Origin of the sequence: Nonomuraea sp. MG754425, from assembly GCF_021699195.1 — a bacterium.
In the GTDB taxonomy this organism is placed as follows: domain Bacteria; phylum Actinomycetota; class Actinomycetes; order Streptosporangiales; family Streptosporangiaceae; genus Nonomuraea.
On the sequence record NZ_SSXE01000047.1, the window covers coordinates 1 to 51777 of the forward strand.

The following is a 51777-nucleotide window of genomic DNA, read 5'->3' on the forward strand; positions in this document are numbered from 1 at the left end:
CCGACCAACTGCACCTGTTCGCCCCCACCCCGTCCGGCGGCCTCGGCCACTGGTTCGAGGAGGCCGACGGCACCGTCAAGCGCGGCACCTGGGGCACGGCCGTCGCCGGTGAGACGGTCTCGTACCTGGCCGGCGTCCAGCAGCACGTCCTGGCGCGCGGCGCGGACGGGAGCCTGGCGCACCGCTTCTGGGACGCCGGCCGCGGCGGGCTGATCCAGGAGACCTGGCTCCCCGCCGGCACCGTGGCCGGCGCGCCCGCCGCCATCACCACGCCCGGCCAGCAGCACGCCTTCGTCCGCACGCCGGACGGCCGGCTGCTGCACACCTGGTGGGACGCCGGCACGAGTGCCCAACGGCAGCAGACCTGGGCGGCGGCGGGCACCCTGGCCGGTGATCCGGTCGCGGTCGTCTTCGGCGACCAGCAGCACGTCTGGGCCGCCGGAACCGACGGCGCGCTGCACCACTGGTGGTGGACCAAGGGGCCCGGCGTCCGGCACGAGAGCTGGGCGGGCAGCGCGCAGGGCACCCCGACGGCGCTCGTGCACCGCGGCCGGCTCCACGTGTTCGCGGCCGACGCGCCGCGCCGGCTGTCGCACTGGTGGTGGGACTCCGGCACCCAGGTCGTCGAACGCGAGTCCTGGGCCACGCCGGTGCCGCTGGCCGGACGTCCCTCCTCGTTCGCGTACGGCTCTCAGCAGCACGTCTTCGCCCGCACGTCCGACAACACCCTGGCGCACTGGTGGTCGGATCCCGCCTACGCCGAGCCCCGTTACGCTGTGTGGCCGGGGCCGCTGCACTCCGACCCGGTGACGGTCGTGGCCCGCGAAGGGCAGCACGTCTTCGGGGCGGCGGCTCCCGGCGGGCCGGTCACCCACTGGTGGTGGGACCGCGCCGGTGGCGTCCAGCAGGAGGACTGGGGCGGTCAGCTCGGCGGGTGACCCGGTTCGCCGTGCAGAACCGCAGGTGAGGGAGGAGGGCGATCAGTCCGGGAATGCCGTATTTACCGCGGCTCGGTGCCGTGTCATCATGCGCTCACCGTCTGTCGATGGGAGCGCAGCGTGATCCGCGACCTACTGACCGTTCTACGGTGTGCCCGGCTGGCGATCGCCCTCCCCGTCGCGCTCAAGGACGCCGTCGCCTGCGCCCCCGACGCCGTACGCGCCTTCGGACGGGCGGTGGAGCCGATCGTCCGCGAGGTGTTCCCCGAGCCGGAGCGCGCGGCGATGATCGCCTCCCTGCGTGGCACCGCGCTGAGCTTCAACGTCGGCATCCACGCCTACGCCAGGATGGCGGGCCGGACCTGTGACGGCGAGCTGGTCATGCTCGCCGGCTCGGTCGCCCGGCTCTACGACGACATGATCGACAACGGCGCCGACCAGGCGATCGACGCGTGGGCGGCGTCCCTGTTCAGGGCCGGCGGGCAGGCCGCGTCGCCCGACCGGCACCGCCGCCTGCTGGCCGCACTCTACGCGGAGATCCGCCGCCGCGCCCCCGGCGCGCTCTGGCACACCGCGCTGCTCGAACTGCACGACTACCAGGTGCTCTCCCGCAAGCAGCGCGATCCGGCCACGGCGGCGGCCCAGCTCGGCAAGATCACCGCGGGCAAGGGCGGCCTGGCCTGCCTCGTGCTGTTCGGCCTGGTGCATCCGGACATGAGCGTGCCGCAGCGCGACGTGGTGATGGAGGCGGGCGAGGCCCTGCAACTCCTGGACGACTACCTCGACCAGGACGCCGACCTGAGCGACGGCATCGCCACCCCGCTCAACCGGGGCGAGGTGAGCCTGGCCGAGGTGGGCGCCCGGCTGCTGGCGCTGCGGCCCCGGCTGGCAGCCTGCTACGGACGTGCCGCCGCCCGCCCGTTCACCGCGACGCTCTTCCTCGTCCTGGCGGCCGACGTGCTCAAACGCCACCGGCGCGGACGCGCGAGGCGAACCGGGCGCTCCCCGCTGGGGCTGCTGCTCGCCGGCGGCAACCACGCCATCCCCCCGAAGAGGGCCTCCTAGATGCGCAGGCTGAAGACGGTCTTCCTCGTCATCCTCCCCCTGGCGTTCGTCCTCCTGGCGGTCGTGCGGCTGGCGGTGGGCGGCTGGTCCGACGTGGAGGCGGTCATCGCCGCGGCGGCCCTCGTCGTGGCCTACGTCGGCACCCTGCGCGGCGAACGCCCCCAGGACGAGGGCTCCGACCTGGCCGACAGGCTGGCCGACCAGGTCACGCAGGCGGCCCGGCGGGAAGCGGGCAACCGGGACGTCCCGGACCGGGGCGGGATCCCGATCCGCTGCGAGTCCGGCGGCGCCCTTCCCGCGACGGTCGAGGAACTGGCCGACCACCTGCTCACCATGAAGGGGCCCGTCGTGGTGATCGGGGAGCGGGGCTCGGGCAAGACCACGCTCGGGCTGCTCCTCCCGCTGGCGATGCCGTCGGCGCGGCACCGGCCGATCCCGGTCACGCTGCCGCTGTCGTCGTGGGAGCCGCGGCTGGGCCTGCGCGAGTGGGTGGCGCTGCGGCTGGCCGCCGAGTACCCGTTCCTGCGGGCCGCCCCCCGCGCGCTGGAGCGGCTGATCGGCGGCGGCGGCCTGCTGGCCGTGTTCGACGGCCTGGACGAGGTGCCGCCCGCCCGCCGCGCCGAGGTGGTCCGGACCATCGACGAGAGCTGGCCCCGCTCGTACGTGCTGACCAGCCGCGTCGAGGCGTTCACCGGCCCCGTCGCCCGCCGGCTCGCCGGGACGCCCGTGGTGCGGCTGCTCCCGGTGCGGGCCGCGGACGTCGCCGGATACCTGGAGTCACGCTGGGGCGACGTGCCCGAGACCGCCACGCTGGTCGCGCGGCTGCGCGCGGAGCCGGGCGGACGGCTGGCCGAAGCCCTCGACAGCCCGCTGATGATCTTCCTGGCGGCGCGCATCTGCGAGAGCGGCCACGCCCCGCGCATCGACGGCACCGCCGCGCGGATCAGGCAGGGCCTGGTCGCCGGGTTCGTACCGGCCGTCTACCGCCCGGAGCCCGAGGCCGACCAGCCGTGGAGCCCCGACGAGGCGGCCCGCTACCTCCGCTTCCTGGCCGATTTCCTGCACCGCAGGGGGACTCACGACCTGGCCTGGTGGGAACTGCACCAGGCGCTGCCCCGCGCGGTGGTCCCCGCCCTGCAGGCCGTGCTCGGGACGGCCGTGCTCGGACCGCTCTGCGCCGCCGTGTCCGCGCTGTTCGGGCTGGGAGCGGCCGGCTGGTGGTTCGGCCTGGCGATCGGGCTTGCCAGCGGGCTCGCGGTGGCGCTGGCCAGGCAGCACCACCCGCGCGAGGCCCGTCCGAAGCTGCGCAAGACGCTGACCCGGCGCTACCTGCTGCGCCGCCTCGGCCAGGGCCTGGTGTGCGTGGTGCCCGGCATGGTGATCGTCCTGGTGCTGTACGACGGGGTGAGCTACGCGCTCACCGACGGCGCGGTGCTGCTGCTCGGCTTCCTGGCCGTCTCCCTCGCCCTGGCCCCCGCCAACGCCGACAAGGCGGGCGCGCCCGACGGCTTCCTGCGCAACGACCGGGCGGCCGTGCTGCTGGCCTTCGCCGCGGGCGGCCTGGTCGGGCTCGCCGTGGGCGCCTACCTCGGCTGGTGGATGCAGAGCGGGCTGCGGGTCAGGGACCACGTGTGGCTGCTCACCCTCGGCCGCTGGCAGCAGACGCTCGCCGGCGCCACCACCGGCGCGGTGCTCGGCGCGGTGGGATTCGGCGTGACGATGATGGCGCCGAGCGCGTGGGGGCGCTTCGCCGACGCCCGGCTGTGGTTCGCGGCCCGGCGGGTGCTGCCGCTGCGGCTGATGACCTTCCTGCGGGACGCCTACGAGCGCGGAGTGCTCCGCCGTACCGGGCCCTACTACCAGTTCAGGCACGAACTGCTGCAGGACCAGGCCGTAGCCGGGCCGCCACCGCCGGAGTCAGCACCACCGGCCCCGCCAGCGACCAGAGCGTGACCCGGCCGCTCGCCCCGATGACGTAGCTCGCCTCGGGGAAACGCACCCGGCCGCTGTCCGGGGCGAAGCGCGCGTACCGGATCTCCAGTTCGGCGCGCCTGCGGCGGACCCGCTCGACCGCGACGCGCCCGCCCGCCGCGGGACGGTAACCGAACTCCACCACCACCTCCTCGCCGGGCGCCGCCCGCGCCAGCGACTCCACGTCGCCCGGCCTGGTCAGGTCGCAGACCCGGCCGCCGACCGTACAGCGCAGGACGTCGAAGCCGTGCCCACGCAGCACCCGCGTCTGCGCGGCCAGCCAGACCGGCTCGAACCGGCGCTGGGCACGCGCCAGCAGCCGCGACATCACGACCCGGGCCAGCACGTACGCCGCGGTCAGCCAGGTGGCGGCGGAGAACAGCGGATGCGGCGCGAAGGTCGCCGCCAGCGCGAGCGCGGCGGTGAGCACCGCCCAGCCGAACGTCGCCGCGGGGGCGCGTTCCGGCGACGGCCCGGCCAGCACCCGGCGCGCCAGCACCGGCAACCCGGGCAGCGGCACGAGCGGAACCGGCAGGTCGGGGCGGGAGTGTTCGGGCCCGTAGGTGACCGGCATCTTGCCAGTATCACCTGAGACACCGCCCGGCGTTACTGCCCACCCGGTCCACCTCACCCTGCCGCCCTCGCCACGACGGGGCCCGCCGAGAGGGCGGCCAAGGTGATCGGCAGGCCCTGGGTATGGCGGCGCCGGATGAGCCGGCTGTCGCCGGTCTCAGGGCTGTCAGGCGGGTTCGAGACGATCGGCGAGGCGGCGGAGGATGATCGCGAACCGGCCACGGAGACGCGGAAGAACACGCCGGCGCGGGCGCGACGGGATCATGTGGAGGTGTGCGGCCTCGGCTCGCCGCTCGGCCAAGTCCGCGCGGACGAGCTCTTCATACAGGTGATGCACGGAAGGCTGCTCAGGGTTCTTCGGGAAAGGCGTGGTAGAAGATGAAGATCGGGCGGGTATCCGGCGGAGGCTCGCTCGACTCGACGCGTGCCTGGGTCAGTTCGCGCCACGGCTTCAACACGGCATTGAGCTGGTCGGCGAGCTGCGCCAGCTCGTCCTTGGTGAGCCGCAGGTGGCGGCTGCTTCCGAAGGACGCGTGGCGCCAGTCCTCGGGAAGCGTCAAATGAGTGCGTTCGAAATCGCGTAACCGCTCGAACTGGTCGATCACCCACTGTGAAGTCCACGCCTGTAGCGCGGCTCTGGCCTCCGGGGCTTCGAAGTCCCGCACCAAGGCCCACCCGCTCAGAGCCGCCCGCACCCAGCGTTCCCGGCTGTCCCGGGCGAGCTCCGGCACGTCCTCGATCAAGCCGTGTTTCTGCATTTGCCGCAGGTGATAGCTCACCTGGCCGGGGTCGGCGTCCATCCGCCTGGCGAGCTCGCTCACCGTGACCGGGCCGATCCGGAACAGCAGGCTGAAAAGCTTCATCCGGAACCGGCTGGTCATGACCTTGAGCACGTCCACGTTCTCGATCTGACGCATGGCTACGACGGTAAGACCAGCAGGTGAAGATGCTCAAGACGTCTACTGGATCTTGAAACTGCGTGCCGGTGGCGTGGCGGCGCTTTGCCGGTCCCGCCGTTCAAGGGGTCAACCTAGGCGTCTGCGGAGCCTTGAGGGAGTCGGGACGTCAGCCCGCGCTGCGCCAGTAGGCGAGTTGCGCGCTCGTGCTTTTGACCACCTGGGGAACGGACTCAGGCTGTGGCCAGATCTGCAGCAGATAGCGATCTTCCGCTTCCGACTCCTCGTCCATGTCCACGGCGTGATAGCGCAACCGATACCACCCTGGCCCCGAGGGCAGCTCGGGTATTTCGTGAACGCCTCCGCCTCCCCACTCGCACAGCGAGAGCCGTCCGGCCTCTGACTGAAGGCTGATCTCCACAATGTCCTCATACCCGTCGGTGTCCGCTCCCGGGTCTTGGTCGGCCACGGTCGCCGAGAAGTCAAGGGTGCCCGTGTGTGTGCCCGTGAGCAGGAGAGCGGCGCCGTCCTCCACCCGAATGATTCCGACGGGGTGATCGGGATGGTCGGCGGCGAAATTTGCGTAGCCGTTGTTGTCGTCGGTGTCGTCGACGAGATAAGCCTGCCCGTAGTGGACCCCGAGGCCGAACGAGACGGTGCGCGTGGTGGTCATGGTCGGCAAGAGTATGATCATGTACTGACATTTCCGACCGATGCGCGCTCAACCGCCGCAGTGGTGTGACCGCGCTCGCCTTCGCTCGAGGGCTCTGGCTCGGGTATCGATTCATGCCATGAGCTGCACCCACTCACGGCCCTCCGCCCGGCTCCTTGTCCCCTACGCGGACACCTGCCAGATCCACGGCCGAGCCGTCGAACACCTCCACGTGCATCCCACGCACTGCCTCGGGACTCACGCCTGTGGCAGCCCCAAGCACCCTGCATGTCTCCGGCGTCACAACGACGCCGTACGCCAGCGAACGAACCTCACTTGACGCACGTACACCCAGCCCCAACGCCGTACCGCCATCCGATCTTCACCCGGCTGCGGCTCAGCCAGCGCCAGACAGATGTCTGGAATTAGCTGGCTTCGAGAACGAAGAACAAGAAGCACAAGAACCTCGTGCGGGTGGGCTCGAACTCGCGGAGTTCCTCGGGGAACACTTCGCGGGCTTCCGGCACGAACGGCGGTTCGCTGATGACGCTGATGCGAAAGCCCGCCGCGGCAAAGGCCTCGGTCATCGCGTGCAGCGGCCGGTTCCAGAACCTCATCTGGACGGTCTGCCCGCCCATGGTCCATTCCTCGGTCCGGCTACGGGTCTCGAAGTACTTGGGCTTTTCCCCGGCCATGTGCTGAAAGAGAGTGACGGAGAAAGGATGGTCGACCGAGACGAGGAGTCTGCCACCAGGCTTCAGCACGCGTCGCACCTCGGCCAGTGTCGGTTCCCAGTCTTCCAGGTAGTGCAGCACCAGGGACGCGATGACGTCGTCGAACGCGTCGTCGGGGAAGGGCAGTGGACTGGCCAGGTCGGCGACCTGCAGATCCGCGTCGGTGCCCAGCCGGTGTCGGGCCTGCTCCAGCATCCCGGCGCTCGCGTCGATGCCGGTAACGATGGCGCCTCGATTGCGCAGCGCGGAGAACAGGGGACCCGAGCCGCAGCCGGCGTCGAGGATGCGCCGGCCGGTCACGTCCCCGGCGAGCTCCAGCATCGCGGGCCGCTCGTAGTAGGCGTTCAGGAGGCTCGTCTCGTTCTCGGCCGCGTACCCCTCAGCCATCCTGTCGTAGTCGTTGATGGGGGAGGGCTGTGCGGTCTCGACGTGATCTTCGGGCATGGTAGACATGCGGGCCATTTTTGCCCAGCAGTCTCGGCGGCACAGACATACGGCAGATCTGGGTCAAGCTCGCAAACGGCCTAACATCCCTCTCGCCAGCGAAGACAGCAGGTCGAGCCAGACCGAAGCAGCCTCTCCTAGCTCCTCGTATGCGCGGAACTCGCTCACTCAAGCGCACATCCGCCGACTCAGGCGCTCAGTCAGACCTGCCTGGCGGAAACGTGGGGTCAACTATCGCTCCCAGATGGGCCACCTATCGCCCCCATGGGCCAACTAGCGCCCCCAACGTCACCAACTTCGGTGACGGGCTTCCATGTCCACTTCCACTTGCCGTGACGGACTGTCGTCTTCAAGACCGCCAGACAACAGCCGTCAGAGGGGTGGGGGCCTCTTGACGGGTCAAATGAACGCTTTTTTAATTCCTTGAAGGGGCACCCCAGGGCCCCAAGCGCTTGCTCCCCATCCCCGGCTTACTCGGAGACCCCCACCACAGACGGGAACGCGGCAATGAAGGTACGGATCGATCCCGAGCGCTGCCAAGGGCACGGCCGCTGTTACGACCTCGCCCCTGCCCTGTTCGGCGAGGACGACGAAGGTTACGGCACGGTGCCCGGCACCGGCGAGGTGCCCGCGGGCCGGGAACCGGATGCCCGGCTGGCGGTGGCCAACTGCCCCGAGCGGGCCGTCGAGGCGCTGAACGGAGCCGTCCGATGAGTGAGGTGGACGACCGGTTCGGGCAGGAGCTCGACGAGTCGCGCAGGAACCGCCCGCTGGGCACGGTCAGCGAGATCGTCACCGACCCGGTCTCCGACTGGGCGACCGACTTCTCCCATGTCGATCCGGTCTGGGCGGCCGATCCCTACCCCATCCAGGACGACCTGCGGCAGAGCTGCCCGATCGCGCACACCGAGCGGTTCGGCGGAGTGTGGCTGCCCACCCGGTACGAGGATGTGGCGGCCATCGCCTACGACACCGAGCGCTTCTCCTCGCGCGCGATCGTGGTGAGCAACGTCCGGCCGCCGCTCGATCTGGCCCCGGTGGGCGGCGTGCCGCCGATCTCGTCCGACCCGCCCTTCCACCACGACGCGCGCAGGCTGCTGCTGCCGGCGTTCACCAAGAGCGCGGTGGCCAAGCAGGAGGAGGCGACGCGGGCGTTGTGCCACTCGCTCATCGACTCGTTCGAGGGCAGGGACGTGGTGGACGGCGCCCACGAGTACGCCCAGCACATCCCGATGCGGGTGATCGCCAACCTGCTCGGCCTGCCGCCCGAGGACGGGCCGCTCTTCCGGCAGTTCGTGGAGGACTCGCTGGAGAGCGTGAACCGGCCCCAGGAGGAGCGGATCGCGGGGTTCGCCGCCCTGGCGGACTACCTGGTCGCCCAGATCCGCGAGCACGTCGACCACCCGCGCGACGACCTGATCACGTACCTGATCAACGCCGAGCTGAACGGCCGCAAGCTCGAACCGCAGCACGTCATCGGCACGATCATCCTGCTGCTGATCGCGGGCATCGACACGACGTGGAGCGCGATCGGCGCGTCGTTGTGGCATCTGGCCGGGACGCCGGGCGACCGGGAGCGGCTGGTGGCCGAGCCGGCGCTGCTGCCGACCGCGATCGAGGAGTTCCTGCGGGCGTACGCGCCGGTCACGATGGCGCGGCTGGTCAAGGAGGACATGCGCTGGAACGGCGTGGACATGCGGGCCGAGGACTGGGTGCTGCTGTCGTTCCCGGCGGCGAACCGGGATCCGGCGCAGTTCGAGCGGGCCGGTGAGGTGGTCATCGACCGGGAGGTGAACCGGCACGCCGCGTTCGGGCTGGGGATCCACCGCTGCGTGGGCTCGCATCTGGCGCGCATGGAGCTGCGGGTGGCGCTGGAGGTGTGGTTGTCGCGGATCCCGGCGTTCGAGCTGGCCGATCCGGCGGCGGTGACGTGGGCGGCCAGCCAGGTCCGGGGCCCGCGCGCGCTTCCCCTGCGCATCGGCTGACCCCGGCGGGCGCGGGCCGGACGGGTCCGCGCCCTGGACGGCGCCACGGCAGAACTTCTAGAATAAAAATCTAGAATTTACTCCTACTGCCGAGGGTGGGTCATGCCGCATCGGATCTATGTCGACGGAGAGTGGGCGCCGGCGAGCGGCGGTGCCGCGATACCGGTGGTGAACCCCGCCACCGAGGAGACATTCGACGAGGTGCCGCGCGGCGGCCCCAAGGACGTGGCGCGGGCCGTCGAGGCGGCCGCCGCCGCGCTGCCCGCCTGGTCGGCCCGGCCCGCCGCCGAACGGGCCGCGCTCTGCGCCGCCGTGGCCGGCGCGCTGGGGGAGCGGGCCGACGAGCTGGCCGAGACGATCGTGGCCGAGCTGGGCATGCCGCTCAAGCTCACCCGGGCCATCCAGGTCGGCTCGCCGATCCGGACGTTCGCCTCGATGCCCGAGATCGCGGACGGCGTCGCCTTCGAGGAGCGGCTCGGCGACTCGGTGATCCACCGGGACCCGATCGGCGTCGTCGGCGCGATCACCCCGTGGAACTACCCGCTGCACCAGATCGCGGCCAAGCTCGCCCCCGCGCTGACCGCGGGCTGCACGGTGGTGCTCAAGCCCAGCGAGGTGACGCCGCTCAACGCGTTCGTGCTGGCCGACGTGCTGCACGAGGTCGGCTTCCCGGCCGGCGTGGTCAACCTGGTCTCGGGCTTCGGCCCTGAGGCGGGCGAGACGCTGGCCGCGCACCCGCTGGTGGACATGGTGTCCTTCACCGGATCCACCCGCGCCGGGCGGCGGGTGGCCGAACTGGCCGCCGCCGGGGTCAAGCGCACCGCGCTGGAGCTGGGCGGCAAGTCCCCGAACGTGCTGCTCGACGACCTCGACGACACCGCCTTCGAGGACGCCGTACGCAAGGGAGTCGCCGCCTGTTACCTGAACTCCGGCCAGACCTGCTCGGCGCTGACCCGGCTGCTGGTCCCCCGGGAGCGGCTGGCCGAGGCCGAGCGGATCGCGGCCGGGGAGGCGGAGACGTACACGACCGGCGATCCGCGCGACCCGGCCACCCGGCTCGGCCCGCTGGTCTCGGCGGCGCAGCGGGACCGCGTGCGCGGCTACCTGCACGCGGCGGCCGAGGACGGCGCGACGATCCTCACCGGCGGCCCCGACGCCCCCGAAGGGCTGGAGCGCGGCTTCTACGTGCGGCCGACCGTGCTCTCCGGCGTCACCCCGGAGTCGCGCGTCGCGCAGGAGGAGATCTTCGGCCCGGTCCTCGTCATCCTCCCCTACGACGGGGAGGACGACGCCGTCCGCATCGCCAACGGCACCCCGTACGGGCTGGCCGCCGGTGTGCGCGCCGCCGACCCGGGCCGCGCCCGCCGGGTGGCCAGGCGGCTGCGCGCCGGGCAGATCAGGATCAACGACGGCGCCCACAACGGCCTGGCCCCCTTCGGCGGGTATAAGCAGTCCGGCTACGGCCGCGAGTACGGCCGCTTCGGCCTGGAGGAGTTCCTGACCACCACGTCCGTGCAGCTCTGAGCGGGGAGAGAGCAAATGAGAGGCGTCATCCTGCGTGAGGTGGGCAAGCCCGTCGAGGTCACCGACGAGCTGCGCCTGCGTCCGCCCGGCCCCGGGGAGGTGCGGGTCCGGCTGCGCGCCGCCGGCGTCTGCCACTCCGACCTGTCGATGTGCGAGGGCAGGCTGCCCGCCCGGGTGCCGCTGGTGCCCGGCCACGAGGGGGCGGGGGAGGTGGTCGAGCTCGGCCCCGGCGTGAGCGGCCCGCCCGTCGGGACGCACGTGATCCTGTCCTGGATCCCGCCCTGCGGCGTCTGCCCCACGTGCCTGGGCGGCCAGCCGAACCTGTGCGTCGGCGTCCGCCCGCCGCAGGCCGCCGTGACCGTCGGCGGGGAGCCGGCGTACGCGGCGCTCGGCGTCGGCTGCTTCGCCGAGGAGACGGTGGTGGACGCGCGGGCCGCCGTCCCGATCCCGGACGACGTGCCCTTCGACGTGGCCGCCGTGGTCGGGTGCGCGGTGCTGACCGGGGTCGGCGCCGTGATCAACACCGCCCGGGTGCGTCCGGGGTCGTCGGTCGTGGTGATCGGCTGCGGCGGGGTCGGGGTCAACGTCCTCCAGGGGGCCAAGCTCGCCGCGGCGGCGCCCGTCCTGGCCGTGGACCGGGTCCCGGAGAAGCTGGAGGCCGCCAGGGCGTTCGGCGCCACCCACGTGAGCACGCCGGACGAACTGGGCGACGCGGTGCGCGACCTGACCGACGGGCGCGGGTTCGACTACGCCTTCGAGGTCGTCGGCCGGTCGGCGACGATCAGGCAGGCCTGGCAGGCCACCCGGCGCGGCGGCACCACGGTCGTGGTGGGCGCGGGCAGCGCCGACGACATGGTGACCTTCAGCGCGGCCGAGCTGTTCGCCACCGAGCGCAGGCTGCTCGGCTGCCTGTACGGCTCCGGCGACGTGCGCACCGACTTCACGCGGCTACTGCGGCTGTGGCGGGCCGGGCGGCTCGACCTGGACGGCCTGATCACCCGGCGCATCTCCCTCGACCACGTGGGCGAGGCGTTCACGGCGATGGGCTCGGGCGACGTGATCCGGTCCCTGGTCACCCTCTGAACCGGGCCCGCCGTCACCCGATGACCCGGCCGGACGCGACCCGGTGACCGGGCCCGACGCGGCCCGCTCCGACGCGGTCCGCTCCGACGCGGCCCGCCAGCCCGACCTGGCCAGGCCGGTCCGGGACGGGTGGGTGCGGGTGGACTGCCACGTGCACACGGTCGCCTCCGGTGACGCCGTCACCACGCTCGACGAACTGGCCGAGCGGGTGGCGGCGTGCCGGATCGACGTCGTCTGCCTGACCGAGCACAACCTGCTGGCGGGCGGTTCGGAGGAGCTGTCGCGCGCGGTCGGGGCCCGGGTCGTGCCCGGCGAGGAGATCCGCACCGGCTCAGGCGAGCTGATCGGGCTGTTCCTGCGCGAGCGGGTCCCGTACGTGCTGCCCGCCCGCGAGGCCGTCCGGCGGATCCGCGCGCAGGGCGGCCTGGTGTGCGCGCCGCACCCGTACGACCCGGTGCGCTCCGGCGTGGGCGCGGACCTGGACGCCCTGTGCGGCGAGGGGATGATCGACGCGATCGAGGTGTTCAACGCCAAGACCGCCGACCCCGGCCACAACCGGCCCGCGCTGCGCGCCGCGCGGGCCCACGGCCTGCCCGCGACGGTGGGCTCCGACGCGCACGACCCGGCCGGGGTCGGGGCCGCCTACCTGGAGATGCCCGACTTCGACGGCCCGGCCGCCTTCCTGCGGGCCCTGCACCGGGCCGAACGGCACGGCGAGTACCGCCCGCACGCCCGCCGCTACCCGCGCGGGCCGGTCACCAGGTGACCCACACGTTCTCGAGGCCGCCCGACAGCAGTCCCTTGCGCAGGCGCAGGCCGTCCACGCCGTCGCGCAGGCCGAGGGCGGGCAGGCGGCGGGTCAGGGTGCCGAGCGCCACCTGCAGCTCCAGCCGGGCCAGCGGCTGGCCCAGGCAGTAGTGCGCGCCCACGCCGAACGACAGGTGCTGGGCGGCGTTGGCGCGGCGCGGGTCGAACCGCTCGGGCTCGTCGAACCTGCGCGGGTCGCGGTTGGCCGCGGGCCGGCACGGGATGACGGTGGCCCCGGCGGGGACCGTCCCGCCGTCGAGGTCGGCGTCCTCGGCCGCGACCCGGGGGAAGCCGATCACGCTGAGCGTGGTGTCCAGGCGCAGGACCTCCTCGACGGCGCCCGGGATCAGCGCCGGGTCGTCGATCACCGCCTGGTAGCGCTCGCGTTCGGCGAGGAGCGTCGCCGTCATGATGGCGATCATGTTGGAGGTGGTCTCGTGCCCGGCCAGCAGCAGCGCCCGCACGGTGGCGATGAGTTCCTGGTGGCTCAGCCGGCCGTCCTCGGCGTCGGAGACCTGGGTCAGTTCGCTCAGCAGGTCGTCGCCGGGGTCGGCGCGCCTGGCGTCCACCAGGTCGGAGACGTAGGCGTCGAACTCGCGGTAGGCGCGTTCGACCTCCTCCTGGCTGTGGCGGGTCAGCGTGAGCATGACCCGCGACCAGTGGGCGAAGCGGTCCTGGTCGTGGCTGGGCGCGCCGACCAGGGCGCAGATGACGCGCACCGGCAGCGGCAGGGCGAACCGGGCCGACAGATCGGCCGGGGAGCCGGACTTGAGCAGGTCGTCCACCAGTTCGTCGGCCATGCGCTGCACGCGGGGCCGCCAGGTCTCCATCTTCCTGATGGTGAAGGAACGGCCGAGCAGCCGCCGCCACCGCAGGTGGCCGTCGCCCTCGCGCATGTCCGTGCCCTCGGCGGCGCGGTTGAAGATCCCGCCGTCCTGTGTGGTCGCCACCCGGGCCGCGCCGGGGCCGCCGCGCCGGAAGCGCGGGTCGGTGAGCGCGGCGCGCACGTCGTCGTAGCGGGTGAGGAGCTGGGCGGTGTCGCCGCTGGGCAGCCGCACGGGGGCCACCGGGCAGCGGTCGCGCAGTTCGGCCCACTCCTGCGGCGGTTCGAGCACGGCGTCCCGGTCGAAGGGATAGTTCGGTGTGGTCATCGCTGCCCCCTGATCTTTGACGGCTCGCCTCAACTTTAAGGCAGTTGCCTTAGTAAGACCAGGGCCGGCCGTGCCGGCATCCGGCGAACGTCACACGTTCCAACATGCCTGGCGAAGAGGACAAAATGGGCGGATGACTGACGATGATCAGCCACCGGCCGGCCCGTTCGAGGAGCGGCTGTGGGCCGCGCACCGGGACGGCCGGCAGGCACTGTGCCTGAGCCTGCTGCGCGAGGCCGACCTGGCGCTGCCGATCACCGCCGCCGCGGCCGGCGGGGCCGAGCGGCCCGCCTGGGCGACCGTCGCGGACGCCGCGCGCACCTGGCTGCTCGCCTACACCTCCGTCGAGGCGATGCGGCTGGCCACCGGCGGCGTCGCCACGTACTGCCGGATCTCGTCCATGCCCGAGTTGGCCGCCGGCTGGCCCGACCCCCGCTGGGGGCTGGCGGTCAACGCCGGCCTGCGGGTGGCGTTCCTGCTGGAGCCCGGCACGGTGGCCCGGCTCGCGGTGCCCTCGATGGCCCAGGATCTCCAGCTCGACCCGGAGGCGGGCGTGCCCGCGGTGCAGAAGCTGCTCGCCTCCGCCGACCTGCCGGACCTGCTGGGCGAGCGCGAGCCGAGGGTGTCCGGCTACTGCCACCACGCGCTGGACGTCTCCCACATCGCCACGCCGGCCGTGCTCGCCGCCGCGCTCGGCCGGGCGGACCTGCTGACCGGGTCCGGCTCGCTGAACATCCTGCGCTGGCGTCCGGTCGGCCTCGGCCTCTACCGCACCCCGTACGGCGGGATCGACGAGGAGAGCCGGGCGGCGGTCGAGGGCTGGGTGGTGGAGGAGCCGCCGTTCGCGGGCATGGGGCTGGTGCCCGGCGGGGACAACGTCATCCGCGAGTACAAGGTCTACGGCGTCGGCCTGCCCCACGGCGCCGAGATCTGGGAGCTGACGAACGCGGGCACCGAGCACCGCAGGGCCATGTACCACGGTGACCTGCGCCGCTGGCTGCTGATCGGGAGGTCCTCATGACGTCCTGGCACGGCTACCGGGCCCGCTGGCGCGGCACGGAGTACCCGGCCGGTCCCGAGCCGCACGCCCTGGAGCTGTGGGTGCGCCTGCGCTCCGCCGCGCCGCTGGACGGCTTCGAGGAGGTCGAGCCGGGTGTGCACGTCCGCACGGTTCCCGTGGGTGAGTGCGAGTCCCTGCGGTTCGTCACCGTTGTGTGCCGCTGGCGCGGGGAGCCCTTCCAGGTGCACGACGAGCGGGACGGGCTGCTGCTGCTCGAGTACCTGGGCGGCTCGGTGCTCACCGCCCGCGCGCTCGGGCTGGAACGGGTCGAACGGGGGGTCTACCGGCGCTGGGTTCCCCGGGAGGAGGCCGGCGAACTACGGGAGGAGTCCGCACAACTCGCCTGAAAGAAATTTGAGGATTCCAGAACTTGCCTCTTGTTTCTTGGTGTTCATGTGACGGAAACTTACTTTTTAGACGGGAGTGTCGTAACAAGCTCGAATGTTGCGAGGGGGCTATGGGGGCACCACAACCGCCGGATGTGTCGGGGATGCGGGCGTATGCCGATGAGTTGCGCGACATGTTCCACCTCCTCCAGGACCAGGGGCTCGAGCTGCACGCCAAGGCGAAGGAGGTCCAGGTCACCGAGACCTCGCCCGACGGCCTGGTGTCGGTGACCGTCGGCCCGCGCGGCGAACTCGTCCGGATCGACCTCGACCCCCGCATCTACCGGCGTCCGGACGCCAGGAAGCTGGCCGACACGATCGCGGAGACCGCCTGGCGGGCGGCCGGGGTGGTCAGGGAGCGCATCACGGAGATCTTCTCGGCGGTCATCCCGCCCGAGCAGTTCCAGGCGCACCTCGACGGGGACGTGGAGGCGGTTCTCGCGCAGCTCGCCTCCCAGATGGGAGGCCGTCGATGAGGCTGTGGGACGGTACGGAGATCATCAAGCCCGTGGTGGACCGGGGCCTGTCGGAGTGGTCCACCATGGCCGAGGAGCAGGAGCAGCGGCTGCCACAGCTCGTGGCGAAGGTCGAGGCGTGCCTGGCCGCCGCCCCGTGGGGCACCGGGGTCGAGGGCGACTCGTTCCGGGTGGCGCACTTCAGCGGCAGCGGGCCCGTCGAACTGCTCGCCCAGTGCAAGCAGCTCGCCAAGCAGGTCACCGACGCCGGCGACCGGGTGCGCACGGCCATCGACAACACGTTGCAGACGGATGCCGCGATCAGGGACGATCTGGCGGCCGGGATGACATACCAGGTCTGAGAACCGATAGATGACGACGACTTCGGGCGGCATTGACGTCCAGGGCCCGGCGGGGCAGCCGAGCCAGCAGCAGCAGATCGTACGGATCGACAGCGACGTCCGTCCTGCCTGGGAGAGCGGTGGGTTACCCGACTGGGTGACGTACTGGCTGATCCCCATGCTCTCGGCCGGGCAGAAGTGGCCTGAGGCCAGCGAGAGCCAACTGTCGGAGCTGGCGCGCTCCTACCAGGACCTGGCGGAGGGGACCGCCGCCTCCACCGAGCCCGCCGGCACGGCCGCGCGCAATATCGTCAGCGGGTACGTCGCGCCCTCCACCGCCGACTTCGTCAACCGGGCCCGCGTGCTCTACGGCGCCGAGGGCGGCCTGGCCGGGACGACGAACAACGCCCAGGCCTACGCGCAGCAGGCCAACAACTTCGCCGTCGAGACGCAGTACTCCAAGCTCTCCGTCAACGTGGCCTTCTGGGTGACGGTGGTCGCCATCGCCATCGCCCTCGTCGTCGCCTTCTTCACCGCCGGCTCCGCCACCGCGCTGGTCGGCCCGTACGCGGCCGGCGCCCGCGCCGCCATCAGCCGTATCCTCGTCCGGCTCGCCACCCTGGCCGGCCGCCCGATGAGCGCGACCCAGCTCGCCAGGGTGACCACCCTGTCCGGCGCGACCGGGCCCGGGGCCATCGCCCGGCTGCTGGCCTCGCCGATCGGCAGGGAGCTCATCGAGGAGATCGGTGAGGAGATCTTCATCGACGGGATGGCCCAGTACCAGCAGATGAAGATGGGCACCCGGCAGGAGTGGGACTGGCAGAAGTCGAGCGCGGCGGCCATCGGCGCGGGCACCGGCGCCGTGCTCGGCACGCGCCTGGCCGGGCCCGTCTCCAGCGTCACCCGGCACGTGCCGGGCTTCGCCGGCCGCGCCCTGACCACCGGCCTGACCAACATGATCGCCTCGCCGGTCGGCAGCTTCGTCGCGAACGGGGCCGTGTACGGGCAGTGGCAGAACCCGTTCTCGGCCGACGCGCTGCTCGGCGCGTTCATGGGCGGCGCGGGACGTACGGGGAGCATCAGCCCGTTCAGCCCGGACGTCGCCTCGGCCCTGACCCACCCGCGCAGCACGCTGGCCGCCGCCTACGACGCGGCCTCCCAGAAGGACGCGGCCCGCGCCATGGGAGGTGGCGGCCCTTCCGGCCCGGCGTCCCCGACCGGCGCCCCGACGGGCCCGGACGGCAACCCCAGCGGGCCCGGCGTCACCCGCACGCCGGACCAGGTCGCGGTCCCGGCGCAGCGCACGCCCGGCTCCACCTCGACGACCACGGTGGCCCCGTCCGCCAACGGCCCGTCGGCCCGGCCGGGACCCGGGGCGCCCGACGTCGACCTGTCCACCTCCCGGCGCGGGGCCACCACCCAGCAGCCGGACAACGCGCCCGCCCCGGACGAGAACCCGGCCCCGCAGGCCGACACCGACACCGACGCCAACACCGGCACCGTCACCACGCCGGACCAGGACACGACGTCCACGGCCCAGCCCGCCGACACCGGGGAGGCGCGCCCGCGCGCCGCGAGCGACACCGACCAGACGCAGAATCCCGGCGACGCCTCCCAGAACCCGGCCGCCACGTCCGAGACGCCGGACACCGACACGACCGGCCAGACCGAGGGGACGACGGACCAGACCCAGGACTCCACGGACCAGACCGAGGAGACGACGGACCAGACTCAGGACTCCACGGACCAGACCGAAGAGACCGCGGACCAGCCCCAGGGCACCGCGGACCAGACCCAGACGGCCGAGGGGCAGCCGCGCGCCGCCGACGACACCACCCAGACGGGCCCCACGACCACCACCACGACCACCACCGCCGGCGGCCCCGCGCGGATCAGCGCGAGCAGCGCGCTGCTGGACGCGCTGCGGACGAACTTCCCCGGCGCCGTCATCGGCCCCGAAGGCGACCTGATCCTGCCGGGCCCGACCGGCGACCGCGTCATCACCGTCGCCACCATGGCCCGCCTGCGCGCGACGCTCGACATCCGCGCCACCCAGGTCCGCAACCAGGCCGCCCTCGACGCGGAGGCGGCCACCCTCATGCTGCTGGCCCAGGGCGACAACAGGCTGTCGGCCGCCGCCCCGGACGGAGCCCGGGACGCCGCGGCCGGCATGGGCCTGACCCTGGCGCACACCAGCAAGCCCGACACGGTCACCTCCCCGCCCATCGCCGACACCCGCTACGTGACGGACGGTCGCGAGGGCGCCCAGGACCTCGACGAAGCCGAAGGGCTCGCCGCCGCCAGGCAGCTCAGCCCCGAGGACTTCCAGAACGAGGGCGTCACGGCGCTGACCTGGGAGGGCGACGTCCTCGTCGTGTGGACCAAGGTCGGCGGCCCGCACCACTTCCGCTTCGTCCCCGGCGGCCTCGACAGCAACCTGATGGGCCAGACCCACCTGCGGGCGGGCACGCTGACGGATCCGCACGTGGTGCACATCGGCCTGCGCGTGGCCCCCGACCAGCTCACCAGGGTCTGGCTGCACGAGATCACCGACACCCTGCACCGCCAGGCCAACCCCGGTCACGGACGCGTCAGGCAGGTGCTGAGCGGCGGGCGCGAGACCACCGACGGCTGCCTGCCCGCGCGGCGCAACGAGCTCGCCTACCTGATCAAGCAGTGGAACAACGCCGGCACCCCCGACGAGCGGCGCCTGCTCGCGGTGGACATCGACGGCGTCCTGCGCCACCTGCGCGCGCACGGCGACAACCCGGCGCCCGCACCCTGGGAGGCGGCGCAGGGCGAACGCCCGGCCCACGCGCCGCCGCCGCTCGGCCGTAACGCGACGGCCGACGACGTGCGAGCGCTCGTCACGGCGCTGGAGACGGCGGAGCAGACCCTCCAGAACCAGGTGGACGCCAAGAACGAGAGCGCGGCGAAGGCGGGGGAGCAGGCCGCCGACGCGGCTGCGAACGCACGCCGGACCTCGCGCAGGCGCGACAGCGGCAAGACCGAGCGCACCCGTAAGGCGCGCAAGGAGGTGGCCGGCCACCTCGAGACGCAGGCCCGGCACCTGCGGATCGCGCAGGCGTACGACGCCGCCCGCGAACGGGCCACCGAGGCCAGGCGGGCCTACGAGCAGGTGCTCGACGCGATGCGCCGCCCGACCGGCCAGACGGGCAACCAGACGGGCAACCAGACGAGCACGGCCGCCGTCGACCCCGCGCTGACCGCCGCGGCCGAGCAGGCGCACCAACGCTATCTGGCCGCGCTGGCGGAGGCGCTGCCGCAGGAGGTCTCGCTGTCGGCGGCGATGCCCACCGGCAGGCTGGCCCACCTGGGCCGGCTCACCAACACGGTCAACGCGATGCTGGAACGCGACGGCGTCCGCAAGCGGTTCACCCCCGACGAGCTCGAACGCGCCCTGCGCGCCGACTTCCACAAGGCCATCTCCGCCGACGGCGTCGTCCTGCGCGTCGGCAGGGGGAGGTCGGCGGCCGAGATCCGCGTCCGGCTCTCCCTCGCCGACCTGGTCGAGGTGATCGACCCGGCCGTGACGGCGTCCGAGATGATGGTCGGCATCTTCTACCAGGCGGGCCGGACGACCAACGCCACCCAGGCCGGCACCGGCGGGGCGGGCCTGTCCTTCAGCCCCTCCGTCATCGGGCAGTTGATGCCCGAGGGGCACTGGTACCAGGCGCTCTCGCAGATCCTGGGCATCAACGTCGGCGGGAACGCCTCCCGTAACTGGTCGGCCACGGGCGGGGCCGGCACGTTCGCGCAGGGCGGCTCGGTCGCCGACAACCGCGGCGAGTCGCTGCTGTTCGACGCCGCCGCCACGTGGACCGTCGAGATCCGCACCGCGCAGGACCGCGGCTGGCGGGGCAGGACCGAGATCCGCTCCGGCCTGCCCGGCGACAACGCCTCCCAGCGCGTGTGGGTCGGGCACTCCTACACCGACCAGGCGCCGGCCGACCTGATCAGGATCGACCCCGGCAAGCGCGACGCCGAGATGCCCAACCACGTCGTCACCGGCATGACCGGGCTGGAGACCATGCTCGACGCGCTCCAGACCAGGCTCGGCGGCGAGTTCGCCCGGACCGGCTCGAACGCCCACGGCGACCTGCGCAAGTTCGTCACCGACGAGCTGCCCGCCCGGCTGCGGGAGGCGGTCAACGGCGGGTTCGTGCGGGTGCTGGCCGCGAAGGGCCAGCCCGAGGTGCGCATCCGGGTCGAGACCGAGGTCGTGCTGACCACGGCCGAGCCCGTGGGCGCGCCCAGCAACGCCGAGTGGGAGGAGGAGGTGCTCGTCGACTTCGCCGCCGCGCCCGGCGGGACCTCGGCCGGCGGCTCGCTGGACGGCAACGGCTCCACCGGGTTCAACCATCCCGCGTTGAGCGGGGTGAACCTGCCCGGCGGCTACCAGCCCTCGATCGGGCCCAGGGTGCGGGGCAACAGGTCGGCGTCGCAGTCGTACTCGTCCACGGCCAACGCCCAGGCCATCCACCCGAGCGTGCTCAGGAAGACCCGGCACACACAGGGGTACCGGCTGGAGTTGCGGCACACGTTCACCATCGAGAAGCCCGGCGGCGTCTCCATCACGCTGCCCCCGATGACCAGCTCGACGCTGGCGCGCATGCAGGAGTCGGCCGCCTTCCGCTTCGGCCTGCCGGTGGACGCGCAGGCGGCGCTGCAGGTGAAGGGCCGGCCGCTGACCCACGACGATGGCACCCCGGTGCTGCGCGGCGAGGTCCGGCCCGTGCCGATCAAGGGCCGCAAGAGTGAGCTGCCCGCGTGGCTCGGCGACGGCCCGGGGCAGATGCGCGGCTCGGGCCCGGCCCTCGTCCAGGAGCTGACCGGCCTGGACGGGCTCACCGAGCAGGTGCTGGACCAACTCGCCGAGAGCGGCGTCGTGCCGAAGATCGTCAACGGTGTCCCCCAGTACTCCTCCAACCACCTCACCCGCGCCAGCCAGATGCTCAACCTGCAGGAGGTCATGGAGCAGCTCACCGAGCGCCGCCTGCGCACCGCCTACGACCAGTTGGCGCAGGAGGGCATCCTCGTCGACCTGGTCCTGCACGGCCGCAACAAGGCCCCCGACCACCACACGCTGCGCATCTCCCTGGTGCAGGACTTCAGCGACCGCGGCAAGTACGTCGGCGTCACCGACGCGGAGTCCGTGGTCAACCTCGACATCGGCACCGACACCTCGGCGCGCGGCGTCACCCGCTCCCGGACGTACGGGGGCGGGGGATCGGTCAACGTCGGCGACGGCCCCGACGAGGGGCAGGACGGTCTCGGGCACGACGTCGGCGTCAACGGCGGCGGCAACCGCACCCGGACGACCGGCTCCAGCACCGGCAGCACCGTCAACATCGTGACGCTGGCGGAGAGCACCGGCGAGGTCGCCCTCTTCGACGTGAAGCACCGGCTCAGCGTCGATCTGCTGCACAAGGGCGAGACGACCACGCTCGTCACCCGCGACGGCAGCGCCAGGATAGCCTTCGCCACCGACCTGCTGCCCCCGGACATCCCCGCGGGCTCGGCGTCGATCGGCACGCCGTCCAGGAAGCTGCGCGACCGCTCCACGCTGCTGCACATGGACGTGCGCAACGTCCGGGCCGCCGCCCGCGGGGTGCTGCCCCGGGGCCTGCGCCGCGCCTCGACCGCCTTCCACCATCTCGCGGCCTTCCTCAACCTGCGCAACCTGGTCTCCCACCCCGAACTGTTCGACACCCCGATCAGCACCCAGCTCGCCGTCCAGCCGGACGGAGTCTCGAGCTCGCGCTCGGAGCTGTCGGTGAAGGGCGAGATGGGCGAGGCGGAGATCGTCGGCGTCGTGGACCAGGTGACAGGTAAGATCATCTTCGGTCTGAGCAGCGCCGGGGTCTCGTGGGGCGGTTCGTCCGGCACCTCGGTCGGCGCCTCGGCCGGCGGCAGGGTCGTGCACGACGACGGGGGCTCCACCACCGGCGGCTCGCTCTCCGTCGGGCACTCCGGCGGCACCTCGGTCTCCACCTCCATCCTGGACATCTGGGGCACCGAGGAACTGACGATCGAGACCGGCCGCCAGTACATCCTGCGCGCCGACATGCTCCTGCACTTCGACGGCACCGAGACCCACGTCGACAGCGTGCGGACGCCGCAGGAGGGCATGAGCCCCGGCAGGCGCGGCACGCCCCCCGCGCAGGGCAGCGCGCTGTTCGCGGTCCCCGAGAACGACATGCTCATCATGTACGCCGACGGTGAGCTGAAGCTGCCGCTCGCCCTGGTCGCCGACGCGGTGGAGCGCTTCCGCAACGGCAGCCTGGACCTCGACAGGACCCTCGCCGTACCCCTCGTGCAGACCTACCTCAAGGCGCTGACCGAGGCGCGGGGCCGGGGCACGGCCCCGGACCTGTCCGCCAAGCACACGCCCAGGGCCCTGCTCATGGCGCTCAAGCGGGTGGCCGGGGTGACCGTCCCGAAGGGGCAGGACGTCGACGAGCGGCTGGATGCGGCACAGCAGGAGACCGAGGCGGACGCCGACGTCGTGATTGCCCCGCAGTACGAGAACGCCATGGGCCTGAGCACCGTGGACTCCTTCGAGGTGACCGACGCGAACGGGGAGCGGGTCAGCCTGCTCGACGCGGTGATGGACGCCGTCAACTCCGTCGTCCCCGACGCCGAGCAGAACGCCCCCGGCCTGCGCTCGGAGCTGGAGGTTGACCTTTCAGACAAACGCGTGACGATCCGCGCGTCCGACATGCTGTCATCCGAGGGCTACAACAAGACCTACCACGTGCACTCGGGGGCCCGGTCCGACCGGCCCGATGCGGTCACGGTACAGCTTCGCCTGGTCCCGCGGGCGGACGCCGATCCCCGCAGGGGCAGGCTGGTCAGCCGCAAGAAGCAGACCGGCATCATCCTGCAACGCTACCGCTACACCGACCAGACGCACACCGAGTCGTCCAACGGCTCGAACGGGGTCGGCCTCGACGCCTCGGACTCCAACGGCACCTCCGGCCTCGGCGCCGGGGTGTCCACCGACCTCAGCCACTCCTACTCCGACTCCACCAACGAGCAGGGCACTCGGCTGCAGCGCATCGCCCTGTGGAACGGCCTCGACCAGGTGTCGCAGGACATGACACTGGTTGTCGAGGTCAAGCGCAGGTCCGCCCGCACGCGGACGCTGCCGGGCTGGATGCGCATGCCCCGCGCCGCCGCCGCGATCAAGGCCGCGGTCGATCGCGTACGGCGCTGGCGCCGGGCCGCGAACCCGCATCAGTTCGACGCCACGCTGGTGCGGAACCTGCAAACCGGCATGTCCCGCCCGGTCGCGCAGGACCCGGGCCCGGTCGCCTCCGTCACCGACCCGCGCCAGGTGGAGCTGCACCCCGGCCACTTCGTGGAGACCCTGCGGGACGCGCCGGACCGGCCGAGCCTGTACGACGTCGTCACCGGCCGGCTGGCCAAGATGCTGGGCCGGGACACCATCACCGAACGCCAGGCCGAGCTGCAGTCGCGACTGGCGTCGTCCGCGCTGATCACCGGCTTCGAGCGGATGTCCGGAACGGACGGCGACGTCGTCGTCCGGGTGGCCAGGCACCGGTTCAAGAAGCAGGGCGCCGACGTCACGATCAAGGCCCGGCTGTCGGACCTCACGGTCGTGTCGGGGCCGTTCGACGCGGAGAAGGGCGAGGTGGACAGGAAGGCCGACGCCCAGAACGTGTCCATGTCCCGCGGGCGCGCCCTGCCCCTGTCCAGAAACGTCTCGCTGCCGCTCGCCCCGATCGGATTGGACGCCCGCGCCTGGTCCGGGGAGCAGATGTCGGAGGGCATGAACGAGCATCACGGGGCGCGGCGCGAGCGCAGCATGTTCCAGCGGGGCAAGGCCTACAGCGTGCGCCTGCGGGTGGACTACGACCTGACCTTCCAGCACGTGGCTCGCCTGCGCGACGGGAACGTGCGACCGGTCGGCAAGCCGGACCACCGGACGGCCGCCGCCGGCGGCGAGGTCTACGTCATCCTCTTCGGTGAGGAGATCGAGGAACTGCGCGCCCGGATGGAGTCCGGAGTGCGCCTCGGGGCCGCGCTCGAGGGCCTGCCGGAGTTCCGGTTCACGCCCGAGATCGGCCGCCTCGGACAGATCCAGGCGCTGACCGACGCCCGCGTGGCGGCCCGGGAACGCGGGAAGGTGGCCGTCGTCAGGGTCCGCGAGGCGGACGGGATGCACACCTACCGGGCCTACCCCGACGGGAGCGTGCGGGACGAGCGCCCCGACGGAGGCTTCGCCGAGGCGTTCGCGACGCTGCCGCCCGCCCTCCTGGAGGCCGCCGCCCGCGCCGGCGTCGACCTGCGGGGCGTCTTCATGACCTCGCCGGTGAGCGGCACCTTCGCCGAGCAGGTCACGGCCTGGCTGGACGCCCGCGACGCCCTGCCCGCCGCCGTCCCGCCGCCGGCCTGGCCCGCGACGTCGGCGCCGTCGCAGGCCCCGGCCGGCGGCAGCGTCGCCCAGGGCATCACGAGCCCGTCGGCGACCTCGCCGGAGATCGCGGGCACCCCGTTCGACGCGTCGGCCCGGCCCGAAGGGGAGCCCGACCTGTCGACGTCCGAGCTGCGGCGGCAGGACCTGTCGCCGGACGACTTCGGCGGCGCGGTGGCCCGGCTGAAGTGGAACGGCGACGACCGGCTCACGGTCGAACTGCCCACCGACGACGGGCGGCGCGTGCCGGTCCACACGCGCGTCCTGGCGGAGGACCCCGGCGACGGGCTGGTCGGACGCACCGAGTTCCGGTCCGGCACCGCGGAGGACCCGCACATCATCCGGATCGGCAAGCGGGTCGCGGCGGAGGTCGTGTCGTCCGTCCTCGCGCACGAGATCTCGCACGTCGCGCAGGAGAGCGCGGCCACGGCGGCGGGGGCGGCGCAGGGCGTCATCAGGGGCTCGCTGTCGCCGCACCAGCACGAGGGCGACGACCACTGCGTGACCCCCCGGCTGGACGAGCACGCGCACCTGTCACGCAAGTGGCGGGCGGCCGGGGACCCCGCGACGCGGCAGCGGCTGGCGGAGGCGATCGCCGCCATCGCCGGCGACATCGAGGCGCGCGGTCACACGCCGCCCGCGCCGCCCTGGGAAACCGGGCCGCCCGGCGCGGACCCGCGACGAGCCTCGACGCTGAGCGGCGACAGCGCCGTGCCGAGCCCGCGCGCGCCGGCCCCGGACGAGCAGCGGCCGGCCCCGGGCCGGATCGCCCAGGCCCTGAACGGTGACACGGCCCCGCAGGGCCCGGCCACCGCGGCCCAGAACGGCCAGCAGCAGAACGGCCGGCAGCAGGACGGCCGGTCGCCGGTCTCGGGGAAGGACGCGCAGGCTCCGACCGGCGGCCGGATCGCGGCCGCGCTGAACGGGGAGACCCCTGCCTCGGGCTCGGTCGCGGAGGCCCTGGCCGGCGGCGCGCCCCGCGCCAGGAAGCGCGGCCCCGCGCTGCCGGAGACCGCCGTCGCCGCCGCCGTCGAACGCGGGGCCGTCCTCGCGGGCGCCCGCGTCCGCCCGCGCGGCCCCGGCCGGTACGACATCGAGATCCCCGGCCACCGGCCCATCCCCATGACCGTCCGCCCCGCCGGAGCCGCCCCGGAGCCGGGCACCGAGGGCATGCTGACCTACGAGGTGGACCCCCACCGCACGGTGGGCGCGAACGAGCGCGCCGCCGCGGCCATGGTGGTGGGCGCCGTCACGCAGGTCCTGGGCAGGCCGTCCGCCGAGCAGCAGGCCCTCGCCGAGCTGTACGAGGCCGTCCGCCAGGTCCGCACGGCCACCCCCGCGCAGTACCCGGCCCGGCTCGGCGTCCTGCACGAGCTGGCCGGCCAGGCCCCGCTGCACCTCGTCCCCGCGCCGCTGGCCGCCGAGCTGACCGACCTGATCGCCCGCCCGAACCCCGCCGTCCGGAACGCGTACTGGAGCCGGATGCGGACGATCACGAACGGCACCGGATGGCAACGGTTCGAACCGGAGTGCCTGTGCCCCGGGGACGGGCCGTGCCGGTGCGGCCTGCGTGAGGGAGAACTCCCGGACGGGGACGCCCCGGGCGCGACGGAGGGCCTGATGCGGGCATGATAGGAACCCCGAACAGAGGAGGGTCATGACCTTCGCGGTAGCGCGGACCAGGGACGAGGCGCATCTCTACCTCGACCTGCACCCGTGCGGGTGCGGCTCGCCCGAGACCACCTGGGACAACGGCCTGGCCAACATCGGCGGCGAACCGGTCAACCGCTACGCCGGCGACTGCGAGAGCTGCGGAGCGCCGCGCGAGTACCTGTTCGGCCTGCCCGAACGCCCGGTGATGCCCGCGGGCTACCCGACGTTCGGCGGCGCCGAGCCGTCGGAGCTCCTCGACGCCGGGGAGTGGCTGTGGGTGTCCGACCTGACGGCCGGCAACGTGCCGGTGGGCGACGGGGCCGAGGCCCGCCGTACGCTGTCGGTGGCCGTGGCGGCGGTCGAGGAGGTCGTCAAGTTCATCCCGCCCGGCGCGGACGCGGTGCCCGACGACGGGTTCTGGTCGCAGCGCGGGCAGGAGGTGCGGGCGGCCGAGCCGGGCCGCTTCCAGCTCGACCGGCTGCTGATCGTCCGCGACGCCTACCGCGACCTGGTGGCCCGGCATGCCTGAGCGCGGCCTGGCCCGCTCGCTGGTGGAGGCGTACGTCTACCTCGACCTGGCCGCCGCCGGCGGCTCGGCCGACGCGGCCGTCGCCGACGAGCGCGAGGGCTGGGTGCTGCGGGCCGACGGGGTGGAGGTGTTCGTCCCGTACGACGCGGAGGACGCCGCCCAGGAAGAGGACGCCACGTTCGGCACGGGCCTGTCGGAGCTGCTCGACGCCGGCCAGTGGTTCATGATCAGCGTCTCGTACGCGAGCCGGGCGCTGGAGGGCGCGCTGTTCTACGCCGTCGGCCCGCCGGACGCCGAGGCGTTCGACGCCGTGGCCGCCGACTGGGCCTTCGCCGCCGACGCCGTGGTGGAGGCGCTGAAGTTCCTGCCAGAGGAGACGGCGGAGCTGCCGCCCGACGCGTTCTGGACGGAGATGGGGGAATCGGCCCGCGACGCGGAGCCGGACCGCTTCACCAGGGAGCGGCTGGAGAGCGACCTCGCCTTCTACCGCCAGAGCCTGGCCGACTTCCGCCGCCTGCACGCCGGGGACCTCTGAACCCGGCCGTCTCCGCCCCTTTCCGCGTTACACGGTCTTTCGGTGCCGCCTGCTCCAATGGCACCGCAAGATCGACGGAAAGGATGGTCATCGATGAACGAGCCTTCTGCCCGGGACGTCCCCGGCACGGGATCGCGGCGTGCCCTGTTCGGCGTCCTGGCCGGCACGGCCGTGCTCGCCCTCCCCGCCTCGGCGGCGGCCTCGGCCTCCGCACGGGATGACGTGCGCCGGGTGGCGGACCGCGCCATGGACCGGTTCGACCACGGGTGGCGCACCGGCGAGTGGGAGCCGTTCCTCGGCATGCTGACCTCCCGCTTCTCCTTCTGGTTCCCGGAGGGCGAGTGGCGCGGCCGGCACGAGGGCGCGGCGGGACGGCGGGCGATCGCCGCGTGGGCCCGCTTCCACGGCGACCACGGCAACCGCGTGACCGGCGAGCGGAGGGACGTGACGGTCATGGGCGACCGGGTCCTGTACGAGTACGACAGCCGGGGCGCGTCGGCCGCCACCTCCGGCTACCTGAACTGGGAGACGATCATCGTCCGGGTGCGGGGGGAGCGGATCTGCGCGCTGCACGAGTACTGGGGCAACGTCCCGCCGGCCACGGGCTGACGCGACGGCGTCGTACCGATCGGTCGCGGAAAAACCCTAATATCAGGTAGGAAATGTTGACTTGGTGGGGGAGGGGTCGTACCGTCGAGGAGTGCCTGCCCCCACCCCCATCCGCTCGGCAGTCGCCGCGCTCCTCCTGCTCCTCCCGCTGGCCGCCTGCGCGGGCACGGGCGGACGGGAGGCGGACGCGCCGGCGCTCGCGTCCGACGCGCCGCTGCCCGCCGCCGTGCCCGAGGGCACCAAGCTGATCGTCGGAGACCCCCCGACCAAGGTGGCACTCCAGCTCTCCGGCGAGCTCGACTCGTTCTCCTTCGACCTCGAATGGGCCAACATCAGCGGCGGCCCGCAGACCAGCGAGGCGTTCCGGGCCGACGCGCTGGACGTCGGCGCGGTCGCCGACATCCCGCCCATCCACGCCACCTGGACCGGCCTGCCCGTCAAGATCGTCGCGTCGAGGTTCCGCAAGGACCCGCTCGCCCACCCCACCTACGAACTCGGCATCGCCCCGGGTGCGAACGTGCGCACCCTGGCCGACCTGCGCGGCAGGAAGATCGCCTACAGTCCGGGCCAGGCCCAGGGCGCGCTGGTGCTCAGGGTGCTGAAGAAGGCCGGCCTCACCAGGCAGGACGTCACCCTGGTCGAGCTGCCGAGCACCGGCGACGTCTACCCCAACGCCCTGGCCTCCCGGCAGGTGGACGTGGCGCCCATCGGCGGCGTCAACATCAGGCGCTACACCGCCAAGTTCGGTCGCGACGGCGCCACCACGATCCCGCACGGCCTGCGCGACGACCCGGGCCACCTCTACGTCCGCACCGAGACGCTGCGCGACCCCGCCAAGGCCGCCGCGATCCGCGAGTACGTCGCCGCCTGGGCCAGGGCCTCCCGCTGGGTCTACGAGCACCCCGAGGAGTGGATCGACGGCTACTACGTCAAGGACCAGGGCCTGAGCGCCGCCGACGGCCGCTACCTCGTCGAGCAGGCGGGCGAGCCCGACCTCCCGGCCGACTGGACGGAGGCCGTCGAGCGGCACCAGGAGACCATCGACGTCCTGGCCGCCGAGACCGGCAACCCGCCGTTGCGGGCCGCCGACCTCTACGACCGCCGCTACGAGGCGACGGCCGCGCAGGCGATCAAGGGCGGTGCCCGATGACGCTCGTCGCCCACCCCGTCGCCGCCGCGGCCCGCGCCCGGGGACGCCGCCGGCTGCGGCCGGGCCGTCCGGTCAGGCTGGGCTTCCTGCTGGGGCCGGTCCTGCTGCTCGCCCTGTGGGCGGCGGCCTCGGCCGCCGGCCGGCTCGACCCCCGCTTCCTGTCCGCGCCGTGGACCGTCGTGGCCACCGCGGGCGAGCTGATCGCGTCCGGCCGCCTCCAGGACAACCTGCTGACCTCGCTCGGCCGGGTCACGCTCGGGCTGGCCGCCGGCGTGCCGCTCGGCGCGGCGCTCGCGCTCGTCTCCGGGCTGAGCCGCTGGGGCGAGGCGATCATCGACGGCCCCGTGCAGATCAAGCGGGCCATCCCGTCGCTGGCGCTGATGCCGCTGCTCATCCTGTGGCTGGGCATCGGCGAGGGCATGAAGGTCACCGTCATCGCCGTCGGCGTGCTCGTGCCGATCTACATCCACACCCACAACGGCCTGCGCGGCATCGACAGCCGCTACGTGGAGCTGGCCGAGACCGTCGGCCTCGGGCGGGGCGCGTTCATCGGCAGGGTGGTGCTGCCGGGGGCGTTGCCGGGGTTCCTGCTCGGGCTGCGCTTCGCGGTCACCACGGCCTGGCTGTTCCTCGTGGTGGCCGAGCTGATCAACTCGACCAGCGGCATCGGCTACATGATGGACCTGGCGCGTACGTACGGGCAGACCGACGTCATCCTGGTCGGCATCGTCCTGTACGGCCTGCTCGGCCTGTTCTCCGACGCCGCCGTCCGGCTCGTGGAGAGGAGGGCGCTGTCGTGGCGGCGCACGCTGGCGAGCTGATCCGGGCGCTCTCCCTGACCCGCCGGTACGGCGACCGCACGGTCCTCGACGGCCTGGACCTGGAGCTGGCCCCCGGCGAGTTCGTGGCGCTGCTCGGCCGCAGCGGCTCCGGCAAGAGCACGCTGCTGCGGGCGCTGGCCGGGCTGGACACCGACGTCGAGGGCGAAGGGGAGGTCCAGGTGCCCGCCGAGGTGTCGGTGGTCTTCCAGGACGCCCGGCTGCTGCCCTGGCAGCGGGTGCTGCCCAACGTGGTGCTGGGCCTGGCCGGGGCCGATCGGCGCGGCCGGGACAGTCTCGCCGAGGTGGGCCTGGCCGGGCGGGAGCGGGCCTGGCCCAGCGAGCTGTCCGGCGGCGAACAGCAGCGGGTGGCGCTGGCCAGGTCGCTGGTGCGCCGCCCCCGGCTGCTCCTGGCCGACGAGCCGTTCGGCGCGCTCGACGCCCTGACCAGGCTCAAGATGCACACTCTGCTGCGCCGCCTGTACGAGCAGCACCGCCCGGCCGTGCTCCTGGTCACCCACGACGTGGACGAGGCCATCGCGCTGGCCGGGCGGGTGCTCGTGCTCGACCACGGCCGGATCGCGGCCGAACGGCGACCGGCCGCCGGTGCCGATCCCGCGCGGGTCAGGGCCGAACTTCTGGCCGCGTTGGGTGTCACCACGGACGTGTGAGGAACGAGATACTTGATCGGCGGCTCCGGTGCCCGGATGACATGTCAAGATTCCGAGTATTCCTACCAAACGTATGGGAAAATGACAGCATGAGCCTGGACGAGATGCGCGCGTCGAGCGCACGTGCCGACTCCCCGCTGACCGCCGCCATCCTGGCGGGCCGGTGGATCCGCTCGGCCGCGGCCGACGACGAGCACGGGCGGCGCTGGCGAGCCAACCCCGACACCCGCGGCGCGTCCGCGGTCACCCCCGAGCCCTGGTCCCTCTACTCGGGCGCGGCCGGCATCGTGCTGTTCTTCCTCGAACTGGCCGCCGCCACCGGGCACGAGGCGTACCTGGAGGACGCCAGGGCGGGCGCGCGCCGGCTCGCCGCCACCTGGCGCGAGCAGGACGACCTCACCCTCTACCACGGGCTGACCGGCGTGCTGATCGCCCTCATGGAGGCGGGCTGGACCCTCGGCGAGCCGGAGTTCGAGGCCGAGGCGGCGGCCGTGGCCGACCTGATCGTCTCGCGCGGCCGGAGCGGGGGCGACGGGGTCACCTGGTCCCGCGACCCGGCGCAGCGCGGCGAGGGCGGCATCATCCTGGGGCTGCTGCGGGCCGCCACGAACCTCGGCGTGCCGGCCTACGAGGCGGCGGCGATCGAGGCGGGGCTGCGCATCGCCCGCCTGCCCGTGCCGGGCCACCGCTTCGGCGACTGCGCCGACCTGCCGGTGGACGCCGTCACCCCCGGCTTCCTGGCCGGCACGGCCGGCACCGCGTTCCTGCTCGCCCGCCTGTACGGCGTCACGGGCGAGCAGCGTTTCCTGCGGGCCGCCCGCAGCGGGGCCGCCTTCGTCCGCGAGGTCAGCGTCGTCACCGGCGGCTGCGCCGTCGTGCCGCACCACGTGCCGCACGCCCGCGGCCTGCACTACCTCGGGTTCTGCTCCGGCTCGGCGGGCGTGGCCAGGATGTTCTACGAGCTGTACCGGGTGGCGGGCGACCCGGGCGACCTGGAGTGGGTGGAGCGGCTGGCCAAGGGCATCGTGCGCAGCGGCGCGCCGCACTGCCGCACCGAGGGCTACTGGAACGTGGCCTGCCAGTGCTGCGGCGCGGCGGGGGTCATCGAGCTGTTCACCGGCCTGTGGGCGGCGACCGGCGACGAGTCGCACCTCGAGTACGCCCGCACGCTCGCCGCCGACCTGATCGGCCGCGCCACCGACCCCGACGGCCGGGGCTATCGCTGGTACCAGGCCTACCGGCGGCTGCGGCCCGGCGAGGTGACCGCCGACACCGGCTACATGGTGGGCGCGGCCGGCATCGGCGCCGCCCTGCTCCACCTCGACGCCGCCGGCCAGGCCAAGCAGCCGCGCCGGGTCATCCTGCTGCCCGACAACCCGTTCCCGGCCATCCCGCTGCCGCCCGCCGCGCTTCAGGCGTAGGCCTTCACCTCCAGCAGCCCGACCGACGCCGACCCGCTGCTCTGCAGCACGGCCCTGAGCCTGGTCGTGCTCACCTGGCCGAACGTCACCCGGTTGTAGGCGTTCAGCGCCGCCGGGTAGGTGCCCGGGATGTCCACGTACGCGGTGCCGTTCCAGTACTGCAGCCGCCACGACGCCGGCGCCCGGACGCCGCCGTTGTCGTCGAAGAAGTACACCTCGGCCGAGCGCAGCGTCTGGGCCGACGGCCAGGTCAGCTCGGCCCACTGGGTGCCCGTCTGCGGCCAGGTGCCCCAGCGGCGGTTGACCGTGTCGTTGGACGAGGACGGGTCGATGCCGTCGTTGAGCGCCGCGACGCTCTCCCACGGGGAGGTGTAGGAGGCGGACGGGGTGGCGCCCGTGGCCAGGTTCGCCGCGGGGGCGCCGCCGACGTTGAGGGTGAAGCTTCTGGTCACCGGGGTGCTGAGCCGGTCGTAGTCCCTGAGCTGGACCGTGAACGTCGAGCTGCCCGCGGCCGCCGGGGTGCCGGTGATCGCGCCGGTGAAGCGGTCGAGGCTGAGCCCCGCGGGCAGCGCGCCGCCGGTGACCTGCCAGTCGTAGAAGGGCACGCCGCCCTTGGCCGCCAGCGTGGCCTGGTAGGCGGAGCCGGGCGTGGCCTGCGGGAGCGAGGTTGTGGTGATGGACGGCTTGAGGAACGGGGTCAGCTCACGGTTGAGCTTCCAGCCGGCGTTCTCGGCGATCAGCAGGGACAGCTTGGTGAGCATCCAGCGGCGGGTGGGGAACAGGTGGGTCCAGCCGCCGCTCTGGCCGCTGATGCGGTCCCAGTTGGGCTGGTCGCCGGGGATGTGGTAGCTGCCGTCGAGGGGCACCGCGCGGCCCTGGTACTCGACCACGTCGGGGTCGGTGCCGCCGCCGTTCACGTAGGAGCGCATGCCGGCCCAGTCGCTGTGGAAGGCGACGGCGTGGCCGTACTCGTGCATGACCAGGCCGTGCACGTCGAGCACCGAGCCGGCGATGTCGGTCTTGTACCAGTCCTCGTCGGCGAGGGAGGTGAAGAGCTGCTTGTTCGCCTCGTCGTACTCGAGGATCATCGCGGTGGAGCGGTGCAGCGGGCCGGCCAGTTGCTGGCCGCCGCGGGTGCTGTAGCGGCCGTTGGCCGCCGGGTAGCCGGTCGAGTACGGCGTCTGGATGCCGCGGAAGAACACGTACATGCCGTTGTAGGCCGCGTTGTTGGTGACGTTGACCGTGTTCTGCCAGTCGTTGCCCGGCAGGTGGTTCGGCTCGGCGCCGGTCGCCACGGTGTCGAAGGGCTGCATGTCGAAGAAGCGGAACCAGTCCTTGACCGCCTCCTCGGCGGCCGTGCGCACGCCGGGGTCGGAGAAGTAGCCGGTGATGGTGTCGTAGCGGTAGTCGAAGGCGACCGGGAGCGTCGGCTGCAGGGCCGTCTTCTCGTCCTGCTGCACGTAGATGGGCAGGGAGTGCTGGTACGTCGCGCCGCCCGCGTCCCTGATCGTCACCCGCAGCGTGTGCTGCTCGTCGGAGCCGGGTCCGCGCTTGGAGTGGATGGCCAGCCGGAACGGCTTCTGTTCCGAGGCGGAGGCGAAGGTCAGGGTCTTGGTCGCGCCGGTGGCGGTGAGCTGGCTGGGCAGGTCCATCATCAGCCGGGACGTGCCCTCGGCCTTGAGATCGACGCTGAGCGGGAAGCGCATGTCGGCCGGGGGCCGGACGGTCAGCTCGACGTAGGGGTTGGCCAGGTAGCCCTGCCAGTCCACGAGCTTGACGCCGTAGGAGTTGACGGTCCGGCCGAACATGTCGACGAGCTGCGCCGGGCCGGCCGCGTGGGCGGGGCCGGTGACCGCGGTGAGGAGGGACGCGATGAGGAGGGAGGTGAGTAAGACGGCCATCGTGGCCAGTCGTCTCATCATGGGAAACCTTTCGTCCGGGGGCGCTCTGGTGCCTCTGTGAGGCCGTGCATAGGCAAAAACTGAAAGGTTTTCGGAAGCAAAACTCACCGGAAGTCGTCTGTCAAGGCCGCTCTGCGTGCCGTGCTGCAATGCAACGTTCCGATAACGAAGAAAAGGTTTTCGGGCCGGCCCTGTTGCGATCAAGGGCGGGGTGCGAGAGCAAGGGAGGGCACTCGGTTTCCCGATATCTGCGCACATGATGGTCTATTGACTAGTGCTGTATCACATCTTACATTGCGGCCAGGAAAAGCTATCCCCCAGGGAGCGCGATGTCTGACCTCAGGGACCGCGTCCGCGGCCCGCTGGCGCCCTCCACCGCGGCGCAGCGCCCGTTGAGCATCGACGACGTGGAGATCCATGGAGGCCCCTTCGGACGCTGGCAGCGGATCAACCGGGAGGCGAGCATCCCGCTCGGCCTCCAGCAGATGGAGAAGTCGGGCGCGACGCCCAACCTGAGACTGGCGGCGGGCGAGGGCGAAGGGACCTTCCAGGGCTACCGGTTCCAGGACTCCGACCTGTACAAGCAACTCGAGGCGGTCGCCTGGGAGCACTGCCGCCGCCCGGACGGCGACGACGCCGCGGCCTATCGCGCCTTCGTGGCGGAGTCGGCCGCGCTGCTGGCCCGCGCGCAGCGCCCCGACGGCTACCTGAACTCGCACTACCAGGTGGTCAAACCCGACAAGATCTTCGCCGAGCTGGAGCACAGCCACGAGATGTACTGCGCCGGCCACCTGTTCCAGGCGGCCGTCGCTACGGCGCGGGCGGGGCTCGGCGACGGCCTGCTGGAGGTCGCCCGCCGCTTCGCCGACCTGCTCGTCCGGCGCTTTTTGACCGGCGGCGACGACGGCATCGACGGGCACGCCGAGGTGGAGACGGCCCTGGTCGAGCTGTACCGGCTCACCGGGGAGCGGACCTACCTGGAGCTGGCCTGCAAGCTGATCGACAACCGGGGCCGGGGCCTGATCGCCAGAACGGGCCTCGGGCCGCTCTACGCCCAGGACCACCTGCCCGTCCGCGAGGCCCCGACCGCCGTCGGGCACGCCGTCCGCCAGCTCTACCTGGAGGCGGGCGTCGTGGACGTCGCCGTCGAGACCGGCGACGCCGACCTGCTCGCCTCCTCCGTACGCCGCTGGGAGGACCTGGTCGCCACCAAGACCGCCATCACCGGCGGCCACGGCTCGCGCCACGACGGCGAGGCGTTCGGCGAACGGTACGAGTTGCCGCCCGACCGCTCCTACAACGAGAGCTGCGCGGCCATCGCCGCCATCCACTGGAACTGGCGGCTGCTGCTGGCCACCGGCTCCGGCCGCTACGCCGACCTGATCGAGCGCACGCTGCACAACGCCTTCGCCGCCTCCACCTCCGCCGACGGCGTGCGCTTCTTCTACGTCAACCCGCTGCAACGCCGCGCCGACCTGTTCGAGGACGCCTACCTCGGACGGCGGCGCGAGTGGTTCGCCTGCGCCTGCTGCCCGCCGAACATCATGCGCCTGGTCTCCTCGCTCGGCCACTACGTCGCCACCACCGACGACGAGGGCGTCTCGGTGCACCAGTACGCCCCCGGCGTGATCCGCGCCGGCGGCATCACCCTCGACGTCGAGACCGAGTACCCCTGGGACGGCAGCGTCCGCCTCACCGTGCGCTCCGCCCCGGGCGGCGCGTGGACGCTGCGGATGCGGGTGCCCGCCTGGAGCGGATCGGCGCGGCTCACCCCCGGCTGGGGCGAGCCGTACCCGGCCGTACCCGGCGCGGACGGCTACGCCGCGATCCGCCGCGAGTGGCGGGCCGGCGACACCGTCACCCTCGACCTGGACCTGACGCCCAGGCTCGTCGTGCCGCACCGGGGGATCGACGCGCTGCGCGGGTGCGCGGCCGTCGAACGCGGCCCGATCGTCTACTGCTTCGAGCAGATCGACCAGGACAGCCCCTTGGAGGACCTGGCCCTCCTCCCCGGAGCCGGGCTGCGGCCCGTCGAGCGCGACCTGCCCGGCATCGGCAGGACGGTGATCGTCGAGGCGGACGCCGTCCGCCTGCCGCCCGCGCCGCCGCAGGGGCTGCCGTACACGACCGTCTCCGACGCGGCCCCCGCGACCGGCCCCGCCACCGCCGTGGCCGTCCCCTACTACCAGTGGGACAACCGCGACGGCGGTGTCATGCGGGTCTGGATGCCCCTCGCCCAACCTTCGCGCAGGTAAGGACACCCCCCGATGAAGAGAAGAGACCTGTTCAGGATGGGCGGCCTGGCCGCGCTGGGCGCGGCCGGGGCGGCCTGCGGCTCCTCCGGCGGGACCGGCGCGGCCGGCTCCACGCAACTGCAGTTCATGTACTGGGGCTCGACGTTCGAGAAGAGCGCCATCGAGAAGATGCTCAAGGCCTTCGAGCAGAGCAAACCCGGCACCACCGTCAAGCCGCTGTTCACCCCCGACGAGTACGACGTCAAGCTCAACAGCCTCATCGCCGGCGGGCGCACCCCCGACCTCGGCTACGTGCCGATGTCGATGTCCTTCCGCCTGGCCGAGCAGGGCAACCTGGTCAACCTCTTCCCGTACCTGGACAAGTACCCGCAGCTCGCGGGCTACCTGCCGGACGCCTACCTGTGGTACGGCCAGGACCGGCTGCACGGCGTCTCCACCGCCAACGAGATCGAGCTGCTGTGGTACAGCAAGACGGCGATCGCCGAGGCCGGCATCAGCCCGCCGCCGGCCGAGGCCGCCTCCGCCTGGTCGTGGGACCAGCTCGTGGACAACGCCTACAAGCTCACCGTGGACCAGAACGGCCGCCACCCCGACGAGTCGGGCTTCGACCCCGGGCAGGTCCGCCAGTTCGGCGTCTCCGTCAGCATCACCTACGCCGCCGCCTGGTACGGCTTCCTGCGCGGCAACGGCGCCGACTTCGCCGACGAGGCGGGCCGGAAGTGCCTGCTGGACACCCCCGAGGCGATCGAGGTGTTCCAGAACCTCCAGGACCTCATCTACAAGCACCGCGTCGCCCCCGGCCCCGGCCAGCTCGCCGCGACCGGCGACGACGTGCCCGGCACCAACATCCTGCTCAAGACCAAGCGGGTGGCCATGGTGGTGGACGGCCACTGGGCGCTGCTCGACATGAACGAGAGCAAGGTCGACTACGGCATCGGCGTGCTGCCGAAGTACGCCGAGCCGTTCACCACCTCCCAGGTCGCGGGCGCGTCGTCGGTGTTCGCCGGGAGCAAGCACGTGGAGGAGGCGGTGGAGCTGTTCGCCTTCCACATCGACCCGCGCTACGTGGACCTGTACAAGCAGGGGCTGTGGATGCCCCAGGAGAAGAAGTACTACGAGGACCAGGCGGCCATCGACTCCTGGACCCGCAACGACGCCCACCCGCCCGAGTTCCGCACCGCCGTCGTGGACTACGGCCGCGACCACGGCGTGCCCGACCTGCGCAACCGGGTCAAGAACCTGTCCGCGATCTCCAGCGACGTGCTGACCCCGGCCCTGCAGGAGCTGGAGTCCGGCAAGCGGCCCGCCGCCGAGATCCTCAAGGCGGCCACCCCCAAGATCACCGGCATGCTGCAGGGGTGGCAGCACACGCAGGAGCCGTGACGTGGCCGGCATGTCGGGCCAGCGCCGCATGGAGCGGCGCTGGGGCCTGCTCATGGCCCTGCCCGCCATCCTCGGATTCGTGATCTTCACGGCGGGGCCGATGGTGGCCTCGCTCGCGTTCAGCCTGACGGACTGGCAGGTGGGCGGCACCCCCGCGTTCGTCGGCCTGGGCAACTACACCGAACTGGCCGGGGACGAGCTGTTCTGGACCTCGCTCGGCGCCACCACGTACTACACGCTCGGGGCGGTGCCGCTCGTCCTGATCGTGTCGTTCGCGGTCGCCATGCTGCTCAACCAGAAGGTACGCGGGCTGCCGCTGTGGCGGACGATCTTCTACCTGCCGACGCTCGTGCCGGCCATCGCCAACGTGGTGCTCTGGATCTGGATCTTCAATCCGGACTTCGGGCTGCTCAACTCGCTGCTGCGCCAGGCGGGCCTGCCGACCGGGCAGTGGGTCTACGACGAGGCGATGGCCGTCCCGTCGCTGATCGTCATGAGCACCTGGGGCTTCGGCAACACCATGGTGATCTTCCTGGCGGGGCTCCAGGGGGTGCCGCGGCACCTGTACGAGGCCGTCTCGATCGACGGCGGCGGCGCGTGGCGACGCTTCTGGCACGTGACGCTGCCGATGATGACGCCGACCATCTTCTACAACCTGGTGGTGGGTGTGGTCGGCACCTTCCAGGTGTTCAACCAGGCGTACGTGATGACCGAGGGGGGGCCTAACAACGCCACGCTCTTCTACGTCTACTACCTGTTCCGGATGGCGTTCAGGGAGAGCGAGATGGGCTACGCCAGCGCGCTGGCCTGGGTGCTGTTCATGATCATCGTGGTGATCACGTTCCTGCTGTTCAGGAACGCCCGCCGCTGGGTCTACTACGAGATGGCGGGCGCCCGGTGACCGCGGTGCGGACGCCGCCGCGGCGCGCCGGGCGGGTCGCCCCGACGGCGGGCCTGCGCGGGCCCCGCAGGTTCCGCAAGGCGCTGCTCTACCTGGCGCTCGCCGGCGGGGCGGTGCCGACGCTGCTGCCGTTCGTGTGGCTGCTGCGCAGCGCGCTGATGCAGGACACGCAGATGTTCGTCGCGCCGCCGGAGTGGATCCCCTCGCCGTTCCAGTGGTCCAACTTCACCGAGGCGCTCACCGCGCAGCCGTTCTGGCTGTACTTCGTCAACACCGTGATCATCGCGGTGATCAGCGTGGTGGGGACCGTGCTCACCTGCTCGGTGGCCGCCTTCAGCTTCTCCCGCCTGCGCTGGCGCGGCCGGAACGTGGCCTTCGCGGTGCTGCTCAGCGGGGTGATGCTGCCGTACGCGGTGACGCTGATCCCCACCTTCGTCATGTGGCAGGAACTGGGCGCGCTGGACACGTTCGTGCCGCTCACCGTGCCGAGCTGGTTCGCGGGGGCGGGCGGCGGCGTGTTCAACGTCTTCCTGCTGCGGCAGTTCTTCCTGACGATCCCGTTCGAGCTGGACGAGGCCGCCTACATCGACGGGGCCTCCCCGTGGCGGGTGTTCTGGACCATCGTCATGCCGCTGTCCAAGCCCGCGATCGTGGTGGTCACGATCTTCACCTTCATCGGCACCTGGAACGACTTCCTCGGGCCGCTGCTCTACCTCAACGACGAGGAGAAGTACACGCTCTCCCTCGGCCTGGCCTCCTTCCAGAGCATCTACCTCACCCAGTGGGGCTACCTGATGGCCGCCTCGGCCGCCGTCATCGCCCCGATCATCGCCCTGTTCTTCTTCCTGCAGCGCTACTTCATCGAAGGCGTCACGCTCACCGGCATCAAGAACTGACAGGAGCCTCAGCGGCTGATGCTCAACCTGCCCAGCGAGCTGACCGCGACCGGCGCCACCAAGAGCTTCACCCTCCACCGGCCCCGCCGACCGGGAGATCGTCCGCCTGGCCATCCACTCCACGCAGGGGCCCGGCAAGGACGAACAGCACAAATGGATCATGAAGACCAGCGACGCCACCGGCGCGGTCAGCCCACGACTGGCAGAACGAGGTGCGCACCAGCAACGCCAAGCCGTTCAACGGGTTCTACGTCTTCTTCCGCGGCATCCAGACGCCGTACCACCGGTCGTACTCGATGATCCTGGAGTACGACGAGGAGCTGATGAAGCTGTTCACCTCGCCGGCCGACGAGGACTGGTACAAGACGGACCTCGGCTCGGTGCTCGACGTGCACGGGCTGGTCATGCACGAGTTCGGGCACGCGGTGGCCTTCCACGACTGGTGGGAGGGCATGGCGAAGTACCAGGAGAGCGGGGGAGCCGACGACGAGGAGGTGATCGCCTACCAGGGGTACCCGGTGCCGCTCGACGGCAGCGCGCACGTGCCGGGGGAGGAGCCGTACTGGGACCGGCTCAGCGGGCAGAGCGGCGGCTGGCGGCCAGGGGCGGCGTGCCGTTCTACGACTGGCAGGTCACCGCGGGCGCGCTGCCCGAGGGGCTGGCCCTCGACCGGTTGACCGGCGAGATCACCGGCACCCCGGCCAAGGCCGGCGACTTCGCCTTCACCGTGCGGTTGCGGGACTACGACAAGCGCGGCACCCCGGTCACGTAGGACTTCACCCTCACGGTCGCCTGAGCCGGTTCGGCCCTCGTAAGGCGACAACCGCCGGACGCCGCGCCGGGCGTCCGTGGCATGTCAGCCGGGGGGCACGGCGGCGTCCTCCAGGGTGTCCCACTCGGCCTGCGCGCGCCGGTGCCACCGGTTGCGCAGGTCGTGGAAGACGGCCGCGGCCCGTGGCCCCGGCCAGTCGTGCTGGAGCAGTTCGGCGGGCAGGTCGGGGTCGAGGAACGGGAAGCGCCGCCACTCCTGGACGAGCAGCACCTGGCTGGTGAACGCGGCCCGGCCGGAGCCGGGTGTGACGCCCTCGAAGCGCTCGATGAAGCGCAGGTAACGCTTCTCCACGTCGGCGAGGTCCCACGCGGCCAGGATCAGCTCGCCGGGGTCGCCGACGCCGGTCGACGGGCCCGTCCAGGCGAACGCGCGGTCCTCCAGGCGCAGCTCGCGCAGCACGTCGTGGACGGCGGCGGCCTTGGAGGCGTCGGGGATCACCCACAGGCCGGGCGCGGGGGAGCCGAGGCCGAGCCAGGTGAGCTTGGTGCGCAGGCGGTGGCGCAGCCGCCGCTGGGTCTCCGGCACCCCGGCGCTGAGCACCAGCCAGCGGCCGTCCCAGTCGTGCGGGCGGCGCATGAAGCCGTAGATGCGCTCGGTGCCCTCGCGCAGCAGCCGGTCGCCGGCGGCGGTCAGGCTCCAGCGCACCCGGCGGCCGTGCCGGGCGGAGGCGAGCAGCCCCTCGGCGGCGGTGCGCGACAGGGCCTGGCGGGCCGACTTCTCCTCCACGCCGAGCGCGCCCAGCGCGGTGACCAGGGTGCCGGTCCAGACCTCGCCGCCGCGGGGGAGCACGAACTCGCCGAGTGCCGTCAGCAGCAGCGAGCGGGCGCCCGCGCCCGCCATCTCGCGCCGGCCCGCCCGGGGTGCGTCCGCGCTCACGGATGCCTCCTCAAGTTCCACAGATCTCTGACGGCGCATGCTGGCGGCGTCGCGCTCAGTGTAGAGGCCCTGATACGGCGTCGCGTATTTCCCCTTATAACCAGTAGGAAATATTGACTTATCCGGAATGTCGGCTTAGCGTCGTGACCATGAGCCAGGGCCTCCTCCTCACCACGCGCCCTCACGTGGACTTCGGCCACGTCACCAGCGCCCAGTGTCGTTGATCACGGACTGACAGCCGCGGCGTGGCCGACGCCGCCCACGCCCCCGCCAACGCCCATGCAGCCTTTTCTCCCGTGAGGAACCACCCGTGATCTCAGCCAGACCCGTCCCGCCACCCGGCCGCCCCGCCCCCGAGGGGAGCGCGGCATGACCGAAACCCTGCCCGGCCGCGCCGTCGGCGCCGACTCCTTCCGGCGGGCCCTCGCCGTGCACGCCAGCGGCGTCGTGGTGATCACCGCGCAGAGCGGCGGCGTGCCCGTCGGGCTGACCGCCACCTCCTTCTCCTCGGTCAGCCTCGAACCGCCGCTGGTCTCCTTCTACGTGGACCGTTCCTCGACCACCTGGCCGCAGCTCGGCGCCGCCGACCACTTCGCGGTCAACATCCTGGCCAGCGACCAGGCCGACGTGGCCGCCCGGTTCGCCCGCAAGAACGTCGACCGGTTCGCCCCGCCCACCCGCTGGCGGCCGGGGCCCCTCGGCGCCCCGCTGCTCCAGGACGTCTCCGCGCACCTGCTCTGCCTGCCGTACGAGCGGGCCGAGGTCGGCGACCACATCCTGGTCGTCGGGATGGTGGCCGAGGTGGAGACGCACAACACCGGCCGCCCGCTGCTCTACCACCAGGGCCGGTTCGGCCGCTTCCTCCCCCACCCCGAAGACTGACCTCCCGCACTTGGAGCTGAGTGTGAGCGTTTCCACCGGGACTCCGACGTACGCGAGCCCCGTCGATCACGTCGCCTACGGCCAGTACGGCCCGGGGCGGCTGCACCTGTCACCGGGCTGGGGGCGTCCCCTCTACCCCTTCCAGGACCGGATCACCGCCGACGGCTCCAGCGGCCTGCGCGCCGAGCCGGGCCGCTACCACCTCTACGTGGCCTGGGTCTGCCCGTACGCGCACCGCGCCGCCATCGTCCGCAGGCTCACGGGCCTGGAGGAGGTCGTGTCGCTGTCGTACGTGGACGACGAGCGCGACGGCCGCGGCTGGGCCTTCCGGCCGGGCCGCGGCCCCGACCCGGTCAACGGGTTCACCCTGCTGGAGCAGGCGTACGACGCCACCGAGCGGGGCTACGCCGGCCACATCTCCGTCCCGGTCCTGTGGGACAGGGAGCAGGGCCGGATCGTCAGCAACAACTTCCCCGACATCACCCTCGACCTGGCCACCCAGTTCGAGCGGTGGGCGGACCCCGCGGCCGACCTCTACCCGGCGCCGCTGCGTCCCGAGATCAACAAGCTGAACGCGTGGATCCAGAGCGACGTCAACGCCGGCGTCTCCCGCGTGGCCCGCGCCCACGGCCAGGAGCGGGAGCGGGAACGCCACCGGGTGGTGGCCGCGCTGGAATGGCTGGACGAGCGGCTGGCCGGCCGCCGCTTCCTGACCGGCGACACGGTGACCGAGGCGGACGTGCGGCTGTGGGTGACCCTGGCCAGGTACGACGCCGCGTACAACCGCGAACACCGGATCACCGAGTGGGACCTGTCCGGGTTCGAGCACCTGTGGGGTTACGCCCGCGACCTGTACCGGCGTCCCGCCTTCCGCGAGACCACCGAGGGCCTGCCCGCCGCCTGGGACGCCCCCCACGGGCGAGGCACGCGATGAGCCCCGCCGCCCGCGGGACGGGCCGCAAGCAGATCCACCTGGCGGCCCACTTCCCCGGCGTGAACAACACCACCGTGTGGACCGACCCCCGCTCGGGCAGCCAGATCGACTTCGCCTCCTTCGTCCACCTGGCCAGGACGGCCGAGCGCGGCAAGCTCGACTTCTTCTTCCTGGCCGAGGGGTTACGGTTGCGCGAGCTGAAGGGCCGCATCCACGACCTCGACGTGGTGGGCCGGCCGGAGTCGCTGACCGTGCTCAGCGCGCTGGCCGCCGTGACGCACCGCCTCGGCCTGGCCGGGACCGTCAACGCCACCTTCAACGAGCCGTACGAGCTGGCCCGGCGCCTGTCCACGCTCGACCACCTCAGCGGCGGCCGGGCCGCCTGGAACGTGGTGACCACCTCCGACGCCTTCACCGGCGAGAACTTCCGCCGCGGCGGCTACCTCGACCGCGCCGACCGCTACGAGCGGGCCGCCGAGTTCGTCCGCCTGTCCAAGCTGCTGTGGGACTCCTGGCAGCCGGACGCGGTGCTCGGCGAGCAGGACGAGGGCCGGTTCGTCGGCGCGGACGCCATCGGCGCGGTCGAGCACCGGGGCGCGCACTTCTCCGTCGAGGGCCGCTTCACACTGCCCCGGGCCCCGCAGGGCCACCCCGTCATCATCCAGGCCGGCGACTCCGCCGAGGGCAGGGAGTTCGCCGCCGCCGGCGCCGACGTGATCTTCACCGGCCACGGCTCGCTGGAGGACGGCAAGCGCTTCTACGCCGACGTCAAGGGCCGCCTGGCCCGGTACGGCCGCGAGCCGCACCAGCTCAAGATCATGCCCGGCGTGACGTTCGCGCTCGGCGACACCGAGGAGGAGGCCGCCGAGCACGCCGCCGCCATCCGCCGCAGCCAGGTCGGCCCGCAGACCGCCATCGCCTTCCTGGAACAGGTGTGGGGCCGCGACATGTCCGCCCACGACCCCGACGGGCCGCTGCCCGACATCGAGCCCGACCTGTCGGAAGGCGTCAGCCAGGGCCGGGTCCCGGTCAAGGACCGCGCCGCCGTGGCCGCCAAGTGGCGGGCCCTGGCCGAGGAGAAGAACCTGTCGATCCGCGAACTGGTCATCGAGGTGACCGGCCGGCAGACGTTCGTCGGCACGCCCCGCACCGTGGCCCGGCTCATCGACCAGCACGTGCAGGCCGACGCCGCCGACGGGTTCATCCTCGTCCCGCACCTGACGCCCGGCGGGCTCGACGACTTCGTGGACCGCGTCGTGCCGCTGCTGCAGGAACGCGGCGTCTTCCGGGCCGACTACACCGGCGCCACCCTGCGCGAACACCTGGAGCTGGGATGACCGCCGAAGCCGGGAGAACCGTGCACCTCGCCGTCGCGCTGGACGGCGCCGGCTGGCACCCGGCCGCCTGGCGGGAGCCGACCGCCGCCCCGCGCGCGCTGTTCTCCGCCCGCTACTGGGCCGGGCTGGTCGCCGAGGCCGAGCGCGGGCTGCTCGACTTCGTCACCATCGAGGACGCCCTCGGCCTGCAGTCCACCCTGCCGGACGGGCTCGACGAGCGCACCGACCAGGTGCGGGGCCGCTTCGACGCGGTGCTGCTCGCCGCCCGGCTGGCGCCGCTCACCAGCCGGATCGGGCTCGTGCCGACCGCCACCACCACCCACACCGAGCCGTTCCACGTGGCCATCGGCATCGCCACGCTCGACCACGTCAGCGGCGGGCGCGCGGGCTGGCGCCCGCAGATCTCCGCCCGCTCCTTCGAGGCCCGCCACTTCGGCCGCAGGCGACTCCCGCCGCTCGACACGGTGCTGAACCGGCCGGGCGGGGCCGACCTGTCCGCCCACCCGCACGTCCGCGACCTGTTCGAGGAGGCCGGGGACGTGGTGGAGGCGGCGCGGCGGCTCTGGGACAGTTGGGACGACGACGCCGAGATCCGCGACGTGGCCACCGGCCGGTTCATCGACCGGGACAGACTCCACTACACCGACTTCGCCGGGCGCTTCTTCTCGGTCAGGGGGCCGTCCATCACACCCCGCCCCCCGCAGGGCCAGCCGGTCGTGGCCGCGCTGGCGCACGCGCGGCTGCCGTACGAGTTCGCGGCGGCCCACGCCGACGTCGTCTTCGTCACGCCGGGCTCGGCCGAGCAGGCGCGCGCCATCGTGACCGAGATCAGGGAGCTGTCCCCGCACGTGCAGATCTTCGCCGACCTCGTCGTGTTCCTCGGCGACGACGCCGCCCGGCGCAAGGCGCGACTCGACGAGCTGGACGGGGCCGAGCTCAGCTCCGACGCCGCGATCTTCACCGGGCACGTGCGGGACCTGGCCGAGCAACTGCTCGACTGGCAGGGCGCGGGCATCCAGGGGTTCCGGCTGCGGCCGGGGGCGCTGCCGTACGACCTGTGGCAGATCGCCTCGGGCCTGACGGCCGAACTGCGCGCCCGGCAGGCGTTCAGAAGCCGGTACGAGGCCGACACGCTGCGCGGGCTGCTCGGCCTGCCCCGCCCGGCCGGCCGCCACGCGGAGGCACGATGAAATTCCTGCTCATCACACTGATCACGCACACCGGCGGGTCGCCGACCGAGCGGTTTCGCGAGGTCGTCGGCACCGCGGTGCTGGCCGAGGAGCTGGGCTTCGACGGGTTCGGGGTGGGGGAGCGGCACGAGCGGCCGTTCATCTCCTCCTCGCCGCCCGTCGTGCTCAGCCACATCGCGGCCAGGACGTCCAGGATCCGGCTGTTCACCTCCGTCACCACGCTCAGCCTGCTCGACCCCGTCCGGGCCTACGAGGACTACGCCACCCTCGACCACCTGTCGGGCGGCCGGCTGGAACTGATCATCGGCAAGGGGAACGGGGCCGCGCAGGCCAGGCTCTTCCACGTCACCGCCGAGGACCAGTGGGAGCGCAACCGGGAGTCGTACGAGCTGTTCCGCCGCCTGTGGCGGGAGGACCGGGTCACCTGGGAAGGCCGGTTCCGGCCGTCGCTCACCGACGCCGAGACCTGGCCGCGGCCCCTGCAACGGCCGATCCGCGTCTGGCACGGCAGCGCCACCAGCAAGGAGTCGGCCGACCTGGCCGCCCGCCACGGCGACCCGCTGTTCTCCGCGAACGTCACCAACCCCATCGACCCCTACGCCGAACTGATCGAGCACTACCGGGAACGCTGGGCCCACTACGGCCACGACCCGGCCGGCGCCCTGGTCGGAGCCGGGACGGCCGGCTACTACGCGGCCAGGACCTCCCAGGAGGCCGTCGCCGCCTACCGTCCCGTCTACGACGCCCGGGTGGCGCTGCAGCGGCGGCTCGGCCTGCCGGTCGTCTTCCCCACCCTGGAGGACGCGATCGAACGCAGCTCCATCCTCGTCGGCAGCCCACAGCAGATCATCGACAAGGTGCTGCGCTACCACAAACGCTTCGGGCACGAGGTGATGCACCTGCACGCCGACGCCGACGGCCTCACCCCGGAGCGGCACCGGGCCACGCTGGAACTGTTCCAGGCCGAGATCGCGCCCGCGCTGCGCGCCGAGATCCCCAGCAGGCCGCTCGCGGCGGACACCGTCGCCGGAGGTGTCTCATGACGCTGTCCATCCTCGACCTCGCGCCCATCCCGTCGGGGAAGACGGCCGGCGACGCGCTGCGCAACACCATCGACCTCGCCCGCCGGGCCGAACGGTTCGGCTACCGCCGCTACTGGGTGGCCGAGCACCACTTCGCCCCCGGCGTGGCCGGCTCCGCGCCCGCCGTGCTGATCGGGCTCATCGCGGCGGCCACCGCCACGATCCGGGTGGGCTCGGGAGCCGTGCAACTCGGCCACCAGACGCCGCTGGCGGTCGTCGAGCAGTTCGGGCTCATCGACGCCCTCCACCCGGGACGCATCGACCTCGGCATCGGCCGCTCCGGTCAGCGCCGCGCCGAACTGGCCGCCCGCCCGGCGGCCCCCGCGCCCCGGCCCGCCGGGCCGCGCGTCGTGGACGGGCTGCTCATCCCGCCGCCGTTCGACTTCTCCGCGCTCGTCAGCCACCCGCAGCTCGCCCACCACGCCACCCTGCTCCAGCAGCCCGGGGCCCAGACCCCCGACTTCGCCGGGCAGATCGACGACGTGCTCGCCTTCCTCGACGGCACCCACGAGGCGCACGCCGTCCCCGGCGAGGGCGCGGACCTTCAGGTGTGGATCCTCGGCAGCAGCGGCGGGCAGAGCGCCCAGGTGGCGGGGGAGCGCGGGCTGCCGTTCGCGGCCAACTACCACGTCAGCCCCTCCGGCGTGCTGGACGCCGTCGAGGCCTACCGCAAGGCGTTCAAACCGTCCGGCGAGCTGGCTGAACCGTACGTCGTCGTCTCCGCCGACGCGGTCGTCGCCGAGGACGAGGCCACCGCCCGCGAACTGGCCTCGCCCTACGCCCTGTGGGTGCGCAGCATCAGGACCGGCGCGGGCGCCATGCCGTTCGCCACGCCCGCCGAGGCCGCCGCCCACCCCTGGACCGACGCCGACCGCGAACTGGTCAAGGACCGCGTCGACACCCAGTTCGTCGGCTCGCCCGGCCAGGTCGCCGAGCGGCTGCGCGTGCTGCAGCGGGTGACCGGGGCCGACGAGCTGCTGGTCACCACCATCACCCACGATCACGACGACCGCGTGCGCTCGTACGAGCTGCTCGCAGAAGCCTGGAACCGCCGGTGAAGCGCATCGTTCCCGCACTCCTGCTGGCCCTGACGGCGTGCGGCGCGCAGCCCGCCGCCGAGCAGGCCGCACCCACCTCCCTGACCTGGGCCGTCGAGACCCAGCCGATCACCCTCAACCCGCAGCAGTGGTCGCAGAACAAGGTCAGGCTGCTCGTGTTCAACCAGTTCGACGCGCTGCTGTCGCGGGCCCAGGACGGCTCCTTCGGCCCCTGGCTGGCCAGGTCGTGGCAGGTGTCGGACGACGAGCTGACCTACACCCTCGAGCTGCGCGACGACGTCACCTTCCACGACGGCGCCACGTTCGACGCCGCCTCGGTCAAGGCCAACCTCGACCAGTTCCGGGTGCCCGGATACAACGCGGCCGTGTCCTCCATCCAGCTCAGGGCGTACAAGGAGGCGAAGGTGATCTCGCCGACCACGCTGGAGATCACCCTCACCGAGCCGGACGCCCTCTTCCTCGACTTCCTCGCCTCGCCCTACGCCGGGCAGATCTCCCCCAAGTCGCTCAAGAGCGCCAGGGACCTGAAGTTCGGCGGCCCCGACCTGGTCGGCACCGGGCCGTTCGTCCTCGACCGGTACGTGCAGGGCCAGGAGATCCACTACCGCCGCAACCCGGCCTACAACTGGCCGCCCGCCTCGGCCGCCCACCAGGGCCCCGCCCACCTCTCGGAGATCACCTACCGGTTCCTGTCCGAGGCCGCCGTCCGCGTGGGCGCGCTCACCTCCGGCCAGGTGCAGGTCATCGAGGGCGTGCCCGCCACCGAGGCCGCCCTGATCAAGAAGGACCCGGGCCTCACCCTGCACACCGCGCTCAACTCCGGCACGTCCTTCTCCTACTACTTCAACACCTCCCGCCCGCCCTTCGACGACCAGCGCGTACGGGAGGCATTCCGCGAGGCCGTGGACGTGGACGCGGTGCTGCGCTCGGTCTACCAGGACACCGCGACCAGGGCGTGGAGCGTCGTCGGCAAGGCGAGCCCGTTCTACGACGCGAGCCTCGAACGCGCCTTCGGCGGCGACGTCGCCAAGGCCAACGCGCTGCTCGACGCGGCCGGCTGGAAACAGCGCGACGCCGAGGGCTACCGGGTCAAGGACGGCAAGCGGCTGAGCGCGCGCACGTTCGCCTCCGCGGCCTACGTCCGCGACCGCCGCGACATCCTCGCCCAGGCCGTCCAGGCCCAGGTCAAGCAGAACGCGGGGATCGACTTCCAGGTCAAGATCGTTGACGCGGGGACGGCGGAGAAGGCGCTCGACGAGAACGACTACGAGATCTTCGAGAACTCCCGCGGCGACTCCGACGCCGGAGCCGCGCTCAACCTCCTCCTGCCGGGCAAGGGCGCGCTCAACCGCACCCACTTCTCCGACCCGGAGCTGGAGAAGTGGATCGCCGAGGCGTCGGCCACCTCCGACCAGGCACGGCGCAAGGAGCTGTACACCAAGGTGCAGCGGACGGTGGTGCGGGACGAGGCCATCGTGTTCCCGATCTACGTCCCGGCCGACCAGATCGCCGCGCAGCGGAGCGTGCAGGGGCTCGGCTTCGACCCCGCCTCCGGCACCCCCGCCGCCGCGTACGACGTACGGATCGGCACGTGATCGGGCACGAGGCGCGGGTCCGGCAGGTGATCGGGCGCGGTGTGCGGGTCGGGCGCGTGATCGGGCACGGCGTGCGGGTCCGGCAGGTGGCCGGGCGTGAGGTGCGGGCCCTGCGCGTGGGCGGGCGCGGCGTGCGGAGCCGGGCGTGATCCGGCGGCTCGGCGCGGGCCTGGCCGTCCTTTGGGCCGCCGCCACCGCGTCCTACCTCGCGCTGCTGGCGGCCCCGGGCGACACCGTGGACATCCTCGTCGGCGACGGGATCGACACGCCGGAGATCCGGGCCGCGATCATCGCCGAATGGGGGCTGGACCGGCCTGAGATCGTCCAGTACCTGGCGTACCTGTGGCGGCTGCTGCACGGCGACCTCGGGCGCTCGTACCAGTTGCAGCGCGGCGTCGGCGAGATCCTGGCCGCCCAGGTCGGGCCGACCGCCGAGCTCACGCTCGCCGCCGCCGCGGTCGGGGTGACGCTGGCCCTGGTGATCGCCGTCGGCACGGCCGGACGGGGACGGCTGGCGCGTGGCGCGGCCTCGGCCGCCGAACTGGTCGCGGTGTCGGTGCCGCCGTTCCTCATCGGGATCGTGCTGCTGGCCGTCTTCTCCTTCACGCTCGGCTGGTTCCCCGTCTCGGGGGCGGCGGGGCCGTCCGCGCTGGTGCTGCCCGCGCTCGCGCTCGGGCTGCCCATCGCGGGCGTGCTCGGCCAGGTGCTGCGCGGCGGGCTCGAACGGGCGCTGGAGCAGCCGTTCGCGGTCACCGCGCGGGCGCGCGGGCTCACCGAGCGGGCCCTGGTCGCGCGGCACGCCCTGCGGCACGCGCTCATCCCCGCGGTGACGCTGGCCGGCTGGTTCACCGGCTCCCTGCTCGGCGGGGCCGTGATCACCGAGGTGCTGTTCGGACGGCCGGGACTCGGCCGCGTCGCCATGGACGCCGTCACCGGCCGCGACATGCCGGTGGTGATGGCCGTCGTGCTGCTGTCGGCCGTCGTGTACGTGACCATCAGCACGCTCCTGGACCTGGCCTACCGCGCCATAGACCCGCGAATCCGAGGCTGACCCGCATGCCCGCGCTCACCCCGGCGGCCCCCCCGCCGCCCGCTCGTGCGCCCGCCGGCCGTAGCCCTCCCACTGCTCCTGCCGGGAGCCTTCCTGGTCCTGCTCGCGCTGGCCGTGGCGGTGCCCGGCCTGCTCGCCGGCGCGGACCCGCTCGCGGCCGACCCGCTGCGCGCGCTCGCGCCACCGGGCCCCGACAACTGGTTCGGCAGCGACCACCTCGGACGCGACGTGCTGGCCAGGGTGGTGCACGGCGCCCGGCACTCCCTCAGCATCGGCGTCGCGGCCACCGTCCTGGCCGTCACCTCGGGCGTGCTGCTCGGCCTGGCCGCCGGGCTGTCGCCCCGGTGGCTGGACGAGGCGCTGGCGCGCGCGTTCGACGTCCTGTCCACCCTGCCCGAACTGCTGCTCGCGCTGCTCATCGTGGCGATCGTCGGCCCCGGCACCGGGAACGTGATCTTCGCCATCGCCGTCGCGCAGATCCCGAACTACGCCCGCGTGATCCGCGCGCAGACCTTCGTCGTGCGCCGCTCGGGCTACGTCGAGCAGGCCGTCACCTTCGGCCGTCCCCGCCTGGCGATCACCGCCGGGCACGTGCTGCCGAACGTGCTCGGGCCCATCCCCGTGCTGGCCACGATCGGGCTCGGCACCGCGGTCATCGCCAGCTCCGGGCTGAGCTTCCTCGGCATGGGGCCGCAGCCGCCGGCCGCCGAGTGGGGCGCGATGCTCTCCGAGGCCCGCAACTACCTGCGGGTGGCCTGGTGGGAGGCGCTGTTCCCGGGGCTGGCGATCACGCTGACCGTCGTCTGCCTCACGGTCGCGGGCCGCCGCCTGCAGCGCCGCTTCGAAGGAAGGAAACCATGACCGCCACCCGGGACGAGCACGCCCCCACCACCGGACCGCAGGCTCCCGCCCCGCTCGTCGGCGTCCGGGACCTGCGGGTGGGTTTCGGCGGGACGGAGGTCGTGCGGGGCGTCTCGCTGTCCGTCGCGCCCGGCGAGTGCGTGGCGATCGTCGGGGAGTCCGGTTCGGGCAAGAGCGTCACGGCGCGCACCCTGCTGGGGCTGGCCGGGCCGGGCTCGCAGGTGCGGGCGGCGGCGTTCACGGTCGCGGGACGGGACGCGCTCGGCTTCGGGGAACGGGAGTGGCGGGCGCTGCGCGGCCGGTTCGCCGGGCTCGTGCTCCAGGACGCGCTGGTCTCGCTCGACCCGCTGCGCACCGTGGGCGCGGAGATCGGCGAGGTGCTGGCCGTGCACGACGTGGTGCCGCGGGCGTGGCGGCCGAGCCGGGTGCTCGAACTGCTGGAGTCGGTGGGGGTGCCGGAGCCGGAGACGCGGGCCGGGCAGCGTCCGCACGAGTTGTCGGGCGGGCTGCGGCAGCGCGTGCTCATCGCCTCCGCCATCGCCGCCGAACCCGAGCTGATCATCGCAGACGAGCCCACGACCGCGCTCGACGTGACCGTGCAGGCGCAGATCCTGCGGCTGCTCGGCGAACGCAAGGCGGCGGGCACCGCGCTGCTGCTGATCAGCCATGACCTCGCCGTGGTCGGCTCGATCGCCGACCGGGTCCTGGTCATGCACGACGGCCGGATCGTCGAGGAGGGGCCCGCGCCGGACGTGCTGGCCGCGCCCGCGCACGACTACACGCGCGCCCTGCTGGCGGCGGTGCCGTCGGCGGCCTCCCGCGGCACCCGCC

At 72.8% G+C, this 51777-nt stretch carries 44 protein-coding genes; 37 read left to right on the forward strand and 7 right to left on the reverse strand.

Annotated elements, in window-relative coordinates; genetic code table 11:
- From FAF44_RS18215 to FAF44_RS18225, 3 genes are all read left to right on the forward strand, one after another.
- Positions 1-938: DUF346 domain-containing protein (locus tag FAF44_RS18215; RefSeq protein ID WP_237104382.1), on the forward strand; the 938-nt coding region annotated here is incomplete at its 5' end.
- 120 nt (positions 939-1058) lie between these two features.
- The gene (locus FAF44_RS18220; RefSeq protein WP_237104383.1) at positions 1059-2003 is read left to right on the forward strand and encodes a hypothetical protein; all 945 of its coding nucleotides are present in this window, start codon (positions 1059-1061) and stop codon (positions 2001-2003) included.
- Entirely contained in the window at positions 2004-3956 is a 1953-nt protein-coding gene (locus FAF44_RS18225; protein ID WP_237104384.1) for a hypothetical protein, read from the forward strand.
- On the opposite strand, the gene FAF44_RS18230 is transcribed toward FAF44_RS18225, so the two are convergent.
- The 4 genes from FAF44_RS18230 to FAF44_RS18245 all read right to left on the reverse strand — a co-directional run bounded on the left by FAF44_RS18230 (position 3868) and on the right by FAF44_RS18245 (position 7291).
- On the reverse strand, positions 3868-4548 hold the full coding sequence (locus FAF44_RS18230) for a hypothetical protein (protein ID WP_237104385.1): 681 nt from the start codon (positions 4546-4548) through the stop codon (positions 3868-3870). The two genes, FAF44_RS18225 and FAF44_RS18230, sit on opposite strands and share 89 nt — an antisense overlap.
- A 346-nt stretch (positions 4549-4894) precedes the next feature.
- Positions 4895-5464, reverse strand: coding sequence for a transcriptional regulator (locus FAF44_RS18235; protein WP_237104386.1), 570 nt, complete (start codon positions 5462-5464; stop codon positions 4895-4897).
- A 148-nt stretch (positions 5465-5612) separates the two neighbouring features.
- On the reverse strand, positions 5613-6116 hold the full coding sequence (locus tag FAF44_RS18240) for a hypothetical protein (RefSeq protein ID WP_237104387.1): 504 nt from the start codon (positions 6114-6116) through the stop codon (positions 5613-5615).
- A 404-nt stretch (positions 6117-6520) separates the two neighbouring features.
- Complete coding sequence (locus FAF44_RS18245; protein ID WP_237104388.1) at positions 6521-7291, reverse strand: class I SAM-dependent methyltransferase; 771 nt, start codon at positions 7289-7291, stop codon at positions 6521-6523.
- 489 nt (positions 7292-7780) lie between these two features.
- Here FAF44_RS18245 and FAF44_RS18250 point away from each other — a divergent pair, with 489 nt between their 5' ends.
- The 5 genes from FAF44_RS18250 (at position 7781) to FAF44_RS55795 (ending at position 12631) form a co-directional block, all read left to right on the forward strand.
- A complete protein-coding gene (locus tag FAF44_RS18250) occupies positions 7781-7987 on the forward strand; it encodes a ferredoxin (RefSeq protein ID WP_237104389.1) in 207 nt (68 codons plus the stop codon).
- On the forward strand, positions 7984-9258 hold the full coding sequence (locus FAF44_RS18255) for a cytochrome P450 (RefSeq protein ID WP_237104390.1): 1275 nt from the start codon (positions 7984-7986) through the stop codon (positions 9256-9258). Before FAF44_RS18250 ends, FAF44_RS18255 begins: the two co-directional genes overlap by 4 nt.
- A gap of 102 nt (positions 9259-9360) precedes the next feature.
- The gene (locus FAF44_RS18260; protein WP_237104391.1) at positions 9361-10782 is read left to right on the forward strand and encodes an aldehyde dehydrogenase family protein; all 1422 of its coding nucleotides are present in this window, start codon (positions 9361-9363) and stop codon (positions 10780-10782) included.
- Between the two features lie 15 nt (positions 10783-10797).
- On the forward strand, positions 10798-11865 hold the full coding sequence (locus FAF44_RS18265; RefSeq protein ID WP_237104392.1) for a Zn-dependent alcohol dehydrogenase: 1068 nt from the start codon (positions 10798-10800) through the stop codon (positions 11863-11865).
- Between the two features lie 43 nt (positions 11866-11908).
- Positions 11909-12631, forward strand: coding sequence for a PHP domain-containing protein (locus FAF44_RS55795; RefSeq protein ID WP_237104393.1), 723 nt, complete (start codon positions 11909-11911; stop codon positions 12629-12631).
- Here the strand turns inward: FAF44_RS55795 and FAF44_RS18275 are convergent.
- Complete coding sequence (locus tag FAF44_RS18275) at positions 12621-13823, reverse strand: cytochrome P450 (protein WP_237104394.1); 1203 nt, start codon at positions 13821-13823, stop codon at positions 12621-12623. The genes FAF44_RS55795 and FAF44_RS18275 overlap by 11 nt on opposite strands.
- Before the next feature lie 133 nt (positions 13824-13956).
- On the opposite strand from FAF44_RS18275, the gene FAF44_RS18280 reads away from it, so the two are divergent.
- The 12 genes from FAF44_RS18280 to FAF44_RS18335 all read left to right on the forward strand — a co-directional run bounded on the left by FAF44_RS18280 (position 13957) and on the right by FAF44_RS18335 (position 31912).
- A complete protein-coding gene (locus FAF44_RS18280; protein WP_237104395.1) occupies positions 13957-14844 on the forward strand; it encodes an SseB family protein in 888 nt (295 codons plus the stop codon).
- Positions 14841-15230: a hypothetical protein gene (locus FAF44_RS18285; RefSeq protein WP_237104396.1), complete on the forward strand. Its 390-nt coding sequence runs from the start codon at positions 14841-14843 to the stop codon at positions 15228-15230. Before FAF44_RS18280 ends, FAF44_RS18285 begins: the two co-directional genes overlap by 4 nt.
- Positions 15231-15373: 143 nt before the next feature.
- Entirely contained in the window at positions 15374-15745 is a 372-nt protein-coding gene (locus FAF44_RS18290) for a YbaB/EbfC family nucleoid-associated protein (RefSeq protein ID WP_237104397.1), read from the forward strand.
- Positions 15742-16086: a hypothetical protein gene (locus FAF44_RS18295; protein WP_237104398.1), complete on the forward strand. Its 345-nt coding sequence runs from the start codon at positions 15742-15744 to the stop codon at positions 16084-16086. Before FAF44_RS18290 ends, FAF44_RS18295 begins: the two co-directional genes overlap by 4 nt.
- A 10-nt stretch (positions 16087-16096) precedes the next feature.
- Positions 16097-26158: a hypothetical protein gene (locus FAF44_RS18300; RefSeq protein ID WP_237104399.1), complete on the forward strand. Its 10062-nt coding sequence runs from the start codon at positions 16097-16099 to the stop codon at positions 26156-26158.
- A gap of 25 nt (positions 26159-26183) precedes the next feature.
- Positions 26184-26708, forward strand: a complete 525-nt coding sequence (locus FAF44_RS18305; protein ID WP_237104400.1) for a hypothetical protein — start codon at positions 26184-26186, stop codon at positions 26706-26708.
- Positions 26701-27243, forward strand: a complete 543-nt coding sequence (locus FAF44_RS18310; protein WP_237104401.1) for a hypothetical protein — start codon at positions 26701-26703, stop codon at positions 27241-27243. The genes FAF44_RS18305 and FAF44_RS18310 overlap by 8 nt, the downstream gene beginning before the upstream one ends.
- A gap of 93 nt (positions 27244-27336) precedes the next feature.
- Positions 27337-27852 carry a nuclear transport factor 2 family protein gene (locus FAF44_RS18315; RefSeq protein WP_237104402.1) on the forward strand — a complete coding sequence of 172 codons (516 nt, stop codon included), beginning with the start codon at positions 27337-27339 and terminating at the stop codon, positions 27850-27852.
- A 91-nt stretch (positions 27853-27943) separates the two neighbouring features.
- Positions 27944-29002 carry an ABC transporter substrate-binding protein gene (locus tag FAF44_RS18320; protein WP_237104403.1) on the forward strand — a complete coding sequence of 353 codons (1059 nt, stop codon included), beginning with the start codon at positions 27944-27946 and terminating at the stop codon, positions 29000-29002.
- Complete coding sequence (locus FAF44_RS18325) at positions 28999-29823, forward strand: ABC transporter permease (RefSeq protein ID WP_237104404.1); 825 nt, start codon at positions 28999-29001, stop codon at positions 29821-29823. Before FAF44_RS18320 ends, FAF44_RS18325 begins: the two co-directional genes overlap by 4 nt.
- Positions 29799-30491, forward strand: a complete 693-nt coding sequence (locus FAF44_RS18330; RefSeq protein ID WP_237104405.1) for an ABC transporter ATP-binding protein — start codon at positions 29799-29801, stop codon at positions 30489-30491. The genes FAF44_RS18325 and FAF44_RS18330 overlap by 25 nt, the downstream gene beginning before the upstream one ends.
- 89 nt (positions 30492-30580) lie before the next feature.
- Positions 30581-31912, forward strand: coding sequence for a lanthionine synthetase LanC family protein (locus FAF44_RS18335; RefSeq protein WP_237104406.1), 1332 nt, complete (start codon positions 30581-30583; stop codon positions 31910-31912).
- Here FAF44_RS18335 and FAF44_RS18340 read toward each other — a convergent pair.
- Positions 31903-33834: an Ig domain-containing protein gene (locus tag FAF44_RS18340; RefSeq protein WP_237104407.1), complete on the reverse strand. Its 1932-nt coding sequence runs from the start codon at positions 33832-33834 to the stop codon at positions 31903-31905. The two genes, FAF44_RS18335 and FAF44_RS18340, sit on opposite strands and share 10 nt — an antisense overlap.
- Before the next feature lie 308 nt (positions 33835-34142).
- Here FAF44_RS18340 and FAF44_RS18345 point away from each other — a divergent pair, with 308 nt between their 5' ends.
- The 6 genes from FAF44_RS18345 (at position 34143) to FAF44_RS56385 (ending at position 40020) form a co-directional block, all read left to right on the forward strand.
- On the forward strand, positions 34143-36068 hold the full coding sequence (locus FAF44_RS18345; protein WP_237104408.1) for a glycoside hydrolase family 127 protein: 1926 nt from the start codon (positions 34143-34145) through the stop codon (positions 36066-36068).
- 12 nt (positions 36069-36080) lie between these two features.
- Positions 36081-37451: an extracellular solute-binding protein gene (locus tag FAF44_RS18350; protein ID WP_237104409.1), complete on the forward strand. Its 1371-nt coding sequence runs from the start codon at positions 36081-36083 to the stop codon at positions 37449-37451.
- A gap of 10 nt (positions 37452-37461) precedes the next feature.
- On the forward strand, positions 37462-38352 hold the full coding sequence (locus tag FAF44_RS18355; protein WP_237104425.1) for a carbohydrate ABC transporter permease: 891 nt from the start codon (positions 37462-37464) through the stop codon (positions 38350-38352).
- The gene (locus FAF44_RS18360; protein ID WP_237104410.1) at positions 38349-39248 is read left to right on the forward strand and encodes a carbohydrate ABC transporter permease; all 900 of its coding nucleotides are present in this window, start codon (positions 38349-38351) and stop codon (positions 39246-39248) included. The genes FAF44_RS18355 and FAF44_RS18360 overlap by 4 nt, the downstream gene beginning before the upstream one ends.
- 212 nt (positions 39249-39460) lie before the next feature.
- Positions 39461-39925 carry a hypothetical protein gene (locus FAF44_RS18365; RefSeq protein ID WP_237104411.1) on the forward strand — a complete coding sequence of 155 codons (465 nt, stop codon included), beginning with the start codon at positions 39461-39463 and terminating at the stop codon, positions 39923-39925.
- Positions 39859-40020, forward strand: a complete 162-nt coding sequence (locus FAF44_RS56385) for an Ig domain-containing protein (protein WP_368857763.1) — start codon at positions 39859-39861, stop codon at positions 40018-40020. The genes FAF44_RS18365 and FAF44_RS56385 overlap by 67 nt, the downstream gene beginning before the upstream one ends.
- A gap of 84 nt (positions 40021-40104) precedes the next feature.
- Here the strand turns inward: FAF44_RS56385 and FAF44_RS18375 are convergent, their stop codons facing one another.
- Entirely contained in the window at positions 40105-40956 is an 852-nt protein-coding gene (locus FAF44_RS18375) for a PaaX family transcriptional regulator C-terminal domain-containing protein (protein ID WP_237104413.1), read from the reverse strand.
- 369 nt (positions 40957-41325) lie between these two features.
- Between FAF44_RS18375 and FAF44_RS18380 the strand changes: the two genes are divergently transcribed.
- The 11 genes from FAF44_RS18380 to FAF44_RS18430 all read left to right on the forward strand — a co-directional run.
- On the forward strand, positions 41326-41838 hold the full coding sequence (locus FAF44_RS18380) for a flavin reductase family protein (RefSeq protein ID WP_237104414.1): 513 nt from the start codon (positions 41326-41328) through the stop codon (positions 41836-41838).
- A gap of 22 nt (positions 41839-41860) precedes the next feature.
- Positions 41861-42772: a glutathione S-transferase C-terminal domain-containing protein gene (locus tag FAF44_RS18385; protein WP_237104415.1), complete on the forward strand. Its 912-nt coding sequence runs from the start codon at positions 41861-41863 to the stop codon at positions 42770-42772.
- Positions 42769-44109 (forward strand): NtaA/DmoA family FMN-dependent monooxygenase, encoded by a 1341-nt coding sequence (locus FAF44_RS18390; RefSeq protein WP_237104416.1) that lies wholly within the window; start codon positions 42769-42771, stop codon positions 44107-44109. Before FAF44_RS18385 ends, FAF44_RS18390 begins: the two co-directional genes overlap by 4 nt.
- A complete protein-coding gene (locus tag FAF44_RS18395; protein WP_237104417.1) occupies positions 44106-45299 on the forward strand; it encodes an LLM class flavin-dependent oxidoreductase in 1194 nt (397 codons plus the stop codon). The genes FAF44_RS18390 and FAF44_RS18395 overlap by 4 nt, the downstream gene beginning before the upstream one ends.
- Positions 45296-46342: an LLM class flavin-dependent oxidoreductase gene (locus FAF44_RS18400; RefSeq protein WP_237104418.1), complete on the forward strand. Its 1047-nt coding sequence runs from the start codon at positions 45296-45298 to the stop codon at positions 46340-46342. The genes FAF44_RS18395 and FAF44_RS18400 overlap by 4 nt, the downstream gene beginning before the upstream one ends.
- The gene (locus FAF44_RS18405; RefSeq protein WP_237104419.1) at positions 46339-47439 is read left to right on the forward strand and encodes an LLM class flavin-dependent oxidoreductase; all 1101 of its coding nucleotides are present in this window, start codon (positions 46339-46341) and stop codon (positions 47437-47439) included. The genes FAF44_RS18400 and FAF44_RS18405 overlap by 4 nt, the downstream gene beginning before the upstream one ends.
- Entirely contained in the window at positions 47436-49034 is a 1599-nt protein-coding gene (locus FAF44_RS18410) for an ABC transporter substrate-binding protein (RefSeq protein WP_237104420.1), read from the forward strand. Before FAF44_RS18405 ends, FAF44_RS18410 begins: the two co-directional genes overlap by 4 nt.
- Positions 49031-49183, forward strand: a complete 153-nt coding sequence (locus FAF44_RS18415; RefSeq protein WP_237104421.1) for a hypothetical protein — start codon at positions 49031-49033, stop codon at positions 49181-49183. Before FAF44_RS18410 ends, FAF44_RS18415 begins: the two co-directional genes overlap by 4 nt.
- Entirely contained in the window at positions 49180-50085 is a 906-nt protein-coding gene (locus FAF44_RS18420; protein ID WP_237104422.1) for an ABC transporter permease, read from the forward strand. Before FAF44_RS18415 ends, FAF44_RS18420 begins: the two co-directional genes overlap by 4 nt.
- A 45-nt stretch (positions 50086-50130) precedes the next feature.
- Entirely contained in the window at positions 50131-50946 is an 816-nt protein-coding gene (locus FAF44_RS18425) for an ABC transporter permease (RefSeq protein WP_237104423.1), read from the forward strand.
- On the forward strand, positions 50943-51777 hold an 835-nt coding region (locus FAF44_RS18430), incomplete at its 3' end, for an ABC transporter ATP-binding protein (RefSeq protein WP_237104424.1). The genes FAF44_RS18425 and FAF44_RS18430, both read left to right, overlap by 4 nt.

Coding starts and splice junctions, on each gene's coding strand:
- FAF44_RS18245 (WP_237104388.1), bottom strand. CDS start 7,291: ATGGCCCGCATGTCTACCATGCCCGAAGATCACGTCGAGACCGCACAG.
- FAF44_RS18265 (WP_237104392.1), top strand. CDS start 10,798: ATGAGAGGCGTCATCCTGCGTGAGGTGGGCAAGCCCGTCGAGGTCACC.
- FAF44_RS18325 (WP_237104404.1), top strand. CDS start 28,999: ATGACGCTCGTCGCCCACCCCGTCGCCGCCGCGGCCCGCGCCCGGGGA.
- FAF44_RS18225 (WP_237104384.1), top strand. CDS start 2,004: ATGCGCAGGCTGAAGACGGTCTTCCTCGTCATCCTCCCCCTGGCGTTC.
- FAF44_RS18290 (WP_237104397.1), top strand. CDS start 15,374: ATGCGGGCGTATGCCGATGAGTTGCGCGACATGTTCCACCTCCTCCAG.
- FAF44_RS18240 (WP_237104387.1), bottom strand. CDS start 6,116: ATGACCACCACGCGCACCGTCTCGTTCGGCCTCGGGGTCCACTACGGG.
- FAF44_RS18235 (WP_237104386.1), bottom strand. CDS start 5,464: ATGCGTCAGATCGAGAACGTGGACGTGCTCAAGGTCATGACCAGCCGG.
- FAF44_RS18305 (WP_237104400.1), top strand. CDS start 26,184: ATGACCTTCGCGGTAGCGCGGACCAGGGACGAGGCGCATCTCTACCTC.
- FAF44_RS18340 (WP_237104407.1), bottom strand. CDS start 33,834: ATGATGAGACGACTGGCCACGATGGCCGTCTTACTCACCTCCCTCCTC.
- FAF44_RS18380 (WP_237104414.1), top strand. CDS start 41,326: ATGACCGAAACCCTGCCCGGCCGCGCCGTCGGCGCCGACTCCTTCCGG.
- FAF44_RS18255 (WP_237104390.1), top strand. CDS start 7,984: ATGAGTGAGGTGGACGACCGGTTCGGGCAGGAGCTCGACGAGTCGCGC.
- FAF44_RS18300 (WP_237104399.1), top strand. CDS start 16,097: ATGACGACGACTTCGGGCGGCATTGACGTCCAGGGCCCGGCGGGGCAG.
- FAF44_RS18395 (WP_237104417.1), top strand. CDS start 44,106: ATGACCGCCGAAGCCGGGAGAACCGTGCACCTCGCCGTCGCGCTGGAC.
- FAF44_RS18355 (WP_237104425.1), top strand. CDS start 37,462: ATGTCGGGCCAGCGCCGCATGGAGCGGCGCTGGGGCCTGCTCATGGCC.
- FAF44_RS18280 (WP_237104395.1), top strand. CDS start 13,957: ATGACTGACGATGATCAGCCACCGGCCGGCCCGTTCGAGGAGCGGCTG.
- FAF44_RS18295 (WP_237104398.1), top strand. CDS start 15,742: ATGAGGCTGTGGGACGGTACGGAGATCATCAAGCCCGTGGTGGACCGG.
- FAF44_RS18275 (WP_237104394.1), bottom strand. CDS start 13,823: ATGACCACACCGAACTATCCCTTCGACCGGGACGCCGTGCTCGAACCG.
- FAF44_RS18260 (WP_237104391.1), top strand. CDS start 9,361: ATGCCGCATCGGATCTATGTCGACGGAGAGTGGGCGCCGGCGAGCGGC.
- FAF44_RS18345 (WP_237104408.1), top strand. CDS start 34,143: ATGTCTGACCTCAGGGACCGCGTCCGCGGCCCGCTGGCGCCCTCCACC.
- FAF44_RS18335 (WP_237104406.1), top strand. CDS start 30,581: ATGAGCCTGGACGAGATGCGCGCGTCGAGCGCACGTGCCGACTCCCCG.
- FAF44_RS18285 (WP_237104396.1), top strand. CDS start 14,841: ATGACGTCCTGGCACGGCTACCGGGCCCGCTGGCGCGGCACGGAGTAC.
- FAF44_RS18250 (WP_237104389.1), top strand. CDS start 7,781: ATGAAGGTACGGATCGATCCCGAGCGCTGCCAAGGGCACGGCCGCTGT.
- FAF44_RS18310 (WP_237104401.1), top strand. CDS start 26,701: ATGCCTGAGCGCGGCCTGGCCCGCTCGCTGGTGGAGGCGTACGTCTAC.
- FAF44_RS18230 (WP_237104385.1), bottom strand. CDS start 4,548: ATGCCGGTCACCTACGGGCCCGAACACTCCCGCCCCGACCTGCCGGTT.
- FAF44_RS18405 (WP_237104419.1), top strand. CDS start 46,339: ATGACGCTGTCCATCCTCGACCTCGCGCCCATCCCGTCGGGGAAGACG.
- FAF44_RS18390 (WP_237104416.1), top strand. CDS start 42,769: ATGAGCCCCGCCGCCCGCGGGACGGGCCGCAAGCAGATCCACCTGGCG.
- FAF44_RS18350 (WP_237104409.1), top strand. CDS start 36,081: ATGAAGAGAAGAGACCTGTTCAGGATGGGCGGCCTGGCCGCGCTGGGC.
- FAF44_RS18400 (WP_237104418.1), top strand. CDS start 45,296: ATGAAATTCCTGCTCATCACACTGATCACGCACACCGGCGGGTCGCCG.
- FAF44_RS18315 (WP_237104402.1), top strand. CDS start 27,337: ATGAACGAGCCTTCTGCCCGGGACGTCCCCGGCACGGGATCGCGGCGT.